This window comes from Methanobacteriaceae archaeon (genome assembly GCA_030656015.1).
Classification (GTDB): Archaea; Methanobacteriota; Methanobacteria; order Methanobacteriales; family Methanobacteriaceae; genus UBA349.
In genome coordinates, this window is record JAUSNX010000011.1 from 1 (window position 1) to 57,671 (window position 57,671).

Genomic DNA, 57,671 nt, shown 5'->3' on the forward strand with positions numbered 1-57,671 from the left:
TTCGGCGACCATAGCGGTGGGGTTACACCTGGTCTCGTTTCGATCCCAGAAGTAAAGTCCTCCTGCGTTTTTTGTGGTACTGTGGGTGTTCCTATGGGAAGCTTTTGACGTTGCCGGCCATTCCTTATAATCACACAAATATAATAAATACTGTTAACTATTTTAAGTCTTAATTAAAATTTATTACTATTATTATTGAAAAAGTATCATTTCAATAGATCTCAAATTAATGCTTATATACGCTTTGGACATATATGGCTGTTAGATCACCAGTTTGTTATGTATAACTGATAGTTTTAGAACATTATTAAATTTCATTGGTTTGGCGACCATAGCGGTGGGGTTACACCTGGTCTCGTTTCGATCCCAGAAGTAAAGTCCTCCTGCGTTTTTTGTGGTACTGTGGGTGTTCCTATGGGAAGCTTTTGACGTCGTCAGCCATCTCATATTACTCTAAAAATTTGCTAATTATGCTTGAATTCTTATTTTCAATGTTTTTTTTCATCATTTTCTTATCAAAATATTAAAAAATATATAATTATTATTTATTAAATTTAAAAAAATAAAGAGTTTTTTGATTTATAACTTTTTGCAATATTATTATTATTATTATTATTATTTCACTATTCCGATTTTATTATTTTTAATTCATCTTTTTGAAAAAACTCTACCATATTTAGCTTTTTTTTGTAGATGATCTGATGTATATTCATAGTAAATTAAGTTGTTCTTTAGGAATATACGATGGGCTGGAAGGTTATCTTCCCCTCTTTTTAATCCTATAGTAATCTTATTTTCACTAATTCGTATTGATTCTGCATTAGGACGGCCTTTAATACTATAAGTATAGTTTTTACCCAAAATATCCTTTATTTTGACCCATTCAACTGTCATGTAATCACCTTATTTATTCATTATTTTATATATATTTCTGATAATAAGTCTGTTATCTTTCCGGTTATCATTCGGGGTTTAAGAATTTGTTCTTTTATTATTTTACAAAATTTTTAATATGGATAAAAACTTTTATAGGTATTTAACAGGAAATAGATTGGTATGAATGAAGGGTCGTGTGAAATTCAGGAAGCCAATGAATCCATGGTTAATGAAGTTAAATCACAGATGATTAATGATGATATGATTGGCACTATAACTAATCTTTTTAAGGCTGTGGGAGATCCTACGCGTCTAAAGATATTATATGCTCTTTCTAAGAAACCTCTTTGTGTTTGTGAACTGGCAGCACTATTGGAAATGGAACACTCTGCAATATCACATCAACTCAGAGTTTTAAGAGATAAAAATTTGGTTAAATTCAAAAAAGAAGGTAAAATGGCCAGATATTATCTTAAAGATGACCATATTGTCATATTGATTAAAATGGCTGTAGAACATGCTGAAGAAAAATAATATAAATATAATCATCACATTTTTTTTCATTTAATTAATTATTATTTCATTTCAAATTAATCTAATCAAATTTTCCTTAGGGATTTTTATTTTCATTTATTTTCATTAACAATTTTATCAAATTATTTTGATAAATTCATTTTCCATAATTTAATATATAATATTTTATATAAGATAAATATGAATTTCTAATTTAAATTAGAATAATATAATGCACCTGTTTATGGAGATGAAATTATGAAAGCAAGTGAATTTATTGGGAAAACTGTAATTGATAAGAAGGGTCAGGAAATTGGAAAAATCGCGGACATAATTTTAAAACCTTCTGATTGTTTAATTGATAAAATATTGGTTTCTGATGGAGCTGTTTTAAATAAAAAATATTTCACAATCACTGAAAGTGAAATTGAAGCTATTGGTGATTATGTAATATTAAAAATATCAGTAACTGATGTTGAAGAGAGAATTAGTCAGGAAGAAGCAGATTCTCTTAAAAAAATTGAATTAAACTTCAAAAAAATTGTTGGTAAAACTGTTATCACTAGCAATGGTGTAAAACTGGGAACTGTAGAGGATATAATGATCCAACCACATGAATGTTTAATGGAAAGTATAATTGTAAAAGCCAAATCAGATCTAGGAAAAAAGAGTTTTATGCTAGAAAATGATGAAATTAAAGATATAAAAGATTATTTAATAACTAATATGGACTTTGATAGTATTGAAGATAGAATTGTTTAATAAAATAGATATATGCTCTTATTTAGAAAAATAAAATAAAAAAAGGATAAATTAATTTATCCTTTAAAACAATTTTAGATTTTAGCTAGTAATTTTGCTTTTAAGGCAACTTTTTTGCTTAAAATGTACTGTTTAAACGCAAAATTTTTTATTGCTACATTAGCTCTTTTATTAAGAACCTTTCCATGGTATTTGGGAGGGTGGGCCTTAAAATAGTTTATTTGCTTGTTTAGTTTTGTAGCTTGTTTTTTGTAATTAGCTAAAGCAACTAATAATCCTTTGGCTTTTGTATTATTTTTATAAGTTGCTGTTAAGTTGTCAATTTTAACTATCAGAGCATTTAACTTTGTTTGGGTTAAATTCAACTTAGCCAACTGAGTATCAGTTAAGTTTGTTGTGGTTTTATGATTTTTATTTAATGTTGTGTTGTTTCCACTGGAAGCATCTGTTGCAAACGCAGGCATAATTGCGGCCACCATAATCATGGAACATAATAATGCAAATATTTTCTTTTGCAAACTTTCACCTCTTGTATGTATAATTATAATATTCTTTTTTTCATATTTAAAGGATTCGTATGGCCTATTTTTAAAAATAGGTCAATTTTAAATTTTTTTAAATCTTGCTTTATTGTTTGGTCTAAACAATATTTACTGGGTATAGAATTTACTTGCAGAAAACGATTTTCTACACTTTTAATCTATTTTAAGCAATCTTTTAAGGTTTTAAAAAATAATGAAGCATGTAATGAATTAATAATTTTTTATTCTTTGAGAATAATATGAAATTTATAGGTATCAATCACGAATTAAAATAAATTATAGTTATGAATTAAATATATAATAACTGAATTACACTAAATTTATCCATTTTTGATTAACCAGATTTAATTTGGGTAAGATTTTATAATTCCTAATGGATTAAGATCATAAAATTAAAAATTATCAGGTGATTAAAAATGAAATATATTTATCTTTCATATAGTTTAGATGAAGATTCACCGGTTTACAAGGGTCTAAAAAAACCATCAATAAATCATAAAAGCACTATTTCTGAAGATGGTTACAATACCTATTTACTTTGTGTTGAAAATCATTCAGGAACTCATGTAGATGCTCCAGGTCATTTTTTAGAAGATGGAAAATCTATTTCAGATTATGATTTGGAAAATCTAGTTTTTAATAAGGTGCTAATTTTAGAAATTCCTCAAACCACATGTAATGAAATAGGACTTCCAGATTTCCTAAATATCCTTGAAAACCATGAAACTTTGAATTCTAAAGATGAAACTAAAGATAACTGGAAATCTGTTGATTTCATTTTAATAATAACTGGTTTTTTTAAATATCGGCAAAAAAATTTAGAGAAATATTTGACAGAAAATCCCGGCATAAATCCGGAGGTAATAAACTTTTTAAGAGAGCATTTTCCATCAATCAGAGGGATTGGAATAGATTCTGTTTCTATATCTTGTTTTAGTAATCCAGATAATGCAACTGAGGCACACAAAACAGCATTTATTAAAAAAAACAATTATGGAGAACCTCTTTTACTGGTTGAAGATATGGATTTAAGTTCTTTATCTGCAAAAAATAATATAAAACAGTTATTTCTGATTCCGTGGCAAATTAAGGGTATTGACAGTGCACCCTGCACAGTAATGGTTCAATTAAATTAAAAAATATAATTATTATGCTCTTAGTTGAATACTAAAATTATTAAATTCAAAAACTAGCTAGGTGTATTATGCAAATGTTATTAAAACCAGTGGGTATAATTCATTCTCCTTTTAAAGAAAGAAAGGATTCACCACACCAAGGGAGATATGGGGATCAGAACAGTGAGATACATATTTTTGATGAATATGTGGATGCCTTGGAAGGAATTGAGAAATATAAAAATCTTATCATACTTTACTGGTTTGATAAAGCTGAAAGAGACTTGCTTAAAGTAATTCCTTTTGGGAAATCCAAAAAAAGAGGAGTTTTCTCTACTAGAGCTCCTAGCAGGCCTAATCCTATTTCTTTTTCATTAGTTGATCTATTAAAATTAAAACAAAATAAGCTGACTGTTAAAGGATTAGAAGCCCTTGATGGATCTCTGGTTGTGGATATTAAACCATACTGGAAAGACATTGATTGTGTGGAGTAATTTTGAATTTAATTTTATATTATATTTTAATTATAATAATTATTTTTGATAATTTCAATAAATCCAAAAAAGACTTATATATTAACTAAACTCCTAAATCTCTCACAAAAGGATCAATTTTACAGTCACATGTTTTATTTTTTATCTCATCAGCTTTAATTCCTAATTTTTGTATGGGTTCTTTTCCCGATGCTTCTACCATAGTTCTAACAGTTTTTGGGAATCCAGATCCACCATAAGTTGCGAAAAATGCCACATCTTTAAATTTATCTTTATTTTCAAGGAGATAAGTCTTAACCGGAACTGCTGGAAATCCGGACCATATTGGTGTACCTACAATTACTAGATCATAGTCGGAAGGATTTTTCTCTAGTGGTTTAATGGTAGTTAATTTACCACGATTAGCCTGATAACCGGATTTTAGCCAGCCAATGATTCCAGAACGATTTTGGGTGTCATGTATCTCTTCTATATCACATTGCATTTCTTGGGCTATGGACTGGGCAACTTCTCTGGTATTTCCGCTTCTTGAGTAATAAACTACTAGTGCTTTCATGTAGATATATTAGTTTAAATAACATTTATAATTAGCATATTCCAGAACAAGTTCCAAAACACTATGATTTTAATTATAGTAACTTAAGTTATAATATAATAATTACTTAAATTGATAATAATCATATTATATCCTAGCATATCATTAATGGAGTGAAAAAATGGCTCATGAAAGTTCATTTCCTCAATCTGAATGGCAAAATGAATATTTAACGGCTTATCTTAAAGTCATGAAACTTTGGAAAGTAGAACATCAATCTTATGAAGTGGAAACCAGCTTTGGAACTACTCATATGAACATATGTGGTCCTGAAAATGCACCTACTTTAATACTATTACATGCAGCTTCTGTAGGTTCTGCGGAGTGGTATGCTAATGTAGTTTCATGGTGTAAAGATTTTAGAATTCTGGCCATTGATACTATTGGTGATTGTGGATGGAGCAAAGCCACTAAAAAGATGAAAAAAAGGGAAGATTATAATGAATGGCTTCTGGAAATAATGGATAATTTTGATTTTGATAAAGCCAGTTTCATTGGCCACTCTTATGGTGGATGGCTAGCTATGAATATGGCCATTGCTAATCCGGATAAAGTGGATAAACTGGTTCTATTAGCTCCTGCCGCTTCAATACAATCATTTAAATTTCTAATAAAACTGGGATTAAAAATGCCAAAACTTCCAGTGAATATTTCTGCAGAAAAGATTCTTAAAATGATGGCTGCTGGAGATTTTCAGCCTAAATCGGAGTTCATAGATTTAATGGATGTAGTTAATCGGAATTGCAGACCACAAATGGTTTTCCCTACTGTTTACTCTGATAATGAACTCAAGAGCATTACCAACCCTACATTACTTTTACTAGGTGATCAAGAATCTATTTATTCTCCTTTAAAAGCTGTTAAAAGAGCCAGAAAATTCATTCCTAATATTAAATCAGATATTATTCTTCAAGCAGGTCACTTATTAAATATGGAACAAGCTGAAAAAGTCAACTATAAGGTTTTGAAGTTCCTAAATTCAGATTAAAATATATTTTGGTGTAAAAATGCAGGATTCTGATTTTAAAACTAATAAAGATAAAATCAATGAAGAGGCAATACCTTGGTTTGAAAAAGGAAATGATTATTTCATGGCTGGAGAATTCAAGGAAGCTCTTTTATCTTATGATAAAGCACTGGAATTTGATCCTGAAAACAGTAAAATATGGGATAATCGTGGAGTTGTTCTGGCGGATTTGGGATGGCATGTAGAAGCAATAGAGTCATTTGAAATTGCTCTGGATCTGGAACCTGATAATTCAAAAGCCTGGTCTAATATGGGAGTCTCTTTAGGCGCTTCCAATAGATTCGAAGAGGCTATAAACTGCTTTGATAGGGCGATAGAACTCGACCCAGAAGATGATGATGCCTGGAGTAACAGAGGCACTGCTTATTTTAGTATGGCCCAGTATGAAAAATCACTTGAAAGTTTTAATAAGGCATTAGATATAAATTCTAATAATCCTGGTGCACTAGCTGGTAAAGGATCAGCATTACGTTTTCTAAGGAGATATGAAGAAGCAGCAGTAGCATTGGAAAAATTCATGAAAAAGGCCCCTGAAGATTTATTACATATGCGTGAAGAAGCCTGGGCGATTCTTTTAGAGATAAAACTAATTATGGAACGTGAAAATCAGGAAAATAGAAATTAAATTTTCAAAAATAATATTATGTGGGTTTATAATGTCCAAAATGAATTATAAAGCTACTAAATGGAAAAGCTTCCAGAGATAGAAATAAAAAGGGGTTGTTAGGAGTGAAAATAGGGAGGTGCTATCTCTGGAAGCATTTTGTTTTTGAGCCACAACAAAAATAATAACTTGATGTTGAAGGGCTACAAATAGGGGGTGATGTGTGTTCACTACACACAATTGCTTATGTACTAGCCATCATATATAAATCTATCGGTTATATTAGGTAATTTAAAATTATTTATATTCTTTTGATTTTTAAAATATTAATTAAGGAGATTAATATATGGATTCACAGTTTAAAATTGAAGGACCAATATTCATAGGCCGTAGCTGGGCGGAATATTTAAAAATGTTTGATTTGGATTTGGAAAAATTAGATAACAAAAAAATTTTAGACTGTGCATCTGGGGCCAGTTCATTTACCCATTTTTTATCAAAAAATGGTATAGATGCATCTGCAGTTGATATATTATATGATAAAGATCCTGAATTTCTAAAAAAAAGGTGTAAAGAACATTTAATGGCACTGGTTAACTCATTAGGAAAAATGGAAGAGGAATTTATCTGGAGTTTTTTTAAAAATCTTGATGATCTAAAAAGCCATCGTATGCAATCTTGTTTGGATTTTAACAGAGATTATAAATTGTATATGGGAAAGAAATATATTAAAGCAGATTTAACCCAATTACCCTTTGAAGATAATAGTTTTGATATGGTGTTGTGTGCACACCTTTTGTTTATATATGACCACCGTTTGAATTGGAACTTTCATCTGAGTGCAGTTGAGGAAATGGTTCGAGTATCATCTAATGAAGTGCGAATTTATCCATTGGTAAAAAATAAAGGAAAAAAATCTATTTTTGTGGATAAATTAATTAAAAACTTACCTGAAAGTATGGAAACTGAAATAGTAGAAGTAGATTACCAGTTTCGAAGGGGAGGAAATGAAATGCTAAGGATAGTTAAATGATAGAAATAAAATTGTTGTAATAAAATAAATCTAAATCAGCCACCAATCTCTTTTACAATGGCCTGGTGCATTCTCTTTATGAATTCTATTCTTTCTTCATATTTTAAAACGTCTAAATATCCCTGAACAACAAGATTAAATGCAAAAGGAGATGGTATTTTAGTATTTATCTGCTTTATTTCCATCTGCCCACTTTCTATCCATTGCAAGACTCTTTCTGCATTTTTAACATCCATGTAATCTTCAATTACTTCCCGGCGAGCTTCTTTTAAAATGGAAAAATCATCATCCAGGTCCTGCACAAATTTAAGTAATATCTTTCCTTTGACCTGTTGCCGGCCCACGGACTTTTCTTGGCCTTTGTATCTTCTTAAAATCATTAAAGACCTTCCAGCGCAGTGTCGAAATCTACTGGCAAGGGTCTCTGTTTTATTGATGGCTTTAATAAGAATTTCCACTAAATTTTCTGAATTCAGATCTTTAAATCCTTCTAAACCACTAATTTTTCCTTCAGAACTTAGATAAAATCCATTATCTGAAACAGAAATCATCACGTCTCTTTTGTATTTTTTGGCAATTACATAAGCCACTGCTCGAGATAGAGCGTCATTAACTCTTCTACCAAACAAACTGTGGAAAACCACGAATTTTCGCCCACCAAAACCAGTGTAAAATTCTACCAGAAGTCTTTTATTGCTGGGAATGCCCACATAAAGGTATTGTTCCCTGAAATAGTGATAAATAGAATTGGCAGCATTATAATCAACATAGAGATAATCGTGTATAAATTCCATAATCTCCTCTTTGCTTCGCCCATAATAGAATTTACCTTCCATTATTGCTCTAAAACGTTGAATATCCAGGGCAAGATCAAAAGATAATGGCAGCTGCTCTGAAAACCATGAAGGAATAGTGGGCGGGCCTGACGATGGACTAACATTAATACTCATTCCTCGAGCATAGTTAAAACGGTAAATATTTCCCCCTAAAACAAAAGTGTCACCTTTTTGAAGCTTTTCCATGAAGTCTTCTTCTACTCTACCTACAACCTGACCGGCACATTTCACCACGGCGGCAGTGCGGTCGGGTATGGTTCCAATGTTAGTGGAATAAAGCATTCTAGCCAGTTTTCCTCTTTTACCAAACTGATTTTGATCGTAATCCACCCAAATTTTAGCATAAACATATCTTTCTTCTAAACTAGTATATTCTCCCGCCATGTAACTTAAAACACTGAAATAATCCTTTTCTGAAAGATTTTTATAACAATAACTCTTCTTTATTACTTCATAAGCATAATCGATATCCCATTTGTTTTCAATGGCCATTCCATAGATGTGCTGGGACAAAACGTCCAGGCAATTTGCGGGTATATTTATAGAATCTATTTTTCCTTCCACAGCATTCTTAAGAATTAAAGAGCACTCCACCAGATCGTCACGGTCCACTACCACTATTTTACCTTTAGATTTATCATGTAATCGGTGGCCACTTCTTCCAATTCTTTGAAGAGCCCGTGAAACAGATTTAGGAGAGCTTACCAGTATTACCAGGTCAATGTAACCAATATCAATTCCCAGTTCTAGTGATGTGGAAGATACCACCACTTTGAGTTTTCCATCTTTCAGATTGTTTTCAGCTTCTAATCGAATCTCTTTAGAAAGCGAAGAATGGTGGGCCATTATGTTTTCACCGTGGTAACTTTCTGAAAAACGTTTTTTGAGGTTGAATACCACGCTTTCCGTACCACTACGGGTGTTGGTGAAAATTAAAGTGGTTTTGTGTTGACTAATTAGATTATCCAGCAGATCGTACATGGCATTATTCATTTCTTCTGGATCTGCAGCTATTATGTCATCTACGGGACATATAACTTCTATATCGAGCTGTTTCAAATAATTAATGTCCACCACCAGACAATCTCTTACCACTCCGTATTCATAACCTACCAGGAAACTGGCCACTTTTTCTAAGGGATAAACTGTGGCCGATAGCCCGATTCGAGTATAATTTCCAATTAAATGCTGTAGTCTTTCCAAACTCAAAGAAAGATGCACTCCTCTTTTATTCTCGGCCAGAGAGTGTATTTCGTCTATGATAACGTATTTAACCTGGGAAAGCTTTTCTCTAAACTTGGGAGCTACCAGTAAAATGGAAAGAGTTTCTGGAGTGGTTATTAAAATATGTGGGGGTATTTTTAGCATTTTAGAGCGTTGGTATGGTGTTGTATCTCCAGTACGCACCGCTTTTCTGATCCCCAAATTTTTACCATGTTTTTGGGCCATTTCTTCAATTTCATTTAATGGTTCTTCTAGATTCTTTTCAATATCGTTATCCAGGGCCTTTAATGGTGATATATAGATACAGTAAACTTTATCTTCTAACTGGCCTTTATCGGCCAGGGTGGTGAGTTCACTAATTATAGATAGAAAAGCAGTAAGTGTTTTACCTGAACCCGTAGGGGAGGATATAAGAACATTCTTTTTTTGGTGAATGTCCATTATAGCATATTTCTGGGCAGGAGTAAAAGAATCAAACTTACCCTTAAACCACTCACTAACCCAGGGGTGTAAATTTTTATAAATCTCTTTTTCAGAGTATATTTTCTCCTGTTTGCTTATCATGGTATCTTATTTTAAGTAATTGGCCTATTATTGAGATATTTCATTAAATATTTTTGACATCATGTGAATCTTTTATATCAAATCAATTTAAATTCAAATTAAATAAATTGCTGGCTAGCTTTGATTATATTCTTTATTTTTCCAAAGGAGAATACTTCAAAATTTTCAACACCATAGGCCTCAAAATTATCAATTGGTCTATTTTTTAGAAACGGTGAGAGCAGTTTTTCATGTAAAATATCTGAACCTTCACTTACAAAGTTAAATGAAGGCATAACAATTATATTTTTACCTTTAAATTCTCCTTTAAGGAAGCATTTTATTTTTTCAACCCTTTCACCACTGCGAAGGCCTATACATGGGTGTTCATGACCTATAATTAGCGTATCTTCTTTTATATCTTCCAGATTTTCAGGTATTTTATGTCCATGTAGTATTAGAAAATTTTCAATGCTGAATGTTTCTTTTACTTGTAAATCCAGCTTATTTGCAATGTAGGGAATAAAATTATCATGATTTCCTTTAATTAAAATTATTTCCTCAAAATTATCTTGTAAATACAATAAAAAATCATTCACCTCTTTCCATTCCTGAAGGGTGATTTTTCCAAATTCGTGCTTTAGATCCCCATTGATTACAATTTTTTTAGAAGGAGATATATTGTTTATTTCTTCTAAGCGCTTCAATATTTTCTCAAACTGAAATTTAGGAATCATTAATCCTTCAGTATTTAAGGATTGCTCATATCCTAAATGCAAATCTGAAATTATTAGATAATCATCTATTTTAAGAGCCAAATCTATTATTTGAACATTATTGATTATAGTGGAGTTATTATGATGCAAATTTATTTTCTCCGTTTTTAAAGGCCTAAAATAAAATAATAATATCATTGAATCTTTGATTTAGTTAAATTTTATATAGTAAATTTTTATAATTTACTAGTGACTTTGAATAGGTACTTTGATTAAGAAATATTTCTTTGATACTATATATGATAAGAATAAATAATTAATTTAACCCTTCTAGCTACTATTAATAAATGAATTATATAAATTAATTATAATAAATTGTATAATTAACTAATAAAAATAATAAAAATTTAATTGGTGATTTTATGGCAGATTCTAAAATTGAAATTAACGACCTTATAAAACAACTACAGGATGAAGACCCGAAAATAAGAAAACAGGCCGCTGACAGTCTGGCTGAAATATCCAATGATGAATCTAATAATGAAATTATTGAACCATTAATCGCAGCACTTAAGGATGAAAATCCTCAGGTAAGATTTAAATCAGCACAAGCCCTGGGAAATGTAGGTGAATCTGCAGTAGATCCTTTAATAAACATGATTAATGAGGAAGAGGGCGAAATCCGAAGATATGCTACTTTTGCTTTAAAAAAAATTGGGAGTCCTTCTGCAGTGGAATATTTTATAAATGCTCTGGATGATGAAGACTGGGGAGTTAGAAAAGTTGCTGCAAGATCTTTAGGTGAATTAGGAGACAAAAAAGCTTTGGAGTCACTGACTAAAGCTTTAGATGATGAAGACTGGGGAGTAAAATTGTCAGTACTTCGTTCTTTAGGAGATTTGGGTGATGAGGGAGCTATTGATCCTATTAAAAAGGCCCGTAGAAAAGAAAAGGATAAAGACTTTAAAAAAGCAGCCAATAAAGCTTTAAAAAAAATACAGAGTTCTTAAACTTTTTTATTTTTAATCCATATCTTATTTTTTTTATTTTTTTATTTTAGTTGCTTTGTATTTTTTGTAATTAAATGATTATCTTAAATTTGAGTTTTTATAGATGAATTAATTACAATAATGACATTAATTAATTCTAATGATTAATGACTTTAGAAATTCTATCTATTTAATTGAGAATGTCCATCACCAAATCGAAGCAAAATTTCTATACTTCATTTAATGATATGTGATGTGGATATTATCGTAGTTGTTCCGACAATTGGTAAAACAACTAACTTAAGTATAGACTAACGGTTATCAAATACTATAACTTAACAATATTAAGGAATAAAAAAATCTTTTTAAATCAATTTATTTTTATTTATTCCAGTTTAAATGGTAAATATCGGTTCTACGATTTTTTAAAATTGGAAGTTCCTCACGAACATTATTTACTATATTATGATCCAATTCTGCGTAAATAATCCTCTCTTCAAAATTTCCTTTACTTATAATCTCTCCCCAGGGATCGCAAACCATGGAATGACCATAAGCCACATAATTGGAACTCTTATTACTTGCTGGAGAGGCAGCTGCAACAAAAACTTGATTATCTATGGCCCGAGTTCTAATTAATGTTTCCCAGTGGGCAGGCCCAGTAGTAAGATTAAATGCACCAGGAAATACTAGAATATTAGCTCCTTGGAGGGCCATAATTCGAGATAACTCTGGAAACCGAATATCATAACATATGCCAATTCCAATTTTTCCGAAGTTTGTATCCACAACGGTAATTTCTTGGCCGGGCTTTAAAATATCTGATTCTTTAAAAGTAATTCTACCGGGGATGTCTATATCAAATAAGTGCATTTTCCGGTGAAAACCAATTATTTCGCCATTATCATTAAAAATAAAACTAGTATTGTAAATCCCTTCTTCTGTTTTTTCGGGAATGGATCCAGCTATAATATGTATTTTGAATTCAGAAGATGCAGAGGATATAGTTGCCAGAGTGGGACTTTCATCGAATGTTTCTGAATATTCTTCAAATTTGGAATTTTCATAAGGACAATTAAACATCTCAGGAAGAATAACCAGATCTGCATTGTTGATTGAGCTCTCTTTAATCATCTCCAAGGCTTTTTTTATATTATGCTCTTTATTGTCAACCACTTTCATCTGGCAAAGAGCTAATTTTATTTTACTATTCATTTTATCTCCAAGATTATTTTATCATCAGGATATTTATTTCATAATATCTTATAATGTGATTATTATTCATAGAATAATTAATATTTCTATGACTCTAGAAGAAATCTAAAGTAACTTTTTTATCAATACTTAATTCTCTGGGAGGTTCTACAGATTTAAATTCAAGGCCTTCTTCTTCCAAAAGCTCCATAGCATCATCAGTAACTGAGGGTGCCACTAATATTCCTCTAATTTTCCCTTTGTCATCTTCAAAATCTTTTAAGTATCTTCTAAGCTGTTTAACTGCACTGATCCCGGCTTTTCTACTTTTTAATTCTAATATCATCAAAGAACCATCTTTATCCTTCCCTAGAATGTCTATAAATCCTTTTGAAGTTTGATATTCTTTATCGGTTGGCCTAAAACCTTTTTCAATTATCTCGGGCGATTTCCATATCATTTTTCCCATGTCTTTTTCATGACCTGCCACTTCCAGATCTTGTGAGTCTTCAGCCAGATAGTAAGTTACTAAATGGGCCTTTTTAATTTCCACTTCCAGTCGCTCTTCAGGAGCTCTTCTTATGCTTTCTAGATATACTGCACCATCTTTCATTTTCACTTTTGATCGTGATTTAGGAGGTTGCCAGTTCACGGGGTCGAGTTTGCGATCTTGATGAATTAGAAAAGCACCATCTGGTTTTAACATAATGACTCTTTCTCCAGAGCCCAGACGACTTCTAGCCCTTCCTTCATAGGTGGCTTTACAACAAGCGAAAACCATTACCAGTGCTCTTTTTCGCAGTCCGTCATCTATTAATTTGAAAGTTTCTGAAGCAGATGGATTTTCAGATGATATGAATTTCATAAATATTAACTGGGTCCTTAAAGCAAATAAATTTAAGTAAATTGCCCTCTTTTCAGAACTCAAAAACTAAATAAAAAATAGAAAAATATACTTTAAAAAGACAGATTACTGAAGATACAGAAAGACCAGAAAAGAATACTTAATTAAAAATAATTAAATTAATTTTTTTAATAATTTTAAATTATTACAATATTTTAATAATTAGAAAAATTAAAATCTATAATTAATTAAGAATAAATTATCGAAAAAAGAATTTAAAATTCTTTTCTAATTTAAGATAACTAAAATTATTAAAAAGCAATTATAACATATTTTTAGCTAATTTAATAATAATCTTCTCAAGGCGAAATTTTAATGATAAACCCTTTAAATTTCACAATTGAAACTGAAGTTTCACCGGATTATCATACTGCTATTCTAGATTTCATATATAAATATTACTTATTTCCACAACCAGATCGTTTTTCAAGTATAAAAAACAGCCATTCTAAAGGTTTATCTTTTGTTTTGGATTCAAGTTTATCTGATGATAAAACTTCAAATGGAATTTCAGGCAATTTTAACGACTCAAAAAGCCAGGGAGATAATCAAAAAACAAATAATTCATCTAAGGCCTATTTTGTGTATGGTAAAATCGAATCTGGAGCGGAAATTCACGTTACTTTAACCCCTGAAGGAAATGTTCCTAAAACTGTTTTGGATCAACTGGCAGAAGACATTTTCGTGGCCGTACAGATTTATGAGGAAAACATTCGCCAATCAACTATTTATTTTGCCTGGTCAGAAGGTCAGGAGATTATTCCAGAAAAAACTCCTTCCATTAGAAAAAAAGCTTCTAAAAGTCTTTTTGGAAGTAGCATGCTCTTATTTTTTATTTTATTTTTTGGAATTAATATAATTCTTTTTATTTTAATTGGATTTTATGCAGTAATCTTCATACTCCTAATACAGCTATTAATTGTCTTACTTTCAGATAAAATTTACATGAGGATGGGAGAATGGAAAATAACTCCTGTAAATCCTAATATTCACATTATACAGTACCAAATGCCGGATAATGAATCCAAATTTTTCAAGGAAAATTTAGGTGAAAATGCACTAATGAAAGTTAAAAAAGAGATTTATGATGCTAGTCTGGCAATAGGTGAGTCTCCGACATGCGAAATTAGTGAAAAGGTACTCTCTAAATATGGGTTTCATTGTAGCTCTTCTAGACAGCGTTCAAGAGTAATAAATGTTTATAATATTGTTAAAGAAGCATCAGATAAATTTGGAATAGATGTTCCTAAAATAATTGTCTCTAATAACATGCTTCCCAATGCGGCAGCCACGGGCCCCAGCCCTAGTAGGGGATTAGTGCTTATAACTACTGGTTTACTGGTACAATTAGACGAAGAAGAAATATTAAGTGTTATTGGTCATGAAATGGGTCATTTGGTGGGAAGAGACCCTATAATTCTTCTTAGTATTGTTTCTGGTGAATTTATTCTGCGTCTGACTATTTTACTTCCGCTGGTTCTAATATCTCCCATTATTTATATATTGGTGGCCATGGGCCTTATTTTCTTTGTTGCTAAGTTTTTTGAGGCTCGCGCAGATCTTTTATCGGCCAAAGTCATCGGGAAACCAGAAATATTAGCCGAGGCCCTTCGAAAAATTGGATACAGTCGATTGCAGTTTGAAAGAATGCCTTCTTATAGGATCTCCAGCTGGATTATGTGGGACCCCCATCCTCCAATTTATTTCAGAATAAGAAGATTGGAAAACCTAAAAAATGCAGATAAAATCAAAAACCCATTAATTAAGTCGGCTAAAGATGTTTTTAAAGGATTCAGGGATTCTTTCAAGGGTTAAAAATAATTTATTTATTTGGATAAGATTGGCCTGTTTTTTGTTCTACAACTGCCATAGAATAATGTAGTTGGACAATTAGCCAATTATCATTTCTTTTTTCAAATACTACTGATAAACGCCCATTTAAATTCAGATCATTTCCATTTATTTTTATTTCCATATTCATAGTGGTGGTTGTCCAGGCCACATTGCCATTGCCAAAAACTGGGATTTTGCTAAATTCAATATTTATAGAATCTGCCTGCTCAAAATCTCTTTCAAAACCTTTCTTAATTTCTTCAAATCCCTGTACCCATTCGTCTTGTCCACTTCCCACAAAGATCATATCATCATCTTCGGGAATGATCTTAATTATACTATTAATATTTTTTTCAGCATATGCTTTCTTATATTCGTTCATTAAATCCAGGATTTCACTTTTGGTCTGTGTTTCTGCTTGCATGATTTAACTCCTCCATTTTTTGCCTTGAAAATGTTTTTCTAATATTTTCACGAGTATCGGGATTAATTAATTATTATAGTGATAATATCATATTCTAGATGATGAAATTAATATGCAAGTTAAATAAACATTAAAAAATATATAATTTATTCTATAAGTCCCATCAAAGCACTAATATCTAGTTTTTCAATTTCTTCGCAGTCTTTTAATTGATATTTCACATATAATGCGTCTGGATTATTTTTAAATAGTATATATTGGAATTCATTATCAAAATCGTCTGGATCATAATCTTCTTTAAAATTTGATGGTAACATTTCTTCTAATTCTAATATAGATTCTTTTAACATGCTTTCAGCATCTTCCAGTTCCACAATTTCATTTACCATAGGATTACTGCTCAAATCGCGAGAAGGAATCTGATCTTCCATTCCGGAGAAGTAGAATTTATTAAACATCCTTTTTTGTGAAATATATTTGTAAATGATAATCAATTTTTCTTGTAATTCTATAACTTCTTCAATTTTTAGCATAAAACTTATCTCCCATATTATTTGTTTTATTTGAGGTATTTATAAATAATTGAAACTTCAAACCTATTTTATAAGACTACTAATGTAATTAAGGTGAATATATGGCAAATTATCGAGTTGAAATGGACCGTACAATGTGTATATCTTGTGGAAACTGTATTGAGGCTTGTAATGATCTTTGGAAATTTGGAGACGATGGAATATCTTCTTTAATTGATTCTAAAATGGAAGGTGACATACAAATTAAAGAACTGGATGATATTGGTTGCAGTGTTGATGCTGCCGGTAAATGCCCGGTTATTTGTATCCATGTCTATGAAGGGGACATTGAATTGGTCTAAATCATTTATCATAAACTTATTTCTAATACCTACTTTTAATATATAACTTTAATTTCTAATTATTAATTAATTAACTAAAAAAAGGTTTTTAAATTGTCTTGGAATATAAAAAAGGAAATGAGCAGTCCAAAAAATTATAATATTGATGAATTTACTTTTGAATCAGGAGATTCACTGGATAATCTAAATGTGGAATATGTTACACTGGGAGCCCCTGAACTGGACTCAGAGAATAATTTAGTAAATGGAGTACTTTATTTGCATGGTTGGGGGGGTAGTTGTACTTCAATGAAACGTCTTGACCCTATAACTGGGCTTGGAAAGCCACTAGATCCCGAAGAAGTTTTTATAATTTCGCCCACAGCATTAGGATCACCAGGGTCTTCTGCACCGTCCACCACGTCTTTAGGGCCTAATTTTCCAAAATACACTCTAAATGATATGGTTAATTTTCACCATGAGCTTCTGAAGGAAAAATTCAGTATCGAACATCTAAAAGGAGTCATTGGGACATCTATGGGGGGTTTTCAGGCTCTCAATTGGGCCGTAAATTATGCGGATTATATGGATTTTTTAATTCCATTAGTAAGTAGCTACCAAGTCAAAGGCCTTAATTTTGCCAATTTCTATTTCATGAATTCTTTAATTGAAAAAGATCCAGAATATGATAATGGAAATTATGAGAAAAACCCGGAAAGAGTCACTCGCATTGTTTCAGAGTTTATGTACATGTTTGGTCTTTCTAAAGATTATTATCGCTATGAATTAGAAAATAAAGATATATTAAAATATATGAATCAAATGGGTATTGAAGGAAGCTTTACCGATGCTAATGATATAATATGGAGAAACAATGCAGCAATGGGTTTTGATTTGGAGAATGAACTTTCAAAGATAACTGCAAAAACTCTTATTCTGGCCATTAATCAGGATCAGTATTTTCCACCATCACAGGATGCTATACCTATGTCAAAAATGATTAAAAATTCTAAAATTGCATTGTTTGATTCAATATGTGGCCATATCGGTACAAAAGATCTTTATAAAGTTGAAAATAATATAATTGCCTTTTTGAAGGAATTTTTTTAGGAGGGTTTTAATATGCTGGTAAAAGTAGTTGATTATGGCAAAAAAGAATCTGATGACGAAAATCTAGAAGAGTTAAATTACGTAAAATATAAGGTCAGTGGATTGGATGATGATTCTCAGAAGAAATTGATTGAGAATCTGGATGAAGAAACAGAGATAGTTTCGGGTTATCTAATGATAATGGTTTATTATAAAAAAGAATATTTCCCCTTTGGATCTAATGATGCAGCTATTAAACCAGAAGATTTTATTGCTCGAGATGAGATTGAAATGACTGTTTTCTTGTCGGCAGTTCTGGAAGAATAACTTGATAATCTTTTTTTAACAATGTCTCTATTTATTTAATTCTTTTTTCTAATTATATTGTTTATCCGGCCTCTTTTTTAAAACCAGTAAAAATATTAAAATAGTCCCTATAATGCTTAGAATAAAGAATATGGAAAATGTAATCTTTTGGCTGGATATAAATGCTGCAAATTGGGATGGAATAACTTCTAATCCTCCCAAGGTCCCGGAAAATATTAAAAGCAAAATACCTAAACTTAAAAGCTGACCAGTAAAAATCACTGTGGACATGACTGCTGATGCGGAACCATAAAACTCGCGATCAATGGAACTCATAAAGATATTGGTGTTTGGGGAAGAAAATAATGCATTTCCCAGACCTAAAATTATTGATAAAGCAATTATATATGTCATGCTGGTTTCAAATCCAATAAAAATTGCTAATAATAGTCCAATGCAGGATAATATTATGCCGACTAATGCAATGGGGGCACCATAGATTCTATCAGAAAGCCTACCTGCAAATGGTGATACTAATGCCACAGTGAGTGGCTGAATGACTAGCAATATTCCTACAACCACGGGACTCAAAGATTGGACGTATTGCAGATAAAGGCTTATTAAAGTCCAGATAGCTGAAGTTGAAGTTATCATTAAAAGAGTAGATGCACTAGAAATAGCTGGAACAACTTTTTTAAATATTCTGGGATTAATAATCGGTTTTGGTGTTTTTAACTCTAAAATTATAAATCCTACTAACAATAAAAGTCCTAAAATTACTAATAACTGTCCATAAGTACTAAATATGTTGGTAAAACCATATAAAAGAATTATTATGGTGGGCACATAAACCAAGGTCCCCTTTAAATCAAAACTTTCTCCTTTAGAACCTATCCAATCGGTTTTTATTTTTAAAAAGATTAAAACAAGGATTATCAAACCAACAGGTATATTAAATAAAAATATACTTCTCCAACCAAAGGTCTGGGTTAAAAAACCACCTAATAATGGCCCGGTCAGAAGTCCAATATAAACTGAGGTCACATAAATTCCAAAATACTCTCCCCGAGACCCCAGGGGAAATACTGAGCTTAGTATGGCCACCCCCGTACCGAATATCATAGAACAACCCACACCTTGCATGAAACTGAATACTATCAAATAATTTGCTGATGGGGAGAAAAAAGCCATAAATGAGGCAAATGTAAATAAACCAACACCCAAGGTGAAAATCTTTTTTCTCCCATAAATATCTCCTAAACGCCCAAAAGGCAGTATTAATGCAGCATTGGCTAATATGAATGCGGTGGGTATCCATCCTAAAATAACCAAGTCTAATGAGAATTCTCGCCCAATGGATGGGAGAGAAACATTTAATGCCGCACCCATATATGGTATTAGGAAAGCTCCCATAACAACAACTGCTAAGACATAGAAAGAGCTTTTCTGATCAAGTATTTTTGCCATAACAACACTTTTAAATATTTTTTTAAATAATTCATTAATTATTATTTAATTTGGTTAATATGAAATTCAGATCAGTCCTGTTTATCATATTTCCATGATAATAATACTTATTAATTATAATTATATCATAATTTCTGTTTGTTTGGACAGTAATAGGTGGTACGGCCTCCAACCTTTATTATATCTAATTTCTCACCATTAGGACATTCTCCTTTAGGGTATCGATGGGCCAATAGGAAATTTTCAGGAAAATTGCGGGGACTATCATTAACTTCTATGGCCTTTTTTAGAACCCAGACCATATTATCATATAATTTATTCTGCTCATCATTTTCTATCTGATCGGCCTTTTTTAAAGGATGTATTCCGCTTTGAAATAATATTTCATCAGCATATAGGTTCCCTATCCCTGCTAAAAATTGCTGATTAATTAAAAGAGGTTTTATATGCCCACTTCTTCTTTTAAACAATTTTTTAAATGATGATAAACTTATTTCTAATGCATCAGGCCCTAAATTCTTTTTATTAATAAAATCAGAGATATTTTCACTAATACTAATTTTACCGAATTTTCTTGAATCATCAAAATCTAAGACATTACCATTTTTAAATAAAAATGAAATTCTGCTATGGGGATTGATTCCTTCATTTTTTGGATGATATTTAAAAAAACCAGTCATACCAAAATGAAAAATCAGGAATTTATTATCTGAAGTTGATGCAAAGAGATATTTTCCATATCTTGAACTGGAAACAAAATATCTATTTACCAATTCTTTTATATTATTTTCAGATATATCAAAAAGTATTTCGGGGTTATTGATATTAATTTCTTTTATTTCCTGATTCAAGGATGTTGAATCAAAATATTGCTTGAATATTTCTAAACTTGGTAGTTCTGGCATATTTGGCCTCGCAAATAAGGAAATAATTTAGTTAAAATAAAAATGAAATAGTATAATAGAAAATTAAGGATTTTTAACCAATATTTTTTAAATGTTCATTGAATTCTTTTCGGTGACGTTTTTCTTCATCTATAATATGTTTTAAAACACCAACTACTTCTTCATCATCAATTATTTCAACTTGCCTTTGGTATTCATCGATGCCTTCGGTTTCTTTTTCAATTTGAAGTTTTAGTTGAGTTATTAAATCATCAGAACTGAAATCTAATTCTCTATGTTCCATAGTTGGTTTGCCTCCCCTTTTAACTATTAAATCGGCTAACCACCACATATGTCTCATTTCATCTACAGATATGGCCTCTGTAAGTCGGCTGACTTCACAATCTTTAATAATAAATGAATTATAGGCATAAACCATGGTAGCTTCCAGTTCATGAACAAAATCAATGTTTAAAAGCTTTATTATTTCTTCATTATCCATTAAATTTCCTCCATAGTACGTTATAATCATATTCTTAACGTATGTTTGATTATTACTCAATCAAACTAAATTTATTAATCTAATAAAAATATTTACTGAGTTATAATATTATTATGGAATAATCAATTTAATTAAGCTATACTTTAATGAACTAAATTTTATAAACACGTAAAAATTCTTCTAAATCTTCAACTTCTCCAAATTTAAGCGTATTTATGGCCTTTTGGCATATCTGCAGGCTCTCCATATCATTATTGTTCAAAATATTTTTTTCAAGGAGTTTTTTAATCAAAAAATCAAGAGTATTATCATTTTTTATCAAATCTTTTTTCAAGGCTTCTAATTCTGGATTGATGGGTGAGTAACTTTTAAATGTGTCATAAATATCTTCATATAACAATAATGCACATTTAATCACATCTTCATTTCTAGACCATATGATTCTTTCAAAACGCATATCCTTTGTTTCTTTAGAAATACCACTTCTAATAACCTTAAAATATCCTTTTTGATAGTATAATTCTTCAATCTTTTTCCAGGCATCTAGTTTTAGTTCAGCTATGGCCTTTATAATCAGAGAATCGCCTTTTGAACCATCTATTTTTTCATTATAATCTTTTGGTTTAATATTTAAATTGTTTAATTCCAGATAATCTATTTTAAGATCTTCAATTTCTTCTATTTCTAGCATATATCGAATTACTGGATTTCCTTCAGTATAATAATATGAAGAATTTTTAACTATCCATGGCTTTCTGTTTTCTTTGGAAAAAATTGTTTCTGGAACTTTCTTTTGATTATAAACCTGAAAATGTATTTTTAGTTTTTCTAGTGTCCTTCCAGTATGTTTTGACTTAATTTTTTGCCTTTTTTCAACTTCTGCTTTAACTTCATGTTTCCCAATCATGAAAAGCATTAAAAAACCCCCTATGATAAATACCGAATAAACAATATAAATTATTATATAGATACTATTTTATTTTTCAAGACAAATAAATTTTATTAGAAAAGTTGCAATTTTCCTTGAATTTGCTTCTTAAAGCCAGTATTTTTGATTATTAAATTTATTAATTGAGATCAACTAAATTATAACACTAAAAAGGATTCAAATGAGCGAAAATATTTTAATTGAGAATATGGAGATTGAATACACTATTATTCGTAGAAAAATTAAAAACCCGCGTATGGAATTTAAAACGGGAAGCTTAGTTTTAATTTTACCAAAAAACTATAAAGATCACAAAAAACTTATTGAAAAGCATAAAAATTGGATTTATAATAAGTTAGATCTAATTGAAAAGTCAAAGACTTGTTATTTAAACATGAATCGGAGTGAAAATGATCTAAAAACTGAAATTCACCTTTGGGTAGAATATTATTCTGGGATCATGGAACTAAATCCCGGAAATATTTCTTTTCGCCAAATGAAAAAAAGATGGGGGAGCTGTGATGGCAAAAGAAACCTTAAATTTAATACTAGGCTGAGATATCTTCCGGGGGATCTTATAGAGTATATAGTTTTTCACGAATTAAGCCATTTGCTTGAATTTGGTCATAATAAGGATTTTTGGCAAATAATCCATCTTAAATTTCCAGATTATAAGAAAAAAGACCAGAAACTTTCTATGTACTGGTTTGCAATCATGGCCCACACAAATAACTTCAAAAATCCTTAATTTTTTTTCTTAATAGTATGCTAATTTCATATTAATTTAATATAATGATAAAAATAAATTATTAATGTAAGAATTATTAGGTAAATTTTAAGAATAATTAAAGAAATTATTTAATTATTCTTACATAATTAATTAAATTCCCTATTATCCAGAGAGTTCTAACATTTTTTCCACAGCCTTCAAGGCCTTAGAAGCAATATCTTCCGGAACACTAACTATAAATTCTTCATTTAAAAGAGAATTTTTTACTTTTTCCAGGCTATGAAGTTTCATATTTTCACAAATGGCCTCGTCAAAAGCAGGTATTGGGTTCTTTTTCGGATTTTCTCTTTTGATTCGGGTACTCATATCTACTTCAGTCCCGATTATAAATGTGTCCTTAGAAGATTCTTGAACCTGTTTTAACATCCCACCGGTACTTAAAACATGGTCTCCAACTTCTTGAACTTCAGGATCGCACTCTGGATGCACCAGAACTTCAGCATCAGGATATTTTTCCTTCATGATTAAAATATCGGCTGGATTGAACATTTTGTGGACGTAGCAATGTCCCTTTTCGGGTATGGGGATTATTTCTTTATCCGTATGCTGAGATACAAACCATGCCAGATTTCTATCAGGTCCAAATAAAATGGTGTCTTCTTTTAGACTTTCCACTACTTTAAGTGCATTGGCAGAGGTACAAAGAACATCGGCCTCAGCTTTAGCTTCTGCTAGTGTATTGACATAGAGAACAACTGCAGCATCTGGATAAACTTTTTTAGCTTTCTTAACTTCTTCTGCAGGGAGCATATGGGCCATGGGACATTCTGCATCTGCATCAGGTATCACAATTTTTTTATCTGGGTTCAGAATAAATGCCGTTTCCGCCATAAAATCTACTCCACAGAAAACCACAAGGTCTTTATCTTTTATTTTGGAGGCCTTTATACAAAGTTCCAGGGAATCACCAATAAAATCAGCAATTTCTTGTATTTCTCCGGGTTGGTAATTGTGGGATAATATGATTGCGTTTTTTTCTTTTTTAAGTTTTATAATCTCTTTCTGTAGTTGATTAATCATTTTATCGCCTTATACGATTTGAAAGATAATAAGCTCAGTATTAATGAGTTGAAGATAAATTAACAGAGTATTAAGATTTATATATTCCTATATTATTCACGATATCAATAAAATTGTCAAGATCTTCATCTAAAATCATTTAATAATCGTGGATTATTGATTTATAATAGTATTAGGTCATTAATAATTTTAATTTATATTAATATAGATTAAATAATGATTTTATTATAATTAGGCTAGAACACATATAAAAATCTTTCAAGTTTTTTTATTTGGCTAAATTAGATTAATAGATTAAATTAAAAGTAAAATAAAAATATTATAATAATTTTAATTTAAAGAATTATTAAACATATATAAAAAAAAATGAAATTATTTTTTTACTTTTTTATTTCTTATTTTTTTATATTTTTAGAGATATTTAAGAAACTAAAAGTTTTCTAAGCTCTGGATGTATTTTTTCTTTTATTCCCAGCTCTTCCATAGCGGGGCCAAAAGAATCATATATCTTTTTGAATTCTTGCCTAATCATTCCCCTAAATGCATCATATCCCATTACTCTGCCGTATTTGTCGGTAATGGAAGATATTATAATGGTGAAATCATCAATTGTTTTTTCACTTCGCTCTTCTAATGGGAATTTTTCGAGGTTTTTCCGGATTATATCGAACTGTAGTGCCGAATTACTTCTCACATCCACACCATCTAATAATTCAGGACAATCATCATAGGGAATTGAATTTTTAAGCATTCCTCTGGCTGGTGCAGTTCCCATAATTTTGCTGGCCCCAATGGACATGGCCAGAAGTACGGATTCATAAATATCCGTAATTAATCTGGACTTTTCTTCTAGATTTTCAGGAACAGAAACGCTTTCAGGCAGTGGGGGGAATGATAATGGTGGTCTTATAACTGGTATTTCCATTTTTTGAGGTTTCAAATCCTCTGATTCTTTAGATGGGCCTTTAATATCTAATTTTTTAACAACATCTATTTCTGGAGGTTTTTTAATTTCTTCAGATGATTCAAAAGATTTTTGTGAGGATAATATTTCTGTATCCGTTTGATCTTTTAAATAATCTGCTGTAGCTTGTGAAGGACTTTTTGATACTTTAGATTCATTGCTAGCTTCAATAATCTCTCGTTCCACTTCTTTAACTGGTGGAACTGTTATCTCTTCTTCTACTTTTAATTCTTTAGACGGTTTGGACTCTGCTTTTAAATCGACTTTAACCTCAGCAACAGGTTCTGGAATAGGCTCAATTTCTACATAATCGGATATGTCCCTTATTTCTTTCATTTCTTTTATTAAATTAGCTGATTTTTTAGAAGAAAGAATAACCATCCCAATATTTGCTTTAATATTCGTTAAAACTACTAAATGAGCTTTTCTGAGGCTTAAAAAAAGTGCTTTTCCTCTAACAGATTCAACAAGAACTCTTTCAATTTGACCTTCTTTACTTAAATCGAGTAGCTTTTCTGAGGAACTGCTAATGATATTGGCCATAGATCCAAAAAGATCCACATCCTTGTATGAAAGGTTGCTGTATAAAATCTCTCCCTGATTGTCTACAACTAATGTCCCATCTACTCCAGTGATACTATTTACACTAGCTAAGGCTTTTTCTAACTTTGATTTGAGTTCGGAATCTTTCATGGGGATACCTGCCCTAAATAATCCTTTATAATATTTATAATAATTTTAATATAATCTTTATTTAATACTAGCTAATTCCTAACATTAATTACTATATTTATTCTCTTAACTTATAGTATAATAAATATATATCCTTGGCTATAAATTTTTATAATATTATAGATTATGTTATTGTTAATACCAAAATTGTAATAAAAGATTAATTTAAATAAAAAATAGAAATTTTACTTAGATATTTTCGGTTGAAACAAGTTTGCAATGCGTAATCCATGCCGCACTCTTTTTTCCTGGAGGATAACAAGTAATTAACATTAAACGGGCTTCTCCACTTTGGGCGAATTTTATAGGGTTTGTTTTATAATCCCATCGAATATCCTTTCCATTGGAACTTACTTTATATATGTATTTTTTTGAAAGAATCAGATCTTCTATTATAACTTGATCTCCTACTTTTAAAGTCCCTAATTTTTTAAATGGACCAGAATATGTAGTTCTATGTCCTAATAGTCCACATTGGCCAGGTTTTCCAGGGGAAACACTTTCACTATAATGATAAACCGAGTTATATGCATTTACAGTATCAGAACGAATCCAACAATTTAGGCCTATTTTAGGAATAATTAATTTGGCTGTATTGGAGGCATAAACACTGTTTGTAGAACTAGTATCTGGATCTAGAAGGTTTTTAGGCGCGGTTTTATAATGCTCTAAAGCGGCCTGGGAATCTTTCATTTTCTGAAATTCATAATATCCAATTATTCCAATACCTGAAGAAATAACAATACAAACAGCAATTATAGCTACAGAATAAGTTTTATATTTATTCATTTTCCCTAACCAAAATTTTTTTGAGCTCTTCAGCCATTAATGATCTGTAATGGGTCATTTGTTTTGGATTAGATGTCCATGCAGTAATTTTTGCTTTAACACCCACATCTGAAAGTTCTAATAACATTACTTTGGGTTTAGGACTCTTATTCACCCAATCAAATTCTTCCAGGATTTTTTCAATATCAATAGTTAATTCTTCTAAATCAAATTTGTAGGGGATTGTAATTCCTAAATCGACTCTTCTCCGATCCATATATGTATAATTGGAGTATGGACTGGTTGAAAAAGCTGAATTAGGTATGGTAATCACACTGTTATCTGGAGTAGTTATGGTGGTCACTCTAAAACCCACTTTGGTAACCTTTCCCTTTTGATTGGAAACGGCAATTGTATCTCCTACTTTAAAACTCTTATCTGCCAGTATAAACATTCCTGATATGAAATTGGCAATTATGTCTCTGGAAGCAAACCCAACGGCCACACCAACTATCCCTAAACTGACAGCAATGCCAGTAATATCTATTCCCAGCTCTTTTAATATTAAACTAATGGCAATGACGTAAATACTGTAGTTTATAATTTCTTGAAGAACTTGAATTACAGTAATATCAATATCCCATCTTTGGAATGTTTTTTTAAGGAAGTAAGTTACCCATTTAGTTATTATAATCGTGGCTATGATTGTAAAGAGAATCATAACTATATCTTTAAGGTAAGGATTAATTTCCATGGGAGTTCACCTTTAATACCATAAAATCTTTGGATATGACTGTATTTTCAAATATTTTTTGAGCAGATTTTTTAAGATGATTGGATTGTTTATATCTGGTACTTATATGGGTTAAAATTAATTTTTTTACTTCAGCTTTTTTAGCTACTTCAGCGGCTTCTTTGGCGGTAGAATGCCAGTTTTCAATAGCTTTGTTTTGATCTTCATCACCAAATGTGGATTCATGGATTAAAATATCTGCACCTTTGGCAAGCTCAACTAAAGCATCACAGGGCCTTGTATCTCCAGAATATACAACTTTAATACCACTTCTACTTTTTCCAAGCACTTGCTCAGGATTAATGGTTTTATTTCCTATTTTCACTGGAATTCCACCATGTAATTTGCTAAAATCGGGGCCGGGTTCTATTCCTAGCTCAATAGCTTTATCTTTTAAAAATTTAGGCTTCTTTTTTTCAATAATGGAATAAGAAAAATTAGGGACATTATGTTGAGTTTGAATGCATTCAATTTTATATTCTGGATGGTCTATTACAATTCCATCTTCCACTTCATTAAACGTTATTTCAAAGTTCAGGGAGAAATAACCAAAGTTCATTATCGCTTCTTTTATATTTTGAATTCCTGGAGGCCCATAAATATCCAGGGATTCTGTTCTACCTCTAAATCCCATTGATTGAATAATTCCTGGAAGCCCTAAGATGTGATCGCCGTGTAAATGACTGATAAATATTTTTTTTATTTTCATAGGACTTAATTTGAGATGGGCCATTTGGCGCTGTGTTCCCTCACCACAGTCAAATAATAAAATTTCACCAAATGCTTTTAGGGCTATAGAAGCATGATTTCGATGTTTAGTTGGTATTGCTGATGATGTGCCCAAAAAGATGATTTCCATTTGTATCACTGATTATTAAAATTATCAAAATTATTTATTTCAATTTATTTCAATCGTCCTTTAAACTATTGAAATCTTTTTTTTTTAAACATAATATTTTTCAAAACATAAAAATATTAGATTTAATAAAATTATCATTAACTTGTAATGACTTTGAAAATATTAGACTTATTAAACTTATTATTTAGTAAATAATATATCTAGTTATTATAATCGTTTTGTAATTGATTTATTATATTTATAAAATTCTAAAAAATTCTTTTATAATAATTTTATTTATCTTATTTGTATATTAATTATTAATATAATTCAAGGTGATGCACATGAAGAATGCCTTAAGGCATATGATAGAAGAAGATATTGGCTTTGAAGATATTACTACTAATGCTCTTATTAGTCCGGAACTTGATGCTCGTGCTGAAATTATTTCTCGAGTGGGGGGAATAATTGCTGGGGTTGATGTTGCTGAAACCATTTTTAATGAATTTGGGTTAAAATATTCTACCTACAAGTCAGATGGCAATTTAATACATTCCGGTGATGTAATAATGTTAATTGAAGGAAATGCGCGTGTTCTTTTGAGTGTAGAGCGCACGGTACTAAATTTAATGATGAGGATGAGTGGAATTGCCACCTTAACTGCAAAAATGGTTGCAAAAGCAACGGCAGTTAACAAAAATATTATTATTGCTGGAACTAGAAAAACAACTCCGGGTATTCAGTTTTTTGAGAAATCCGCCGTTAAATTTGGGGGGGGAGATCCACATCGTTTTAGATTGGATGATTGTGTCATGATAAAGGACAATCACCGGGCTATGGTAGGGGATATTGATCAGGCCATTAAAATAGTTCGAAAAAATGTTAGTTTTACTAAAAAAATTGAAGTTGAAGTTGAAACCTTGGAAGATGCGATTCTAGCTTCTAGGGCTGGCGCGGATATTATCATGCTGGATAATATGAAAACTCAAGAAATTGAAATTATCCTAGATGAATTGAATAAACTGGAGCTGCGTGAAAATGTAATCATAGAAGCTTCTGGTGGGATAAGCCCAGATAACATATCTCAATACGCAAGCACAGGGGTAGATGTAATTTCAATGGGTTTTATTACTCATTCGGCACCTTCTATTGATTTAAGTTTGGAAATTACATTTAATGATTTATGATATTATTATGATGAACAATGGCTTCAATATTTAATTTATTAGCGTTCAAATTATTACTTTATATAATTTTTTAGAAAATTTTTTCTTAGAAAATAATGTAAAATGGTTTCGTTTCATTTCATTATAATGCTTTTTCACATAATCTTTTAATAGATATAAGATGATAGTATTAAAAAAATTCAAGCTAACTTGTTAAATTTAGAATACATTTATATAGTTTGGGATTTATAATTAATATTGATACTTATAGTAATAACAAAGCAGATTTCTTGAATTTAGATTCAATTAAATTGTTTTTTAATTGGATTGAATTTAATGAATTCTAATTTATTTTTGGAGAGAAATAATATGATTGATGAGATGAATGATATGTTAAATCAAGAGTATGATATTGATGAACTAGAAGAAGAGGAAAATGGGGATTTTGAAACTTCTGAAACTTCTGAAGAAAAATCTAGAGATTCAGAAGTAACCTCTGATGATAAAGAATCCAATGATGAATTGGATGAAGAATCTGATGAATCTGTCGAGGGTTCTGAAGATGAATTGGATGAGGAATCAGAGGGCCTACCTTTTGCTAAAGCCGAAGTTGTTCGTCTCATGAAACAGCATTTGGACAACGACAAAATGATTCGTGAAAGGGTAAAGGTTGAAATGAACCGATTCTTAGGTGAAGTCCTAGAACGAGTTTGTGCTCAATTAAATGAATATCCTTACACTACTGTTGAGTACGAAATGTTAAAAGAGTCCATTTATCCTTATCAGAATATTTCTAGAATAAATCAGGAAAAAGAAAGGATTTTAATGCACTTGGATGCTATTAAAGCTGATTGTGATGCTCTGAGTATGGATGTTAGAAGTACTCTAAAATTAAAAGATGTTAATGAAGAAGACGAACATTTTAATCGGGTTTAAATAATTAAATATATTTGTTAAATCTTTTTTCTTCTTTAATCTTATTTTAACTTTTTTTAAATCTAATTTTTAAATATTATTTATTTTATAAATAAAAATATTTGGTTGATTATTTTAGGATTATTATTCAATCTACTTCGCTCTGTTCAAAAGTGGCAAAACCAGTCTTTAGATCTTTTATTTCATCTGGTTTCAATTCTCTTTTTGAAGCATTGGGGTGTGCGATGAAACTCTGACCAAAAGGATCTTCTAGGACTATTTCAACTATTTTATCTCCTGATCGAACTTTTTCCAAATTTTTAAGTATTAACTTGGCGTTTTTTTGAGATTCTTCATCATCATCAAAAAGATTGAGGGCTGTTTTAACTGCTCCTTGGAACCGTTCTATAACACCTTCTACGTTTGAGACATATCCTAAAGATTTAGGTCCAGGTTCTACTTTTAGTCCCAGTTCAGGAACACTTAAAGTTGCAGATTGAGATTTAACAACTCGGGCATTCATGCTGTCCTTTTTAACTTCTATAGAATATCGAACGGGATCCTTTTGATCCAGACATATTATGTCTGTATGACGATAACCACAGGATTCACATAATACCACAGATTCCATTATCTCTCCAAAGTAAGGGATTTCTTCTGTCCGACTAATTACTTCCATGCATTTTTCTGTATGGCATACTGGACAGTCAACTTTCATTTTTTCCAATATTTTACTCTCCTTTAGAACTTAATAGATAATTTTAAGGGGTTTATTAATTTAATTCAAGATTTATTGATATTTTTTAATTTTTTATATTAAAAATTAGGCATTGGTGTTATTTTCATCAACACCATCTTCATAGTCTTTTTGCTGTTTAAATAGCAGTCCACTTTTATCTAAATCATCCACCATTTTTTCTAAAGTCTCCATATCGGGTGCACATATTCTGTGGCTGTGAACATTGTTAGATAGTTCATAAAGCTTTTCTAGGTCTTTCTTACGTTTTGGATTTTGATTCAATTGATCAACAAATCTTTTTGCTTCTCTTGGATCATAAACATTTACTTTTCTTCTTAAAGGTTCTCCAAAGCCGGGAAGGAAGTAAGAAACATCCACTATTCTTCCACCATACTTATTTAAGACTATGTTAATTTCTTCATTTAACTTATCCACGGAATGTTTTAAAATCATTTCTTTACAAATTTCTCTTATAATGGATAACATTCTTTTAAGAGTACATTCAATGCTCTGATTATTGATTACAGGAACAACATGTTCATTAGCCTTTTCTACGAGATAATTATGGATTATTCTGTTTTCTTTGAAATATTCCAAGTGTTTTCCGCCCCGCTTTATTTTCATGGCCCTTTTTACGAATCTTTCTTTATGAACATTTTCATCAGCAGATAAAATGAAAAAGTGTATGGATGCATCATCTTTGAACTTTTCAATATTTACTAATCCTGGAACCAGGTGAACTCCTTCAATCACAACATCATCAAAATCATCCACTGCTCTTTTTATAACTTTTTCAATAGCTGGAATTACAAATGAAGCGTGTTCTTCAAAACCAGCTTTAATCAAATCTTTTTTATTATCTTTAAATTTTTCTTTATTTCTTAGGGTAGTATATGCATCAAAAGAAGATTTGTGTAGTGCAGGGGCATACTCTGGCCCTATAATTCCTCTAACAATTTCTCTAATAAAGTCAGTTTCAATAAGGTGTTTTATGCCTAACTCTTTGGCCAACTCAGAAGCTACAGTAGATTTTCCAATTCCAGAAGCACTTCCAATTAATATTACATAGGGCTTTTTCAAATTATTACTCCCCAAACTGTGATTAAAATTATTAGTATTAAATAAATAATTATTTATTACAATTACTTTAAACTTTATAATTAGTATAATTAACGATTTAAAATTAAATAAAATGAAAAATTAGCAATAAAAAAGATTCAATTAAAAATAACAAATATAATGATTTAAAATAATAATTTATTAAATAAAATATTTGTTATTATGTTAACAGATCTTTTACCCTCTCTGCACTTCTCCTCATTTCAATTCGGATAAGTCCCAGATTAATATCGACGTCAGTAATAAGAACCAAAATTCCTTCACCCGAATCGATCATCAATGTTTTTCCTCTAGTTCCTTCAATCATTACTTGTTCTAGGGGTTCATGTTTCATTTCTTCTGCAGACCGCTCTGCTGTACCAAAAACCGCAGATGACATAGCTGCAACTAATTCAGAATCTATATCTGAAGGCACCTCAGTTTCAATAATCAGACCGTCTTTTCCTACAACCAAAGAACCATTTACCCCGTTGATCCTACCTAAATCTTTAAGTATCCTCGCTATCATTCTAATGCCTCCATCACTAAATAGATTATTTTCCTTAAAGTATATATGCTTTAATCATTTATTAATATAAATAAGAATTAATAAGTAATTAAACTTTCTATTTGATTTCATTATAATTATCTAAGGAGTGATTCTTTGTACATAGTATCTTCTGTGGAAGAACTTCAAAACCTTAATCCATTCATTGTCATAGGATGCGGAGGTGGAGGAGAAAAGTTTTCTAATTTTGAAGGCGTAGAGGCAGTTGGATTTGTAGATGACAATCCTTCTAAACATGGAAAACTTTTCTGTGGATTTTCAGTCTCCTCTGACTTAATTGGCTTATTAAATGAAACAGAAGCTAAAAGCGTGGCCATAATGTTGCCTATAGGTGCTGAGGGTTCCGCATTGAAATATGCAGTTCAGGCAATAAATGAAGGAAAAAATGTGGTTACTTCATTCCGGTCTTTATCTGTGGCTGAAAATACAGCTCTTTTGAAGTTTGCTGAGCAAAAAAATGTTTTAATTAAGGAAATAAGCCCTAGATTAGATACTATAGATAACTTATTTGGTGTTGCACCATCCAAATGTTGTGAAATGCTACCTAAGATTAATTATCAACATAAAACTCCAGTAGTATATGTGGGTGGAACATCACAGGAATGTGGTAAAAGAACTACAACTCGTTTGCTTGGAAAAGCTGCTATGGATGCTGGCATGGAAGTTGGTGTAATTTCAACTGATGAAATGGGATTAGAACAACCTGTAGATCTTAATTTCCGAGCAGGGAGTTTATCCGTAATGGATATTGCTTCTTCAATCATAGGTTCAATTAAATATTTGGAAGATGAAAAAAATCCAGATATTATTTTTGTTGAAAGCCAATCCAGCTTGACTGAACTGGGTAATCCACACCCTAGGGGTTTATCGGCTTCTATTTTAATAGGTTCTTCACCAGAGGTTTCAGTTTTATGTCACCGGCCAAACCACCCTTATCGACAACCTAGGGGTGTCTTGGATGAGATAAGAGCTATTGAATCTGTAGAGCCCACAAAAGTTGTTGGAATTTCTCTTAATTTGAGGAATGTGGATGCAAAAGGACAAATTGAGAAATATGAATCGGAATATGGGCTTCCAGCTGTTGATGTAAAAAATGGTGGCTCTTCACAGTTATTAAATGTAATTATTGATTTTTTAGGGGAGATTAAATGAAGGATATGATGGATTTTGTTAAGAAAAACCTGGGCTTAGATGAGGATGAAAAAGAAAAAGAAGATCCTGATACAATAATTGTTCCTGAGCATTCATTTTATGAGATTATATTAATGAAAGCTAAGAACATGGATGATATTGACTACGCTATAAATCAGATATCTGAAGAAAAGAACCCTATTATTCTGGATATGAGTTATTTGGAAAATGAACTTCCTGAAGATTTTCAGTTAGCTGGTGAAAAGCTCAATGATCTACGTAAAAGAATTGGTGTGGAAGTTATACTTCTTTGTAAAAATGGGAAAAATGTTTTAATTATTACTCCTCCTGAAATAAAACTCATAAGGAAAGATTAAAACATGATTTTGATTATGAATGTTTAACATTCAAATTATTGATTTAAATTCTAATGGGGGGATTTATATTATTTATTTAATTCTCTCCATATATACGGGGTAGAGAAATGGAATTACCAATTACTAAACCTTCTCAGGTTTCTTATGCAGATGAGCTTGAATTTTCAGATCTTATGGAAAAAATGTATGAAAAAAGCTATGATGGTTTTATTCGTATTACTCATGGTTCTGAAGAGGGTTATATTCTTTTTGAAGATGGGCAACCAGTTGCAGCTTCTTATGATCGTTTTTTAAAAAATGAAGCTGTGATCAAAATAGAAAAAGCTATGGAAAAGAGCGATAGTTTAATTGAAGTTTTTGATTTGAAACCATCTCAAATAAGCTATTTAATGGACTTAAACAAGGCTTATAAGATTGAAAAGGAGCAACCCAGTCCAAAATTATCTTCTTCTGATATGGAAGGAGATACTAATGAAGATGATTTGGATTATGATGATGGATTATTCAATCCTAAAGAGGCCAGCTATCGTCAGCCAATTGCTAAGATTGAAGCAGAAGAAAGGGCAGAATATGACCGAAAACAAGAATTTTCTTCAAAATCTGAAAAACAAATGCCTGTTAATGAACCTTTAGTTGAGGCGGAGGTTGTTAAGGAGCCTGTTGTTGAGTCTGAACCTGAATTGGATATTGATGAAATCGAAGAAGAAGAAGCAATTCCTATTGATCGTGAAGAACTCATGAAAAAATATGGGCTAAAGGATATTCAGGAAGAAGAGGTTGATAAGGTCTTAGATACCTACAAAGGGGGAACTGTCAGCAGCAGTGACTTGGAAAAGATTGAACTGACTTTAATGAACAGAATAAAACAATCTGTCATGGCAGTACCTAAAATTAAGGGTACTGAAGTCATGGTATTCTTAGAGAACACTCGTGAATTAGGTGGTAAAATAAAAATAATATCCGAATATGAAGGAAAAGGTCTTTTTTCTAGGATCATGGGTGAATCTAAAGTTATAGAAAATCTAAAATATCAAGTTTTGGATATTGTGGAAATGGAGATACGTAAAAGTTTTAGAGAGTATCCACAAATTGTAGAGAATTTTGATATTAATATTGAAATTGTTCACTAATAATTAATAATTTAAAATACTTTTTCTATTATTTTTATATTTTAGATGATTAATTTGAATTTTTATATTTTTAATATTCATTGATTTTTTGCTTTTGCATCGTTTATTTCCAATCAATGACTTAAGTTATAGATGACTATTTAAGTATTGAGATATCTATAAATTATTATAATATCGTTATATTGATTCAAAGCTATTTGAATTCACAAATATTTATGAGAGAGTAATCAGGAGGTATTAAATGACCAGGGTTATTACTGTTGCTTCAGGTAAAGGAGGGGTTGGTAAAACAACCATCACTGCCAACCTGGGAGTTTCACTATCTACTTTTGGGGAAAGTGTAGTGGTTTTAGATGCAGATATCGCAATGGCGAATCTGGAACTTATTTTAGGTATGGAAGGAAAATCAGTAACTTTACATGAAGTACTGGCTGGTGAAGCTTCAATAGAAGATGCGATTTATGAGGGACCTAGTGGGGTTAGAGTTGTACCTGCAGGTATATCTTTAGAGGGCCTTCGAAATGTTAAATTAGACCGTTTAGAAGATGCATTATCTAGATTAATGGAAGGTACTGATATTTTATTAATTGATGCTCCCGCTGGATTGGAAAAAGATGCACTTGCAGCATTGGCTGCTGCAGATGAGCTTATATTAGTCACTACTCCTGAAGTACCGTCTATAAGTGACGCACTCAAAACTAAAATTATTGCCACAAAGCTTGGTGTGAATATCATTGGTGTTGTAATCAATCGGGAACAGCATGATAGGACCTTTTTGACTGTTGATGAGGTTGAAACAATTCTAGAAGTTCCAGTAATTGCTGTAATTCCCGATGATCACGAAGTGAGTAGGGCTGCGGCTTTTGGTGAACCAATTGTTCTTAAAAATCCAAAATCTCCTACATCTAATGCTATAATGAAATTAGCAGCAGACTTGATTGGAGAACATTACCACCCAATAGAACCAGATAAAAAAGGTGTTATTATCAAGTTAATTGATGGTTTAATGGGCAGAAGATAATTTAAATCTTTTAATCATATTATTTTATTTCTTTTTTATTTTGAGATCGTTTTTTTTATTTAATTAGTTTTCAGGTGTAATTTTGAAATTAGACGTTGTTTCCGTAGGCACATGCAATATGGATTTTATTTTAAAAGTTCCAAAATTTGTTGAACTTGATGGAGAAATGTATATTGAAGAAGTTAAAAAGATTCCGGGGGGTTCAGCCTTAAATTTCGCAATTAAAACCTCTTTAAATGGATTAAATTCAGGAATAATTGCTAAAATTGGAAATGACTATCATGGTGAAATCATACTTGATAAACTCTCTAAAAGAGGTATTGAGACTTCCAGGATAGAAAAAATAGATGATTCTACCGGTATGGCTTTTATTAGTGTTGATGGTAGCGGAAAAAGATCTATTTACTCATTCATGGGAGCAAATGAAAAATTAAATCTTTCTAAAGATGATTTGGACTATATAAAATCTGCTGAAATGATTTATCTTGGTGGAACGTACTGGGAAGTTGCTTATGCTGCAGCCAAACATTCTAATAAGTTATGTTTTGCACCGGGGGCCCTACTTTCTACTTTCGGATTGGATAAGCTGGAACCAGTATTAGCTAACACCGATATATTATTTTTGAATGAAAAAGAAGTTAAAATATTAACTGGCTTGGAATTAAATAAAGGAATAGATCTTTTAATTGAGAATGGTATTCCCTTAGTGGTAATAACTTTAGGGGATAAAGGTTCTATTTTACACAACAAAAAAGAAATAATTAAATGTCCTGCTAAAATTGTTCCGGTGATAGATACTACTGGGGCAGGTGATGCTTTTGCAGCAGGGTTTATATCTCAATGGCTGAAGAAAAAATCGCTAAATTCCTGTTTAAAATTTGCCACTTCATCTGCAGCAGAGTGTATTGGTAAATTAGGTGGCATTTAAATTTTTTAAAGCTGAATTTTATTATTAAATTATGGATTTTTCATTTTAAGTTATTTTTTTATAAATGTTCAAATATTAAAAAAGGCCGAAGCATTTTTTTCAGATACTTTTGCTATATCTTTTTCTTTAAAATCAGCTAATCTCATTTGGTGAACTGTCTTTGGAACAGAAAGTGGATCTGAAGGTGAAGAACTTATATCACTATTTAAAACAAATTTGTCAGTCCCATATTCTTTCAATAGATTAACTGCATCTTGGGGGGCCATTTTCCGGGGCTGTACTGTAATTCCCAGAGTGAAATCTTGATCAATAAGGTCATTTACTATATCAAAATCTATATGGTCAATTATAACAAGTTTAGGATTGATATTTTCTAAAATAATCTTTTTAGTGGTTTTTGTAACTTCTTTTTTATTTGTTCGTGGTGTATGCACAATTACTTTAGCTTTTAAATCATCTGCAATTTTCAACTGTTCAATAAAAACATTTATTTCCTCACTAGAAGTTTTTTCCAGTCCAATTTCTCCAATAGCGACCATTAAATTATTTTGAAGTAAATTTGGTAAGGCTTGAATTATAATTTCATGATTTTTTGAGATACTTCGAGGGTGCAACCCCAGGGCAACATATAATTTTAATCCGTTTTCATTAGCTCTTTTAACATCATTACTCACAAGCCTATGGAAATGATCAAGTACTACTTCGGATGTTGTCATTCTCAGAGGATCGTGGGCACAAGTAATGGCTTTATCTATTCCAGATATTGCCATTTTTTCAAAATCTTCATAAGGTCGTGTGTCTGCATGTATATGTGCATCTATCATGGTATCACCATCTTTAGTTAATGAAATCTATTTAACTGTTAATTTTCTACTAATCTTTTTAAGTAAGTAACATACAAATATAGTTATTCTATAGGGGGAACTGTTAGATGAGAAATCTTTTTGAGCTACATGATCAGATTCAAGATGACTTAAAATTCATGGTTAAATCTAAAATTAGGCTAAAAATCATGTTTAGTCTTTTAGAAGGCCCTAAATCTATGAAAGAAATAAATGAGACACATAATTTAAGTTTTGCGACCATTTCTAATAATATGAAACGTTTAGTTGAAGAAAATTTAGTTAAGAAAGTAGAAAATAAATTTGAAATAACAAGTTTTTGCAAGTTAAAGCTGGATTCTATCATTGATTTTCAGCAATCAACTACTTTTTCAAATAGGTTTGAAGATTTATTATTAGATCATGATATCAGTGGTATTCCTGATTTTCTAATTCAAGACATGGGCGTATTTTTTGATTCTGAACTTGTTCAATCAACTCCAGTGGATATTTATAAAACTCATAATACTTTTATTAATCTTTTATCTGAATCAAAAGAAATATTTGGTGTTTCCCCTATTTCACATCCAGATTACACGGTTTTATTCCAGGATTTGATTAAAACAGATGTAAATTCATGTTTGATTCTTACAGATGATATAATTAAGAGAACAGTCACTACATCTGATTTAAAAACAATAACTGGTTCTATTACTAATAAAAATCTCGAACTTCGGCGCTATTCTGGTGATTTAAATATAGCATTTACTGTGGCTGATAATTTTGTTTCATTAGGCTTTTTTAGTGATGATGGAACTTATGATCAAAATAGAGATTTAGTAAGTAAAAACAAAGATGCAATTGACTGGACAAAAAGGCTATTTGACTATTATTATCAAAGGTCAGAAAAAGTGGGAATTACTAATCTGGCAAAAATCATGGTTTCATAGGGGGAAATGAATTGTTTATAGATAATTCTCATTATTTAGAAAATCAACCTGAGGATATAAAGTTCTTGGCTGTATCCAATGTCAGAACTAAAATTCTACTTAGTTTGTATGATGGCCCTAAAAAATTGGCATATTTGAGAGATAAAACTGGAATTGCTTCTTCTACAATAATTCATGGTTTAGGACAACTTGAAAATAAGAAGTGGATAGTTCGTAGGGGAGATAATTCTTACATAACTTCCAAGGGAAAAATTATTTTATTAAATTTGATAAAGATTATGCAAAAACTGGAAACCATAAAAAAGCAACAAATTTTCTGGAAAAATCATAATTTAAATGGAATACCCCTAAAATTACAAAAAAATATACATATGCTTAGTGAATCTTACTTAGTTGAAGTAAAGCTGGATAATTTAGAAGAACCTTTTACTAAATACTTAGAACTGTTATCTAATGCTAAGAATATATGTGCGGTTTTACCAGTTTGTTTTTCAAGACATACTGATGCAATTCAAAGAATTTTAGTAAATGGAGGGTTTGTAAAATTAATTCTTGATAAAAATATTTTAAAACAATTTATAGAACAATTTAATAGTTCCGATGTGTTAAAATTTGTTAAAGTAGGTAGTTTAGAAATATGGGTAGTTCCGGTTAATTTGGAAGTTGCTTGTGTGGTATCTGAAAATTTAGCTTCTCTAGGTTTATTCTTTGAAAATGGAGTCTATGACACATCTTGTCTATTAATGGGCCATAATATATCTGCTTTAGATTGGGGAAATAGTCTTTTTCAACATTACAATAATCTTGGTGAAAAGATGGATAAAACAGCTATAAAACAGATGAATCATGGATTAAAATCTAAATAAAACTAATATGATAATTGGAATTATAAAAATTTCAATCAATTAAATGAAATAACTCCTGTAATGTAATTAATTAATATTATAAATAGATGGGTAAAAATTAAAAATAAAAATTTGATTAAAGAGCTTAAATTTTGTATAACTCTTTAGATAGGCCTTCAAATTCTTTTTTCGAAGTCAAAAGATCTGAAATAATTTCTGGAACTCTTTTCAGAGGAATTCTGTATTGTTTGGAATCATCCCTATTTCTTATAGTAACTGTTTTATCTTCCAGCGATTCGTGATCTATAGTAATGGCAAATGGGACTCCAATTTCATCTGATCTAGCATATCTCCTGCCAATAGTCCCTGAAGAGTCGTATTCTGCTATGAAACCATTAGATCTTAAAGTATCTTTTATTTCTAAGGCCATTTCTACCATTCCTTCTTTATTTAGCAAAGGAAAAACACTTACTCCTACAGGAGCAATGTCTTTGGCTAATTTGAAATAAGAACGATCTTCTTCTTCCTGGAAGGAGTGTAGTAAAAGTGAATAGATTATTCTATCTATTCCGAAAGATGGCTCAATTACATGGGGGAATATTTTTTCTCCCCTAATTACTTCGTCTACTTCTTCGAAATTCACATGTTCTGGCAGTATTTCATAAGTAGAATCCAGTTCTACTGGGAAATTACCATTTTCCTGGAATGATTTTTGAATTTTTTCAGCATCTGACTCTTCTAAGACTTTCATTAACTGGGGAGCTGCTCCTTTAAAGGCAGGACCAAATATGCTCATATTAGGTTTAGCAATACTCTTTTTAACTGATTTTGGTTCATCATATTCAATGAATACTCTTAAATCTTCACTGCTGTGTTCACTGTGTGATTTTAAATCATAATCTGTTCTGTCAGCAATACCAATTATTTCCACCCAGCCATAATTATCCGTTTGAACCTCTACATCCCAGCAATCGATTGCATAGTGAGCCATTTCGCTTGGAAGGTGCTGTCTGAATCTTAAAGCTTCATCAGGTATTCTTATTTCTCTTAAAAACTTCTGGGCCAGATAAAGCTGGTATATTAACATTTCACTGGAAACAATTTTATTATCTAGTGCTTCCTGAGCTGTGACCTTTAATGGTTCTTCGGTGGCTAACTGACAGTCTGAAGAGTACAAACTCAGTTTTTCAGCTTTTATCTGGGAAAATTTAGGGTGGGTTTTATCCTCCGGGTTTACAAAGATCTCTGCTTCGGCCTGTGTAAATTCCCTTAGTCTGATAACGCCCTGTCGTGGAGAAATTTCATTCCGATAAGCTTTACCCAGTTGAACTACACCAAATGGTAATTTATTTCTGAAAAACCTTAAAAGTCTTTTAAATGGTATAAAAATTCCTTGAGCTGTTTCAGGCCTCATATAACCTGTTTTTTTGCCCTTTGCTCCGATTAATGTTTGGAACATTAAGTTGTAACTCCAAACATGGGTGAGATGGCCTCCACACTTGGGACACATTATTTCATTTTCAGAGATAATTTCAGTAATTTTTTGATTTTCTAAACCTTCCACTTCATGCCCTATGGCCTCTTTTACCACGTGATCTGCTCGGAATACATCCATACATTCCTTACATTCAGCCATGGGATCTGTAAAATGGTCAACGTGTCCTGATGCTTTCAGAGCTTCTTCAGGCATGATGGTAGGAGATTCGATTTCATAGAATCCTTCGCCAACTACATAAAAGTCTCTCCATTTTTGCATGACGTTATTTTTTAAAACGGCACCTAATGGGCCGTAATCAACAAAACCAGATACTCCGGAGTATATTTCGAATGATGACCATAAAAATCCTCTTTTTTTGGCCACATTCATGACATTTTCATGTTTTATACTAATCATCTCCTAATGAATTTGAATTTAAGTAAATTAATAATTTTTATTTTAATAATATTTGATAATATTTAATAAATATTAATTTAATATTTTTAGCCATTAATTTTCTTAAATTGGCTTATTTTATGAGAACCATGTCTTAATCAGAGCTTATTATTCTTTAATTCGTAATCATGCTTGATTTTACTTGATTCTGGTCTGGTTTGACCCATATATTTACTATCTCTGTCTGGGTGCCCATAAGGTTTATTGGCAGGTGAAGTCATGGTTTCAAAGACTATCTGGCACACTCTTTGGCCAGGATATAGTGCTACTGGCATTTTACCAATGTTAGATATTTCTAAAGTAATTTTACCTTGGAAACCAGGGTCTATGTAACCTGCAGTTACATGCATGGTTATTCCTAATCGCCCCATGGAAGAACGACCTTCTACGCGAGCTACCAAATTATCTGGCAAACGAACAGTTTCAAAAGTTGTGGCCAGTGCAAATTCTCCAGGATGTATAATAAATGGCTGACTTTCATCAATATGAAAAGATTCCATGTAAGAATCCATGTCTGACTTATCTTTAGGGTCTATAAATGGTTTCCTAATTATTTTAAACCCCTTAAACTCACTTCCAATTCTTAAATCAACAGAAGAAGGTTGTATTTGTCTTTCAGGGTCTTCCAATGGATCAATCAATATTAAACCATCTTCTAAATATTTTTTTATATCAGTGTCACTTAGAATTGCCATTTTTTGCCCTCTTGTCTTTTGGTGTCTTTAATCATTTTATTTGAGTTTAAATAATTCAATAGAGTTTAACTATTTATTTTCTTGAATTTAAGATTAGATATTTTAATTTCATCTGTTTTATATTTTAAATGTACGAATTTTTAAAGGTGTATGGTTAATTATACTTTGAAAATATTAATTAGATAAAATCAATACTAGGAAATCAATACTAGCACTCAATTTAACGATATACTTGTTTATAAGATTTTTAAGTTATAGATGGTTAAATTGTTTATTTTTAGCTTTTTTTTTTAATTCATTAGCTTTTATTAGGTTTTTTAAATTCAATTTCAGAAATATCACTTACGATGTTGGGGATTCCAGAACTATTGCCCACTCCAATTATTAAGATGTTTGATCCTTCAGGTGAACGTATAATTGATTTTTTAAGAATATCTATTGCCATTTGGGAGCTTTCTGCAATTTCTTCACTCATTTGACTTATGGCTTCTTCAGGCTCATTTTGATGACAATGGCGTCAATTTTAATATCATTTGATGTTGTTTTTTCTTCTATTAGCCATTTTTCTATTCCTAAACCGCCTATAACGACCCCCAATCCCTTCTGCTAGCCTTCCAGTCTTTTCCCCTTCAAGCTTGGCCGTCGCATCTAAACTGATAATTCGACTTATATCATTTTTTTCAATAATTTCAGTTGCTATTTTCCCTACAGGACCCACTCTTGCGCCGGGTCCTTTAGCTCTAAGAATAATTAATTTACGACCTTTAAATTCGTGATTTGAAGAAATTATATCTCCTAAATCGTCTAAATCACTCTTCTGATTACCAGAATTAAGGTTATCAATTAATATTCCAGCAATCAGGGGTCCAATTCCATCTCAAATAGGTAAACCTTCTGAAAATGATTTAGTGCCTTCAAATTGAGCTTTAACCATTCTCATAAGTATGGAAAGACTCATTTGGAGAGATAACATAAGTTGGAGGTTGCCTGTTTTCCGGGCCAGTTCCATATTATGTTTAACCAATTTGGTTACAGCATTAAGGCCAATGGTAGCTTTTATTACCATAATTATATTTGATTTAGTTTCCTCATCGGCTTCAGGGGCGATTTCATATGCCATATCTTTGAAACGAGCTTCACCTAACTCCAGAATTTTATCAAACTTTTTTACCAGGCCTTGGGGATCTAGATTCATAGGAGGAACTATAAAAAATTCAATAAATCTGGCTACGGATTCTTCAGGATCTTTCAATGGATTTTCCTGTTTGTTGGAAATTTTTACCAGAATATCTTGGGCTTCTTTTACTATGGATTCTAACTCATTAACAGTTCTATTTATGGATGAAATCATCCTTATTCGCATAATTTTAGGTAAAAAGAATAATATGATTACAAATGCTAATATTCCTGCTAATTCTAATGGCCCCAGCCCAAATATCATTTTTAATCCCCTTTTTTAGAATATTTTAGAATATGCAATTTTGATAATGTTTTAATTTTTTATTCACAATTGATTAAACTCTAATAATTTTAATTATTATTTATTTAATCAATTTATTAATACGGTTATGTTAGTTTGAATAAAATTTATTAAAATTTTTATAATAAACTTTATAATAAAATCACTCCATTTTACCATTTATTCTTCTTAAAATACCTTTAAGAGTATGGGCTTCTCTTCCAGTAATAAACGCACGGCCTAGAATGTTTTTAAAAGTTTTAGTACCATTTTTCTTTTTGTGCGGAGGAATATCCAATTTTTCTACAACTTCTTCCATTTCTTCTATTAAATATTCCTTTTCGCTTAGAGAGGCCTCTTCTAGGCCTTCTACATTAAATTCATTTCTATTTTTGAATATCTCATAGAAAATAATGGCTGCAGCATGAGTTATATTCATAATGGGATAAATTTCATCTGTGGGAATGCTTACTACTGCATCGCAAATTTCTATTTCATCATTATATAATCCATCACCTTCTCTTCCAAATAAAAATGCTATTTTACCTTCTGTACGTATGGATTCGGCGAGTTGTTGTGGTTTTAGGGGAATACGTGATAATTTGTAACTTCCACCCGGAGTTCCAGTCGTACCTATTATAAAATCTATTTGTTTTGATGCAAGTAAATCTGGAATAGATTTGTGAATTTCAGCGTGCTCTACCAGTTCACGTGCGTGCATGGCCTGAAAATAAGCTTCTTTTTTTAGATCACATGGATTTATAAGAATTAAATTATAAAGACCAAAATTTTTCATAGTTCTGGCTAAAAAACCAATATTTCCTGGAGATTCTGGCTCTACAAATACCACGTAGATGTTATCTTTTAAAAAATCTTTTTTTTCCATTTTTATCTCCTGAAAATAACTAAAAAATAGTGAATTAATTAATGAATAATTGATATAGTTGGATTAATGGTGATTTTGGTAAAGGAGTTTATAATTCTTCAAATCCTTTTTCAATTCTTTTCATAAATCATTTCCATCAATAACTTATTTCGATTTTTTATTATCAATCCGAGCTATAAGCCATATCTAATAATTCTAGGATATTTAGAACCTTTATATGGCCTAATCCCTCTTTATTCAGAGAATCTTGGATATGTATTTGGCAGAAAGGACATATGGTAACTACTGCATCTACATCCAGCTTTCCAATCATTTTTGCTTTTTTCTCACCTAAAGCAGATGCAATTTCAGGTTTTCCAGATTTAACTCCTCCTCCAGAACCACAACACTGGTTGGGTTCATTCATTTCAATGAATTCTAAACCTTTAATTTTGCTTAATATTTTCCTGGGCTCTAAGCGAATGCCCTGACTTCTAGAAAGGTGGCAGGGGTCATGATAGGTCACTTTCATGTTAACTGGCTTAGTATTGAACATATCTAGTTTATCAACAAGGAACTCGCTGATATCCATTACATTAAATTCAGCACCGAATTTAGGGTAATCTTTCTTTAGTGTGGCCCCACATCCAGCACAGACAGTGATTATGGTATCATATTTACTCAATGCCTTTTTGTTTTGTTCTACTAGATTTTCAAGCGCATCTAGCTGCCCGGTTCTTATCATAGGCGAACCACAGCAGACCTGATTTTCAGGAACATCTACCTTAATTCCATTTTCTTGGAGAACTTTTAAAAGAGCGAAACCAATGTCTGGCATTCGATAATCTACTAGACAACCTGTAAAGAAGGCTACATTTGGTTGAGATTTAGAATCAAGAAATTTATCAGAATCTTGAGCTTTGTCGGAGTTTGATAAGGTAGTTGAATCATTTACGGCCTTTATGAAACTTTTTTCTAGAGGATCTACAGATCTACCTGTTTCCATGATTGTCTGCTTAAGTTTCTTATGAGGTTCCAGTGGCCCCACATCTTCTCTACAACCAATGGCCCTTAATTTTTCAATGGCATCTCCGGGAATGCTGATTTCTTTTGGACAAACTTCCGCACACTTTCCACAAGTGGTACAACAATAGAGTCCTTCTTCAAACCCATTCAATGCCCTATCTCCTGTGTCTCTAGGATCTAAAGCAAACTTAGATAAGGACCTCATGAAATATGGTCCTGCATATTCTGAGCTCTCTTTTATAACTGGACATGCAGATAAACAGGAGAAGCATTCAATACAACTCCTTAATTTTTTAGAATCAATACATTCATGGGCAGGGATGATTTCAGGACATGTCTTAGCTGAATCATTTGTTAAAGATTCATTTCCACACTTTTTTAGAAAAAGCCTCATTTTTTCAGCTTTTTCTTCTATTTCACTTCTATCAACAATAAGATCTTTCAGGACTGGAAAATCTAAAGGTTCTATGATAGAATCTGGCTGAATTTCAGCTTTACATGCTAAAACAATATTTCCATCCATTTTTAAAGCGCATGAACCGCACTGGCCGGCTCTACAAGAGCTTCTAAATGCAAGATTAGCACCATAATTGTCATTTATAAAATTAAGGGCGTCCAGTACCTTCATCTTTTCTTTTTCTTCTATTTCATAAGTTTCCAGATGGGAATCAGAATCTACTCCCGGATCAAATCTTAAAACCTTGATTTTTATCATTTTTATCTCCAGTTAATGCTTTAAATTAAATTAAACTTATAATTTTTTAAACTTGATATGCTATTTTTTAAAATTTATGGATATTTAGAATAATTTCTATTTAATTGCTTATTTGTAAGTAAATCGTAAAAACAGCAATATTTGATATTTATAATTAATTTTAATATCTATTTCTCAATATTTATTTTATTTAATTATTAATATCCAATTAATAATATTTTTCACTTCTTTTAGATTTAATATATTTAAAATATTGTGTAATATAGGATATAATATTTTTGAAAACTGAAATAGTTGAATTAATCAAAATATTATTTAATTATGATCAGTAAGCTAATTTCATTAAAATTAATGTTTTAGAGACATAATTGGCCTATTTTTTAATATATTAATTCAAAATTAGATTCAAATATTAATAGCATTTATATTTCAAGAAGTACAATTTTAGATAATAATAAATTAAATATGCATTTTAAAATTGAATTATAAAATTTAGGTTCAATTACTTTATGCTACCCGTTTTTTACATTAGACCATTGAAATATATTAGACATTAAATAGATTATAATTAAAATAATTGCATTATAAACTATATTTTAACTTAAAAATGATTAAGGTGATTTAATGAATCTTAAAGAGATCGTCCAAGGTAAATCCGGAGAAAAACTGTTTTTGCTGGGTAATGAAGCCGCGGTAAGGGGAGCATTGGAGGCAGGAATTTCATTAGCTGCCACTTATCCAGGTACTCCTTCTTCAGAAATTGGGGATGTATTTTCAAAAATAGCAAATGATGCCGGTGTTTACTTTGAATTTTCTATCAATGAAAAAGTGGCCATGGAAGTCGCTGCGGCTGCTGCAGCTTCAGGTGTCCGCTCATTTACTTTCATGAAACATGTTGGTCTAAATGTGGCCTCTGACTCATTTATGAGTGTGGTCTATACTGGGGTTCGGGGAGGAATGATTATTCTCTCTGCAGATGATCCATCCATGTTTTCATCTCAAAATGAACAGGACAATCGTCACTATGCTCGACTGGCTAACTTACCTGTATTGGAGCCTTCTAATCCTCAAGAAGTCAAAGACTTTATGAAATACGGTTATACAATTTCAGAAGAGTTTCAAATTCCTATTTTGCTAAGGACTACTACTCGGGTTTCCCATATGAGGGGAATTGTAGAATTAGAAGGTATTCCACAATCTAAAAGAAAGAATAATGAAATTAAGGGATCGAATAATTCTAATTCTAAAGGATTTTTCCATAAAAATCCATCACAGTTTGTGCCTGTCCCGGCAACGGCCAGAATCATGCACAAAGACTTAGTGGAGAAAATGGAAAACATTTTAGAAGTTTCCAACAGTTCTGATTTGAATATAATTTATTATAATGGACAAGTGATTAAAGAAGACTCAGATTCAAATTTAGATCTAGATTTTGACTTTAAGGGAGCAAATTTAGGCATAGTTGCTAGTGGCAGTGCATTCAATTATGCTTTTGATGTAGTTGAAGAAATGGGCCTCAATATTCCTTTATTAAAACTTGGATTTACTTATCCTTTTCCTAAAGATATTATCTTAAAATTTGCTCAGAACCTGGATAAATTGCTGGTTGTTGAAGAAGTCGATCCTATAATGGAAAATGAGATATTAAAGATTTTAGGTGCTGAAGGACTTTGTAAAAAGGTTCATGGAAAGCTGGATGATTCATTACCTCTCATTTATGAATTTAATCAGGATATTGTTAAAGAAACACTAAATAAAGTTTTAAATTTGACTGAAAGTCAAAGCGAAGCTCAAGATTCTAATTTAGAAACCAATAAAAATAAAGTTTTAGATGATTTAGCACTCCCTAATAGGCCACCTACGCTCTGTCCAGGGTGTCCTCATCGAGCAGTATATTATTCCATTAGAAAGGCCCGTGAAAATCTTAATATAAATGAGGAAGATTTAATTTTCCCTACAGATATTGGATGTTATACTTTAGGAATTGAATCTCCTTACAAAGCGGCAGATTACCTTTTAGCCATGGGTTCCAGTATTGGTACTAGTTGTGGGTTTTCAAAAGCTACTAATCAGAATATTGTCTGTTTTATTGGTGATTCTACCTTTTTCCATTCTGGAATCCCGCCACTCATTAATGCAGTTCATAATAAGCACAATTTTGTGCTAACGGTTCTGGATAATCGTACTACGGCCATGACTGGCGGCCAACCTCACCCTGGATTGCCTATTGATGGAATGGGTGACGCAGCACCGGAAATTTCCATAGAAAACATGGTCAAGGCTACTGGAGCTGAATTTGTAGAGACTATTAATCCTTTGAGCATTAAAAAGACGGTGGATACCTTTGAGCGAGCATTAAAATATGATGGTGTGGCAGTAATCATTTCCAGATATCCTTGTGTTTTGATAAAGAATAAAGAAACTTCTAAAAAGGAAACTAAAAAAGCAGTAATGGCAGTTGATTCTGAAAAATGCAGCCAATGTATGGGATGTATTTCTAAAATGGCCTGCCCAGCGATCTATGAGACTGAGGCCTCCGGGGAGCAATCCATAGAAATTGATGCCATGGCCTGTAAGGGATGCACAGTTTGTGTCCAAATGTGTCCAGAAAAAGCTATTAGAGTCCGGAAGTGATTTTCATGGAAAAATGTAACTGTAATAATAAATTAAACAGTGATCAGTGTGGTAAATCCGAGTTTAAAAATGATAATATTAATAACTCCCTCAATTACAAATCCCTCAATAAATTCCGGGATTCAAAGGGCATATTAAATTCTTCAACTTATGAATCATCATATAATATTTATATCTGTGGCGTAGGTGGCCAGGGAATTATAAAAACATCAATTGTCATTGGTGAAGCAGCTATTGCTGGAGAAAATGGTGTGGTAATGAGTGAGATCCATGGAATGGCCCAGAGAGGAGGGGTTGTTTCCACAGAACTTAAAATTGGCAATTCAAAAAGTTCTATCATTGAGGAAGGCAAAGCTGATCTTTTACTGGCATTTGAACCTTTGGAAGCTGTTCGTGCAGCACCCAAAGCTAATAAAAACACAGCTATAATTTTTAATACATCTTCTATAATGCCTTTTAATATATCTGCCAGTGAAAATCCTTATCCTGAACTTTCGGATATAATTGAGAACCTGGAGTCTAAATCAAATCATGTTTTTGCTATTGATGCAGAAAAGATTGCCAAGAAAGCCGGCCATATTCTTTCTTTGAATATGGTGATGTTGGGGGCGGCCACGGCAGTGGATGGATTTCCACTAAAAAAAGAATTGATACTGGAATCTATGAGAAACAATTTGCCTGAAAAAAGCATGCCTATTAATATGAGGGCTTTTGAAGATGGATTTGACTTTGTTGATAAATTTTAGGAAATTAAATCTTTTTTATTAAATACCTCAAATTTAACTTCATTTCCTAATATTTTTTCAAATTTTTTAATAGTACCTTCAGACCATCCTTTTTCATCAAAAGTACTAAATATTATTTTATCTGCTCCAATTTCTTGATAAATCTCTTTATATTTTTCTATTTCAACATCTTCAAGTTTATTATCTATTTTACATTCTCCAACAATGATTTTTCCATCGGATATGCAGCAAATATCAATTTCCCTATATTGATTATCAGGAAGTTCTTTTTTTCTAATTTCGATTTCATTTGTGTATAAAAAACTTTCACTACTTAACTCCTTTAGTTTATATAAAGTTAAAATAGGAACAATCATGCTATTGGAATATCCTTGATAAATCGATTCATCCAATTTATAGAACCATTCTGGTTCAATGGGGTTTTGCCTAGCTAAGTGTTTAGAGTCGTAATATTGAATTTTTCTACATCTTCTGCATTTAAATTTGATATCAACATCTTCAATGTCATACCAGCCAGTATATTTGCATTTTTCACATTTAAAAATGAATCCTCTGTGTAAAATATCTTTTTTAATAAAATCATTTATTATTTGATCTACTTCATCACCAATGATATTTCTAATAGATTTTGAACTTAAGTACATTCTACAATCATCTTTTAAGAATATTCCATCTTCTGGAGATTCAGGGTTCTTTTTTTCAATGAAAGTATTAAAAAGAATTTGATATTTCTCTTCTTTTAAAAATTTAGTTAATTTTACTAATGATCCAAACTTTTCAGTACTTTCTCTTTCATAATTACCTTTGTCGGAGGTAATAACAATATACTCTAAATCATCAAATACCTTTTTGAAGATCTCAAATGCACTTAATAATTTAATATATGGTTTAGCAACGTATTTTTCTATACGTTCACCAAATGTCGCAGTAAATGGACAAAAATATGCAATACCATTTTCCGAGATCCTTATTTCATTGTTAGAGTATAGTCTTGATTCGATTGAATCGCTTAAATTGGATAATGGTGGAAGTTTATAGTTTTCAATATTAAATTCTGTTATCCAATAATGCTTATCAAAACTTCGATGATTAAAATTTCTTGGAAGAGGCGTTTTAATGGGATTCATATTTTTTGAATCAATAAACTGTTCCATATAACAATTTGACTCATTATCATATTCTAAAACACGTTGAATGTAGGGTAGTAGGGATTTAACATTTTTTGAAATAGAAACAGACTTTTCAATTGTTTTTAATGAATGAATTGATTCTATTAATTTTTTTATTTTATGTTTAGACTTTGAGATACTTGTAAAAACAATTTTTTTATCTGAATGACCATGATTAATCCTTTTTTCGAGCTCCCAAGATAAATATGAGTTAAATGAGGTCATTTTGAGACCCAAATGTTTCCCAGCATGATTATTTTTTTTTCGAGCAATCAATGAATCTTTAATTAATGAAAAAGGAGCCCAAAAAACGTCTTTCCTTAGACTAGATAAGTTATAATATAAACAAAAATCATTTATAGAATCTCCTATAACTGTTATCACTGGCGCTTTTCGAATTTTATCTGAATCGCTAATTTTATGATACGATTCGAGTTTTAACATGGAATAATAAAAAGGATAATCAGTTTTTGGTTCTTCATTCCAAACCCATTTTAAATAATCATGTAAATTTTTTTCACTAAAATCGTTATCTTGAATCTTAATATCTATTTCTTCTATTTTTTTAGTGTAATCATCTGATATTTTTCCTAGAACGGAATGTACTAATAATTTCATATAATTTGGACATTCTGCAATGGGTAAGTTAATAATTGGATTATAAATGGTTTCACTTTTGAGATTTTCTGCAAAGGGAATAATATCTGGTAAAAATGTCAAAGGCCAACTTGAATTGAAAAAATAATTCATAATCGGATCGTTGTCAGTTCGATCAAAAAAAGGATTTAATCTTTTCAAAAGTTCTTCTTTCAATTCATCTGATATTTTGTTAATAGTTCCGTTTTTAGTATTGTAAATACAAATGTAATCTGGATCAAATTTTTCAAGTAAAATCCAGAATTCTTCAAGTATTGTTTTTCCATCTGTAGGAACGATGAAGTTTTTTTGCCCACCCCAAATCTCACTAAAGACTTCAATTATTTCTAAACATTTTTCCTGCCATCCATGACCTTTATGGACAAGAACTGCTACCTTGCCGGGTCTAAGATTGGTGCATATTTTTTTTATCTCAAAAGATTTTTCCATTCTTATTCCTCAGTTTAATATCAATTATCTTTACTAAAATCAATGAAATAGCCTTCAAAACCTTCTTCTTTCACGAATTCGAATTTTTCATAAATTTCTATCAATACTTTTTCTTCAAGATATTTTCTTTGTTCTTCATCATTTCCAATATCTTTTAACCAATCAATAGAAGCAGTTAAATATTCTTTCATTAAGCTTTTATCATCAGAAAAAGCCCTAATATTCATGTAGAACATGCTTCTCATAAATTTTTGATCTTCCAATTTGTTTAGAGGATAATATTGTGTTAATTTTCCAAATTTGGACTTATTTAATATTATTAAACTATCATTTTGCGCATTAAAAACTCTAAAAACAGGTATATTATTCTCATTAGATTTATGATATCCTTTAAATCCTTTCATCTTATTTAAATCTAATTTTGGAACTTTATTATCATATTTTCCAAAAAAGTTTTTGGATTTCATAATGAATTCACTTGAATTGAAACCTGTAACTATTATAATTATGTCCGATGAACTAATTTTTTCCAAAGTTTTTTTAAACATCTTTTTTTCAATTTTTTTACAATTATTTAGGATATTTTCTAAAATGGATGATTCTTCTCCACGAGCTAAATTATTACCATATCTAATTCCAGAATTTGGATAATTAACATACCAATCATCGAAGAATACTGATTTATCATCCATTTGTATTAGCCCAATTTTTATATTATTTTGTGAAACTTCTTTTATTTTATTTTCATATAGATTGAAATGTTCAAAAATATTTCTAAGAATTATTACTTCATTAAATCTTTTTAAAACATCTTTTCTGAATTTATCTATTTTATTTTGATCTAATTTACCTTCTCTCATCTTTCTCTTTTCTATTTCTTCCCATATGGTCACATATTCATTTAAAATTTCTTTAAAATTTTTTATTTGATTAATTTCATCTGAAATTAATATGGATTTCCATTTGTCCCGATTTTTAGGAATATTGTCTAAAAATTTAATAAATCTGTTATTTTTTGCTAAAAGATACATATCATGATTGTATTTTTCATTAGAAAACTTCAAATCACTTTTTTTTAGTTTTTTATTATTTAATAATTGAAGTGACCTAATCAAATAAAACTTTTCTAATTTGCCCATTGTATCAATAACTATTACTTCCCCTTCTGGATATGATTCCCACCGATCCCAATTCCAAAAATCGTCTGCTTCAAGTGTATGTGCTGATAGAAATACTTCGGTAAAATCTAAAAAGTTTTCAGGTAATGAATTGATTATTTCTAAATAAAATTCTTTAAGATAATTCTGTTGCTGATATTTACCAAATATCCAAGTTGCTAAACCAAAAATCATCTGATTTTTTCTTTCATTTAATTCAGTTATGATATTTTCAAGTTCTTTTTTATTTTTGAGTTGCATTTCAAGATTTATTTTTTCATCTGGATCTCCACCGTAATCTTTGATCCATTGTAACTCCCATTCTACGTCTTCTAAATCCATATAATCATTTAACGGATCAAAATGAGTAAATAATTTATTGAAAACAGAATTAAATGTTTTAAATGTTTTTAAGTCATTTACTTTTATAGATTTTTCTAAAAGATATTGAAATATTATATAAATATATATTGCAAAGTTTTTTAAAGAAATTAATTCGTTTTCTTTCTTGTCAAGCTCTTCTAACTTCATTTCTACTATTTGCGAAGTTTCTTTCAAATATCTCCAGGATCTATCAATCATAAAGGATTTCAAATCATCAGGTTTTTGTTTAGAATTCATATACAGTGGAATAACAAAACTAATAAATTCTTGAAAAAAGTAATGGTCATTTAAATCTAAAGCTTTATTGGCGATTAAAATTGGTAAATATCCTACTTTCCGTATAATTTCCTGATTATCAGAATCCATAGCTGTATTGAAAATATATCTTATATCTTCAGAAAGCCATCTAACTTCATTCCACCCTCCAAATAATGCATTTCTTTCTTTTTGGGCTTGTTCAAAATTATAATTGCTTCCATACTTATTTAGTAAATTTATGAAAGTTTCTTCTAATTTAGGATAAATTTTATATGCTTCATCTATTTTGCTTAAATTTTCATTTTTTATAGCGCTAATGAACTGTTCTTTCCAGTCATTTAGCTCTAATTTTATTTCTTCTGAGAAATTCTCGTCTTCACTTTTTATAATAAAAATATCATTTATTCTTTTTTTAAGACTTTCTAGAATTTTTTCATCTTTAATAATTGATTTTTCAACACAAATTAGAACATCATCATCATTTACAGCGGATTTATATCCTTTTAATAGAAAACGATTATTATTCTGTTTGTACCTTTTGGGTTCTTTTATAGAATTTTTATCTAAATTATCATTCTCAGAGTTGATAACTGGCTCATTGTCATAATAGCTATAACCATTTTGCTTTGACTCACGTTCAACTTCTTCAGAAAAATATCTTAATTTAGTTAAATTAATATCTTGAATAATGCCTTCTTTATAAGAATAGAAATCATGATATTGGTGCTTATTTTTTATTATTAGTGGATTATACTCAATTTCGAAATCTTCAATTTTTTCTAATAATATATTATTGCCTAAACGTTCATCAATAGCTAATTCTATGCTTCTTTCAAATAAATCAGTTACTAATTTTATATTTTCGTTAAAGAACTTGTTTTTACTTAATAAAATTTTGAATAAACTGTACAATGAATTGATTGTGAGAATTCCAATAAATATTATAAAAATTGCTATTATGGCGTTTGATCCGTTTAAAATGAAATTAAAGAAACAAAAAATAGTTAAAACTACTATTGGATATAGTTTACTCTCTTTTAACAGTACTCGTGCTTCTTTATGGTTTTTATTGAACTGTTGAGCCACGAAAATAAGTAGTGCAAAAATTAGGGCAGATATTCCTGCAACTATTGCAACCAAGTTTTCGCTGTTTATCCATTTAACACTTGGAAAAATATCTAACGGAATGTGTGAAATTACGATAAATGAAATAGAAAAAATAATTAATATTGCAGCAGAATACTTGGATGGCCAATAAATTTGTTCCAATTGTATTTTTAATAATTCCTGCCATTCAAGTAATGATCCATGTTCTTTAATCAATGACTTTAATGATTCTTGACTATTAATGTTTTTATTAAACAGTTCAGTTATATTATTCAAAAAATCCATGATATTGAATTATTTATCATTAGTTATTAATTTTTATGATTTAATTCTCAAAAAATAAATAAATTAAAGTTTGTTAACGTCTTCGGCAGACATTATGTTAATGTTTGACTCTTCTAAAGCAGCAATACCTTCATCTATATTTTCGGTTTTTATTACTACAATGGCCTTATCCTCATTTTTCTCTACAAACGCGTAAAGGTATTCCACATTAATCTGGGAATCGTATAAAATGCTCAATATGCTGTCCAGGCCTCCTGGTTGGTCTGGGACTTCCACAGCAATTACTTCATTAACTTTAACCACAAAATTATTTTCTTCCAGCTTTTCCTGAGCTTTTTCTGGTTCAGGAACTATTAATCGCAGAATACCAAATTCAGAGGTGTCTGCGATGGAAAGAGCCCTTATATTGATATTGTTCTGGGAAAGAATGTTTATGGCTTTTTTTAACCTACCTTCTTTATTCTCAAGAAATATAGAAATCTGTTTTAATTTCATTTAATCCCCTCTTTAATTTTAAATAAATATTTAGTCAAAATTTCGTTTATCTATAACTCGTACTGCTTTTCCTTCACTTCTTGGTAGGCTTTCTGGCTCTACTAGGCTGATATTAACTCTTAAACCAATTTCGCTGTGTATATAATACTCTATCATCTTTTTTACTTCTTCTATATGTTTCACTTCATCCGAAAATAGGGTGGGTGAGGCCTCTACCTGAACTTCTAATTCATCTAAGTGTTTTGGCCTAGTCACAATAATTTGATATTGGGGGTGTAAGCCTTCTATTTTGAGCAAAGCCTTTTCTATTTGTGATGGGAATACAATAACGCCCCTAATTTTTAGCATATCATCTGTACGGCCAGTAATTCTGTCCATTCTTACTTGAGTACGACCACAATCACATTTTTCTTTTTTTAGAGCAGTTATGTCCTTAGTTCTAAAACGAAGAATGGGCATACCGTCTCTGGTTAAGGTTGTTAAAACTAGTTCGCCTTTTTCTCCTTCATCAAGTGTTTCCTGCGTTTTAGGGTCTATTATTTCTGGGTAAAAATGATCTTCAAAAATATGCAGTCCATTTTTTGCTTCGCATTCCTGGGCCACCCCAGGGCCGATAATTTCGGTTAGCCCGTAAATATTCAAAGCACTAAGGCCTAAACGATCTTCTATAGCTTTTCTCATCTCTTCAGTCCACATCTCGGCCCCAAAGACTCCTGCTTTTAAATTTAGATCTTTAATGTCCACACCATTTTTTTCCAGAACTTCGGCCAGATACAGTGCATAAGAGGGTGTGCAGGTTATTATGCTGGTTTGAAAGTCTTGCATAATTTCTATCTGTCTTTGAGTGTTTCCAGCAGATATGGGAATAACTGTTGCTCCAATGGTTTGTGTTCCATAGTGAACACCTAATCCTCCAGTGAAAAGCCCGTAACCATAACAATTTTGTATTTTGTCTTTCCTACTAGCGCCGGCCATAGTAAGGGCCCTTCCCATAACCTCCCCCCATATTTCCAAGTCTTTTTGGGTGTATCCGGATACAGTTGGCTTACCTGTTGTTCCAGAAGAGGTGTGAACTTCTATTATTTCTTCTTCAGGAACTGCAAACATTCCAAATGGATAGGCATCCCTTAAATCAGTTTTAGTGGTAAATGGTAATTTTTCAATGTCTTTTAGAGTTTGAATATCCTCTGGCTTGATATTCAATTTATCAAAACGATTTCTGTAATAAGGAACATTTTCATAGGCCCTTTTTACCACTTCTTTTAATTTTTTTAATTGTAAATCTTCTTTTTCTTCATCGGACATGCATTCGGCTTCTTTGTTCCATATCATGTTATCCCTGTGCTTATTTTTTCTGGATCCAACTGATTAGTGAATTGGTATGAATTTAATACAATATTTTTCTTAAATATTTCTCAAATTATTTATTATTAATTTGAATTAATTTAAATTCTAAATTTTTATTATTAAATATCATATTTACTTATTTATAATTAAATTTATTAATCTTCAAAAAAAAAACACATTTGGGAATTTTTAAATAATATAATTGTTTAGATAGTAATAAATTTTTAATAATTACTTTTGTAATTATAATTCTTGGAGATTGAAATGGAGGCTACATTAAATGAGTATAAAAGAGCAATAAAATATTAATTTGAAATATATAGATTAAATTTTAAATCATTTTAATGGGGTTTTGTGAAATATGAATGTATTATTATTATCAATTATTATTTTGGTATATATGATTATAATTGGCTACACGGGTTATGTGGCTTGGAAGCGGACTAAAACTGCTGAAGATTTC

Annotated in this window: 56 protein-coding genes, 2 rRNA genes and 1 pseudogene (1 of these 59 running past the window's edge); 27 read left to right on the forward strand and 32 right to left on the reverse strand. The window is 30.9% G+C overall.

The genetic code is table 11. The features are described 5' to 3' along the window. A 5S ribosomal RNA gene (rrf, locus tag Q7I96_08230) occupies positions 1-119 on the forward strand. 202 nt (positions 120-321) lie between these two features. Continuing rightward, positions 322-440 (forward strand): 5S ribosomal RNA (gene rrf / locus Q7I96_08235). A 208-nt stretch (positions 441-648) separates the two neighbouring features. Here the strand turns inward: rrf (Q7I96_08235) and Q7I96_08240 are convergent. After that, positions 649-894, reverse strand: a complete 246-nt coding sequence (locus Q7I96_08240) for a hypothetical protein (GenBank protein MDO9627594.1) — start codon at positions 892-894, stop codon at positions 649-651. 162 nt (positions 895-1,056) lie between these two features. On the opposite strand from Q7I96_08240, the gene Q7I96_08245 reads away from it, so the two are divergent. After that, the gene (locus Q7I96_08245) at positions 1,057-1,410 is read left to right on the forward strand and encodes a metalloregulator ArsR/SmtB family transcription factor (GenBank protein ID MDO9627595.1); all 354 of its coding nucleotides are present in this window, start codon (positions 1,057-1,059) and stop codon (positions 1,408-1,410) included. Between the two features lie 237 nt (positions 1,411-1,647). Then, the gene (locus tag Q7I96_08250) at positions 1,648-2,151 is read left to right on the forward strand and encodes a PRC-barrel domain-containing protein (protein ID MDO9627596.1); all 504 of its coding nucleotides are present in this window, start codon (positions 1,648-1,650) and stop codon (positions 2,149-2,151) included. A gap of 74 nt (positions 2,152-2,225) precedes the next feature. On the opposite strand, the gene Q7I96_08255 is transcribed toward Q7I96_08250, so the two are convergent. After that, the gene (locus tag Q7I96_08255; protein MDO9627597.1) at positions 2,226-2,669 is read right to left on the reverse strand and encodes a hypothetical protein; all 444 of its coding nucleotides are present in this window, start codon (positions 2,667-2,669) and stop codon (positions 2,226-2,228) included. A gap of 440 nt (positions 2,670-3,109) precedes the next feature. Here Q7I96_08255 and Q7I96_08260 point away from each other — a divergent pair, with 440 nt between their 5' ends. Then, positions 3,110-3,829, forward strand: coding sequence for a cyclase family protein (locus tag Q7I96_08260; GenBank protein ID MDO9627598.1), 720 nt, complete (start codon positions 3,110-3,112; stop codon positions 3,827-3,829). 74 nt (positions 3,830-3,903) lie between these two features. Further along, positions 3,904-4,302, forward strand: a complete 399-nt coding sequence (gene tsaA / locus Q7I96_08265) for a tRNA (N6-threonylcarbamoyladenosine(37)-N6)-methyltransferase TrmO (protein ID MDO9627599.1) — start codon at positions 3,904-3,906, stop codon at positions 4,300-4,302. An 85-nt stretch (positions 4,303-4,387) separates the two neighbouring features. On the opposite strand, the gene Q7I96_08270 is transcribed toward tsaA, so the two are convergent. Beyond that, a complete protein-coding gene (locus Q7I96_08270; protein MDO9627600.1) occupies positions 4,388-4,858 on the reverse strand; it encodes a flavodoxin in 471 nt (156 codons plus the stop codon). Positions 4,859-5,018: 160 nt separating this feature from the next. Between Q7I96_08270 and Q7I96_08275 the strand changes: the two genes are divergently transcribed. Beyond that, the gene (locus tag Q7I96_08275; protein MDO9627601.1) at positions 5,019-5,885 is read left to right on the forward strand and encodes an alpha/beta hydrolase; all 867 of its coding nucleotides are present in this window, start codon (positions 5,019-5,021) and stop codon (positions 5,883-5,885) included. A gap of 19 nt (positions 5,886-5,904) precedes the next feature. Further along, positions 5,905-6,549, forward strand: a complete 645-nt coding sequence (locus tag Q7I96_08280; GenBank protein MDO9627602.1) for a tetratricopeptide repeat protein — start codon at positions 5,905-5,907, stop codon at positions 6,547-6,549. Positions 6,550-6,594: 45 nt separating this feature from the next. Here Q7I96_08280 and Q7I96_08285 read toward each other — a convergent pair whose 3' ends face one another. Next, positions 6,595-6,768 carry a hypothetical protein gene (locus Q7I96_08285; protein ID MDO9627603.1) on the reverse strand — a complete coding sequence of 58 codons (174 nt, stop codon included), beginning with the start codon at positions 6,766-6,768 and terminating at the stop codon, positions 6,595-6,597. A gap of 106 nt (positions 6,769-6,874) precedes the next feature. Between Q7I96_08285 and Q7I96_08290 the strand changes: the two genes are divergently transcribed. Then, the gene (locus Q7I96_08290) at positions 6,875-7,561 is read left to right on the forward strand and encodes a methyltransferase domain-containing protein (GenBank protein ID MDO9627604.1); all 687 of its coding nucleotides are present in this window, start codon (positions 6,875-6,877) and stop codon (positions 7,559-7,561) included. A gap of 35 nt (positions 7,562-7,596) precedes the next feature. Here the strand turns inward: Q7I96_08290 and Q7I96_08295 are convergent, their stop codons facing one another. Further along, positions 7,597-10,185: an ATP-dependent helicase gene (locus tag Q7I96_08295; GenBank protein MDO9627605.1), complete on the reverse strand. Its 2,589-nt coding sequence runs from the start codon at positions 10,183-10,185 to the stop codon at positions 7,597-7,599. Between the two features lie 98 nt (positions 10,186-10,283). After that, positions 10,284-11,030: a metallophosphoesterase gene (locus Q7I96_08300; GenBank protein MDO9627606.1), complete on the reverse strand. Its 747-nt coding sequence runs from the start codon at positions 11,028-11,030 to the stop codon at positions 10,284-10,286. Positions 11,031-11,302: 272 nt separating this feature from the next. Here Q7I96_08300 and Q7I96_08305 point away from each other — a divergent pair, with 272 nt between their 5' ends. After that, on the forward strand, positions 11,303-11,890 hold the full coding sequence (locus tag Q7I96_08305; GenBank protein ID MDO9627607.1) for a HEAT repeat domain-containing protein: 588 nt from the start codon (positions 11,303-11,305) through the stop codon (positions 11,888-11,890). A 360-nt stretch (positions 11,891-12,250) separates the two neighbouring features. Here the strand turns inward: Q7I96_08305 and Q7I96_08310 are convergent, their stop codons facing one another. Together Q7I96_08310 and nucS are read right to left on the reverse strand one after the other, a co-directional pair. Then, on the reverse strand, positions 12,251-13,084 hold the full coding sequence (locus Q7I96_08310; protein MDO9627608.1) for a carbon-nitrogen hydrolase family protein: 834 nt from the start codon (positions 13,082-13,084) through the stop codon (positions 12,251-12,253). A 94-nt stretch (positions 13,085-13,178) separates the two neighbouring features. Beyond that, positions 13,179-13,928 (reverse strand): endonuclease NucS, encoded by a 750-nt coding sequence (nucS, locus tag Q7I96_08315; protein MDO9627609.1) that lies wholly within the window; start codon positions 13,926-13,928, stop codon positions 13,179-13,181. Between the two features lie 354 nt (positions 13,929-14,282). Between nucS and Q7I96_08320 the strand changes: the two genes are divergently transcribed. Next, a complete protein-coding gene (locus Q7I96_08320) occupies positions 14,283-15,782 on the forward strand; it encodes a M48 family metalloprotease (protein ID MDO9627610.1) in 1,500 nt (499 codons plus the stop codon). Positions 15,783-15,789: 7 nt separating this feature from the next. Here the strand turns inward: Q7I96_08320 and Q7I96_08325 are convergent, their stop codons facing one another. After that, positions 15,790-16,224, reverse strand: a complete 435-nt coding sequence (locus Q7I96_08325; protein ID MDO9627611.1) for a nuclear transport factor 2 family protein — start codon at positions 16,222-16,224, stop codon at positions 15,790-15,792. 146 nt (positions 16,225-16,370) lie between these two features. Further along, the gene (locus Q7I96_08330) at positions 16,371-16,757 is read right to left on the reverse strand and encodes a hypothetical protein (GenBank protein ID MDO9627612.1); all 387 of its coding nucleotides are present in this window, start codon (positions 16,755-16,757) and stop codon (positions 16,371-16,373) included. Between the two features lie 101 nt (positions 16,758-16,858). On the opposite strand from Q7I96_08330, the gene Q7I96_08335 reads away from it, so the two are divergent. The 3 genes from Q7I96_08335 to Q7I96_08345 all read left to right on the forward strand — a co-directional run bounded on the left by Q7I96_08335 (position 16,859) and on the right by Q7I96_08345 (position 18,493). Further along, on the forward strand, positions 16,859-17,098 hold the full coding sequence (locus tag Q7I96_08335; protein ID MDO9627613.1) for a ferredoxin: 240 nt from the start codon (positions 16,859-16,861) through the stop codon (positions 17,096-17,098). 93 nt (positions 17,099-17,191) lie between these two features. Continuing rightward, a complete protein-coding gene (locus Q7I96_08340) occupies positions 17,192-18,187 on the forward strand; it encodes an alpha/beta fold hydrolase (protein MDO9627614.1) in 996 nt (331 codons plus the stop codon). 12 nt (positions 18,188-18,199) lie between these two features. Continuing rightward, on the forward strand, positions 18,200-18,493 hold the full coding sequence (locus Q7I96_08345) for a hypothetical protein (GenBank protein MDO9627615.1): 294 nt from the start codon (positions 18,200-18,202) through the stop codon (positions 18,491-18,493). 48 nt (positions 18,494-18,541) lie between these two features. On the opposite strand, the gene Q7I96_08350 is transcribed toward Q7I96_08345, so the two are convergent. The 4 genes from Q7I96_08350 to Q7I96_08365 all read right to left on the reverse strand — a co-directional run bounded on the left by Q7I96_08350 (position 18,542) and on the right by Q7I96_08365 (position 22,241). Beyond that, positions 18,542-19,939, reverse strand: coding sequence for an MFS transporter (locus Q7I96_08350; protein MDO9627616.1), 1,398 nt, complete (start codon positions 19,937-19,939; stop codon positions 18,542-18,544). Positions 19,940-20,064: 125 nt separating this feature from the next. Next, the gene (locus Q7I96_08355) at positions 20,065-20,844 is read right to left on the reverse strand and encodes a DNA-formamidopyrimidine glycosylase family protein (GenBank protein ID MDO9627617.1); all 780 of its coding nucleotides are present in this window, start codon (positions 20,842-20,844) and stop codon (positions 20,065-20,067) included. Between the two features lie 73 nt (positions 20,845-20,917). Further along, positions 20,918-21,325 (reverse strand): ferritin-like domain-containing protein, encoded by a 408-nt coding sequence (locus Q7I96_08360; GenBank protein MDO9627618.1) that lies wholly within the window; start codon positions 21,323-21,325, stop codon positions 20,918-20,920. 151 nt (positions 21,326-21,476) lie between these two features. Further along, positions 21,477-22,241: a hypothetical protein gene (locus tag Q7I96_08365; GenBank protein ID MDO9627619.1), complete on the reverse strand. Its 765-nt coding sequence runs from the start codon at positions 22,239-22,241 to the stop codon at positions 21,477-21,479. A gap of 193 nt (positions 22,242-22,434) precedes the next feature. Between Q7I96_08365 and Q7I96_08370 the strand changes: the two genes are divergently transcribed. Then, entirely contained in the window at positions 22,435-23,001 is a 567-nt protein-coding gene (locus tag Q7I96_08370; protein ID MDO9627620.1) for a M48 family metallopeptidase, read from the forward strand. A gap of 144 nt (positions 23,002-23,145) precedes the next feature. Here the strand turns inward: Q7I96_08370 and nadA are convergent, their stop codons facing one another. The 5 genes from nadA to rnz form a co-directional block, all read right to left on the reverse strand. Then, complete coding sequence (gene nadA / locus Q7I96_08375) at positions 23,146-24,063, reverse strand: quinolinate synthase NadA (protein ID MDO9627621.1); 918 nt, start codon at positions 24,061-24,063, stop codon at positions 23,146-23,148. Positions 24,064-24,484: 421 nt separating this feature from the next. Further along, on the reverse strand, positions 24,485-25,720 hold the full coding sequence (locus Q7I96_08380; GenBank protein ID MDO9627622.1) for a roadblock/LC7 domain-containing protein: 1,236 nt from the start codon (positions 25,718-25,720) through the stop codon (positions 24,485-24,487). A 228-nt stretch (positions 25,721-25,948) separates the two neighbouring features. Further along, entirely contained in the window at positions 25,949-26,548 is a 600-nt protein-coding gene (locus Q7I96_08385; GenBank protein MDO9627623.1) for a sortase, read from the reverse strand. Next, positions 26,541-27,281, reverse strand: a complete 741-nt coding sequence (locus tag Q7I96_08390) for a mechanosensitive ion channel family protein (protein MDO9627624.1) — start codon at positions 27,279-27,281, stop codon at positions 26,541-26,543. Before Q7I96_08390 ends, Q7I96_08385 begins: the two co-directional genes overlap by 8 nt. Then, on the reverse strand, positions 27,271-28,179 hold the full coding sequence (gene rnz, locus Q7I96_08395) for a ribonuclease Z (protein ID MDO9627625.1): 909 nt from the start codon (positions 28,177-28,179) through the stop codon (positions 27,271-27,273). The genes Q7I96_08390 and rnz overlap by 11 nt, the downstream gene beginning before the upstream one ends. Positions 28,180-28,502: 323 nt before the next feature. On the opposite strand from rnz, the gene nadC reads away from it, so the two are divergent. Further along, positions 28,503-29,345 (forward strand): carboxylating nicotinate-nucleotide diphosphorylase, encoded by an 843-nt coding sequence (nadC, locus tag Q7I96_08400; protein MDO9627626.1) that lies wholly within the window; start codon positions 28,503-28,505, stop codon positions 29,343-29,345. A gap of 348 nt (positions 29,346-29,693) precedes the next feature. Further along, positions 29,694-30,260, forward strand: coding sequence for a hypothetical protein (locus Q7I96_08405; protein ID MDO9627627.1), 567 nt, complete (start codon positions 29,694-29,696; stop codon positions 30,258-30,260). 127 nt (positions 30,261-30,387) lie between these two features. Here the strand turns inward: Q7I96_08405 and Q7I96_08410 are convergent, their stop codons facing one another. The 3 genes from Q7I96_08410 to Q7I96_08420 all read right to left on the reverse strand — a co-directional run bounded on the left by Q7I96_08410 (position 30,388) and on the right by Q7I96_08420 (position 32,605). After that, entirely contained in the window at positions 30,388-30,966 is a 579-nt protein-coding gene (locus tag Q7I96_08410; GenBank protein MDO9627628.1) for a ZPR1 zinc finger domain-containing protein, read from the reverse strand. Positions 30,967-31,062: 96 nt separating this feature from the next. Further along, on the reverse strand, positions 31,063-32,058 hold the full coding sequence (locus Q7I96_08415; GenBank protein ID MDO9627629.1) for a 3H domain-containing protein: 996 nt from the start codon (positions 32,056-32,058) through the stop codon (positions 31,063-31,065). A 199-nt stretch (positions 32,059-32,257) separates the two neighbouring features. Beyond that, on the reverse strand, positions 32,258-32,605 hold the full coding sequence (locus Q7I96_08420; protein ID MDO9627630.1) for a roadblock/LC7 domain-containing protein: 348 nt from the start codon (positions 32,603-32,605) through the stop codon (positions 32,258-32,260). A 135-nt stretch (positions 32,606-32,740) separates the two neighbouring features. Between Q7I96_08420 and Q7I96_08425 the strand changes: the two genes are divergently transcribed. From Q7I96_08425 to Q7I96_08445, 5 genes are all read left to right on the forward strand, one after another. Continuing rightward, a complete protein-coding gene (locus tag Q7I96_08425; protein MDO9627631.1) occupies positions 32,741-33,796 on the forward strand; it encodes a DUF1611 domain-containing protein in 1,056 nt (351 codons plus the stop codon). Further along, a complete protein-coding gene (gene sepF / locus Q7I96_08430) occupies positions 33,793-34,152 on the forward strand; it encodes a cell division protein SepF (protein ID MDO9627632.1) in 360 nt (119 codons plus the stop codon). The genes Q7I96_08425 and sepF overlap by 4 nt, the downstream gene beginning before the upstream one ends. A 107-nt stretch (positions 34,153-34,259) precedes the next feature. Beyond that, a complete protein-coding gene (locus tag Q7I96_08435; protein ID MDO9627633.1) occupies positions 34,260-35,282 on the forward strand; it encodes a DUF2226 domain-containing protein in 1,023 nt (340 codons plus the stop codon). Positions 35,283-35,523: 241 nt separating this feature from the next. Next, the gene (gene minD, locus Q7I96_08440) at positions 35,524-36,303 is read left to right on the forward strand and encodes a cell division ATPase MinD (protein ID MDO9627634.1); all 780 of its coding nucleotides are present in this window, start codon (positions 35,524-35,526) and stop codon (positions 36,301-36,303) included. An 82-nt stretch (positions 36,304-36,385) separates the two neighbouring features. Further along, positions 36,386-37,231: a carbohydrate kinase family protein gene (locus tag Q7I96_08445; protein MDO9627635.1), complete on the forward strand. Its 846-nt coding sequence runs from the start codon at positions 36,386-36,388 to the stop codon at positions 37,229-37,231. Between the two features lie 68 nt (positions 37,232-37,299). On the opposite strand, the gene Q7I96_08450 is transcribed toward Q7I96_08445, so the two are convergent. Next, entirely contained in the window at positions 37,300-38,055 is a 756-nt protein-coding gene (locus Q7I96_08450; protein MDO9627636.1) for a TatD family hydrolase, read from the reverse strand. Positions 38,056-38,162: 107 nt separating this feature from the next. Between Q7I96_08450 and Q7I96_08455 the strand changes: the two genes are divergently transcribed. Further along, entirely contained in the window at positions 38,163-39,002 is an 840-nt protein-coding gene (locus tag Q7I96_08455; protein MDO9627637.1) for a DUF1724 domain-containing protein, read from the forward strand. Between the two features lie 11 nt (positions 39,003-39,013). Beyond that, entirely contained in the window at positions 39,014-39,868 is an 855-nt protein-coding gene (locus tag Q7I96_08460) for a DUF1724 domain-containing protein (protein MDO9627638.1), read from the forward strand. A 124-nt stretch (positions 39,869-39,992) separates the two neighbouring features. On the opposite strand, the gene glyS is transcribed toward Q7I96_08460, so the two are convergent. The 5 genes and pseudogenes from glyS to tfrB form a co-directional block, all read right to left on the reverse strand. Continuing rightward, positions 39,993-41,732, reverse strand: coding sequence for a glycine--tRNA ligase (glyS, locus tag Q7I96_08465; GenBank protein MDO9627639.1), 1,740 nt, complete (start codon positions 41,730-41,732; stop codon positions 39,993-39,995). Positions 41,733-41,878: 146 nt separating this feature from the next. Continuing rightward, positions 41,879-42,475, reverse strand: a complete 597-nt coding sequence (dcd, locus tag Q7I96_08470; GenBank protein MDO9627640.1) for a dCTP deaminase — start codon at positions 42,473-42,475, stop codon at positions 41,879-41,881. 298 nt (positions 42,476-42,773) lie between these two features. Further along, a pseudogene (locus Q7I96_08475) lies at positions 42,774-43,916 on the reverse strand (DUF1512 family protein). Positions 43,917-44,097: 181 nt separating this feature from the next. After that, positions 44,098-44,820, reverse strand: a complete 723-nt coding sequence (locus Q7I96_08480; protein MDO9627641.1) for a TrmJ/YjtD family RNA methyltransferase — start codon at positions 44,818-44,820, stop codon at positions 44,098-44,100. Positions 44,821-44,983: 163 nt separating this feature from the next. After that, positions 44,984-46,540 (reverse strand): fumarate reductase (CoM/CoB) subunit TfrB, encoded by a 1,557-nt coding sequence (tfrB, locus tag Q7I96_08485; GenBank protein MDO9627642.1) that lies wholly within the window; start codon positions 46,538-46,540, stop codon positions 44,984-44,986. A 624-nt stretch (positions 46,541-47,164) separates the two neighbouring features. Here tfrB and iorA point away from each other — a divergent pair. Together iorA and Q7I96_08495 are read left to right on the forward strand one after the other, a co-directional pair. After that, positions 47,165-49,174, forward strand: a complete 2,010-nt coding sequence (iorA, locus tag Q7I96_08490; GenBank protein MDO9627643.1) for an indolepyruvate ferredoxin oxidoreductase subunit alpha — start codon at positions 47,165-47,167, stop codon at positions 49,172-49,174. Between the two features lie 131 nt (positions 49,175-49,305). Further along, positions 49,306-49,920: an indolepyruvate oxidoreductase subunit beta gene (locus Q7I96_08495; protein MDO9627644.1), complete on the forward strand. Its 615-nt coding sequence runs from the start codon at positions 49,306-49,308 to the stop codon at positions 49,918-49,920. Here Q7I96_08495 and Q7I96_08500 read toward each other — a convergent pair. The 4 genes from Q7I96_08500 to Q7I96_08515 all read right to left on the reverse strand — a co-directional run bounded on the left by Q7I96_08500 (position 49,917) and on the right by Q7I96_08515 (position 57,193). Continuing rightward, on the reverse strand, positions 49,917-52,175 hold the full coding sequence (locus tag Q7I96_08500) for a hypothetical protein (GenBank protein MDO9627645.1): 2,259 nt from the start codon (positions 52,173-52,175) through the stop codon (positions 49,917-49,919). The two genes, Q7I96_08495 and Q7I96_08500, sit on opposite strands and share 4 nt — an antisense overlap. 20 nt (positions 52,176-52,195) lie before the next feature. Then, positions 52,196-55,366, reverse strand: coding sequence for a hypothetical protein (locus Q7I96_08505; protein ID MDO9627646.1), 3,171 nt, complete (start codon positions 55,364-55,366; stop codon positions 52,196-52,198). Positions 55,367-55,429: 63 nt separating this feature from the next. Continuing rightward, a complete protein-coding gene (locus Q7I96_08510; GenBank protein MDO9627647.1) occupies positions 55,430-55,861 on the reverse strand; it encodes an acetolactate synthase in 432 nt (143 codons plus the stop codon). Positions 55,862-55,891: 30 nt separating this feature from the next. Further along, positions 55,892-57,193, reverse strand: coding sequence for a phenylacetate--CoA ligase (locus Q7I96_08515; protein MDO9627648.1), 1,302 nt, complete (start codon positions 57,191-57,193; stop codon positions 55,892-55,894). A 376-nt stretch (positions 57,194-57,569) separates the two neighbouring features. Here Q7I96_08515 and Q7I96_08520 point away from each other — a divergent pair. Next, the coding region annotated (locus Q7I96_08520; protein ID MDO9627649.1) for a sodium:solute symporter family protein crosses the window boundary (this coding region is incomplete at its 3' end): on the forward strand, positions 57,570-57,671 show 102 of its 219 nt. The annotated region continues 117 nt past the right edge of the window.

Excerpts from the sequence above, each read along its gene's own strand:
- Q7I96_08500 (MDO9627645.1), bottom strand. The coding sequence starts at position 52,175 with ATGGAAAAATCTTTTGAGATAAAAAAAATATGCACCAATCTTAGACCC.
- Q7I96_08360 (MDO9627618.1), bottom strand. The coding sequence starts at position 21,325 with ATGGATAATGAAGAAATAATAAAGCTTTTAAACATTGATTTTGTTCAT.
- Q7I96_08345 (MDO9627615.1), top strand. The coding sequence starts at position 18,200 with ATGCTGGTAAAAGTAGTTGATTATGGCAAAAAAGAATCTGATGACGAA.
- Q7I96_08450 (MDO9627636.1), bottom strand. The coding sequence starts at position 38,055 with ATGATAGATGCACATATACATGCAGACACACGACCTTATGAAGATTTT.
- Q7I96_08290 (MDO9627604.1), top strand. The coding sequence starts at position 6,875 with ATGGATTCACAGTTTAAAATTGAAGGACCAATATTCATAGGCCGTAGC.
- iorA (MDO9627643.1), top strand. The coding sequence starts at position 47,165 with ATGAATCTTAAAGAGATCGTCCAAGGTAAATCCGGAGAAAAACTGTTT.
- Q7I96_08295 (MDO9627605.1), bottom strand. The coding sequence starts at position 10,185 with ATGATAAGCAAACAGGAGAAAATATACTCTGAAAAAGAGATTTATAAA.
- Q7I96_08505 (MDO9627646.1), bottom strand. The coding sequence starts at position 55,366 with ATGGATTTTTTGAATAATATAACTGAACTGTTTAATAAAAACATTAAT.
- Q7I96_08405 (MDO9627627.1), top strand. The coding sequence starts at position 29,694 with ATGATTGATGAGATGAATGATATGTTAAATCAAGAGTATGATATTGAT.
- Q7I96_08240 (MDO9627594.1), bottom strand. The coding sequence starts at position 894 with ATGACAGTTGAATGGGTCAAAATAAAGGATATTTTGGGTAAAAACTAT.
- nadC (MDO9627626.1), top strand. The coding sequence starts at position 28,503 with ATGAAGAATGCCTTAAGGCATATGATAGAAGAAGATATTGGCTTTGAA.
- Q7I96_08260 (MDO9627598.1), top strand. The coding sequence starts at position 3,110 with ATGAAATATATTTATCTTTCATATAGTTTAGATGAAGATTCACCGGTT.
- Q7I96_08370 (MDO9627620.1), top strand. The coding sequence starts at position 22,435 with ATGAGCGAAAATATTTTAATTGAGAATATGGAGATTGAATACACTATT.
- tsaA (MDO9627599.1), top strand. The coding sequence starts at position 3,904 with ATGTTATTAAAACCAGTGGGTATAATTCATTCTCCTTTTAAAGAAAGA.
- tfrB (MDO9627642.1), bottom strand. The coding sequence starts at position 46,540 with ATGATAAAAATCAAGGTTTTAAGATTTGATCCGGGAGTAGATTCTGAT.
- Q7I96_08515 (MDO9627648.1), bottom strand. The coding sequence starts at position 57,193 with ATGATATGGAACAAAGAAGCCGAATGCATGTCCGATGAAGAAAAAGAA.
- nadA (MDO9627621.1), bottom strand. The coding sequence starts at position 24,063 with ATGATTAATCAACTACAGAAAGAGATTATAAAACTTAAAAAAGAAAAA.
- Q7I96_08510 (MDO9627647.1), bottom strand. The coding sequence starts at position 55,861 with ATGAAATTAAAACAGATTTCTATATTTCTTGAGAATAAAGAAGGTAGG.
- Q7I96_08335 (MDO9627613.1), top strand. The coding sequence starts at position 16,859 with ATGGCAAATTATCGAGTTGAAATGGACCGTACAATGTGTATATCTTGT.
- Q7I96_08420 (MDO9627630.1), bottom strand. The coding sequence starts at position 32,605 with ATGATAGCGAGGATACTTAAAGATTTAGGTAGGATCAACGGGGTAAAT.
- Q7I96_08320 (MDO9627610.1), top strand. The coding sequence starts at position 14,283 with ATGATAAACCCTTTAAATTTCACAATTGAAACTGAAGTTTCACCGGAT.
- Q7I96_08305 (MDO9627607.1), top strand. The coding sequence starts at position 11,303 with ATGGCAGATTCTAAAATTGAAATTAACGACCTTATAAAACAACTACAG.
- Q7I96_08245 (MDO9627595.1), top strand. The coding sequence starts at position 1,057 with ATGAATGAAGGGTCGTGTGAAATTCAGGAAGCCAATGAATCCATGGTT.
- dcd (MDO9627640.1), bottom strand. The coding sequence starts at position 42,475 with ATGGCAATTCTAAGTGACACTGATATAAAAAAATATTTAGAAGATGGT.
- Q7I96_08270 (MDO9627600.1), bottom strand. The coding sequence starts at position 4,858 with ATGAAAGCACTAGTAGTTTATTACTCAAGAAGCGGAAATACCAGAGAA.
- Q7I96_08250 (MDO9627596.1), top strand. The coding sequence starts at position 1,648 with ATGAAAGCAAGTGAATTTATTGGGAAAACTGTAATTGATAAGAAGGGT.
- Q7I96_08310 (MDO9627608.1), bottom strand. The coding sequence starts at position 13,084 with ATGAATAGTAAAATAAAATTAGCTCTTTGCCAGATGAAAGTGGTTGAC.
- Q7I96_08275 (MDO9627601.1), top strand. The coding sequence starts at position 5,019 with ATGGCTCATGAAAGTTCATTTCCTCAATCTGAATGGCAAAATGAATAT.
- Q7I96_08480 (MDO9627641.1), bottom strand. The coding sequence starts at position 44,820 with ATGGAAAAAAAAGATTTTTTAAAAGATAACATCTACGTGGTATTTGTA.
- Q7I96_08355 (MDO9627617.1), bottom strand. The coding sequence starts at position 20,844 with ATGCCAGAACTACCAAGTTTAGAAATATTCAAGCAATATTTTGATTCA.
- minD (MDO9627634.1), top strand. The coding sequence starts at position 35,524 with ATGACCAGGGTTATTACTGTTGCTTCAGGTAAAGGAGGGGTTGGTAAA.
- rnz (MDO9627625.1), bottom strand. The coding sequence starts at position 28,179 with ATGGAAATCATCTTTTTGGGCACATCATCAGCAATACCAACTAAACAT.
- Q7I96_08380 (MDO9627622.1), bottom strand. The coding sequence starts at position 25,720 with ATGAAAGATTCCGAACTCAAATCAAAGTTAGAAAAAGCCTTAGCTAGT.
- Q7I96_08455 (MDO9627637.1), top strand. The coding sequence starts at position 38,163 with ATGAGAAATCTTTTTGAGCTACATGATCAGATTCAAGATGACTTAAAA.
- Q7I96_08280 (MDO9627602.1), top strand. The coding sequence starts at position 5,905 with ATGCAGGATTCTGATTTTAAAACTAATAAAGATAAAATCAATGAAGAG.
- Q7I96_08390 (MDO9627624.1), bottom strand. The coding sequence starts at position 27,281 with ATGGAAATTAATCCTTACCTTAAAGATATAGTTATGATTCTCTTTACA.
- Q7I96_08365 (MDO9627619.1), bottom strand. The coding sequence starts at position 22,241 with ATGCTTTTCATGATTGGGAAACATGAAGTTAAAGCAGAAGTTGAAAAA.
- nucS (MDO9627609.1), bottom strand. The coding sequence starts at position 13,928 with ATGAAATTCATATCATCTGAAAATCCATCTGCTTCAGAAACTTTCAAA.
- Q7I96_08385 (MDO9627623.1), bottom strand. The coding sequence starts at position 26,548 with ATGAATAAATATAAAACTTATTCTGTAGCTATAATTGCTGTTTGTATT.
- Q7I96_08325 (MDO9627611.1), bottom strand. The coding sequence starts at position 16,224 with ATGCAAGCAGAAACACAGACCAAAAGTGAAATCCTGGATTTAATGAAC.
- Q7I96_08330 (MDO9627612.1), bottom strand. The coding sequence starts at position 16,757 with ATGCTAAAAATTGAAGAAGTTATAGAATTACAAGAAAAATTGATTATC.
- sepF (MDO9627632.1), top strand. The coding sequence starts at position 33,793 with ATGAAGGATATGATGGATTTTGTTAAGAAAAACCTGGGCTTAGATGAG.
- Q7I96_08435 (MDO9627633.1), top strand. The coding sequence starts at position 34,260 with ATGGAATTACCAATTACTAAACCTTCTCAGGTTTCTTATGCAGATGAG.
- Q7I96_08350 (MDO9627616.1), bottom strand. The coding sequence starts at position 19,939 with ATGGCAAAAATACTTGATCAGAAAAGCTCTTTCTATGTCTTAGCAGTT.